The following is a 57,671-nucleotide window of genomic DNA, read 5'->3' on the forward strand; positions in this document are numbered from 1 at the left end:
GATGTTAAACGACGCGGGAAAAGGCCCTCACGGCTTGGTCTGCTGGACATTCTCGATGGGTTGGTTTCCGAGGTGTCAGTGTCGGCTGATGAGAGCGTTTTCCCGGCTGTCTGTGATCCATCCGATCCACCGGAATGGCAAGAGATATGCCAGGTCGTCGCGCAGTCGGATATTCCCGGATGTCGTAACCCGCGTATCTGGCTGTCACAGATCCGGGCGGTTCTGAGTGGCAATACAATCGAATTAAAAGCCCGGAACCGATGCGTTCAGGATATTGCCCGTCATCATTTGTTGGCCATCATTGAACCCGTTGCCGAACGCCGGGGCTTGCAGATCGGAGCTGTGTCATGCGTGAGCTGATGATGTCCTCTGATCATTTTCCTGTGTCGTTTGAAGTTCGGCTTGAGGTATTTCGTCATCAGGCGGCTGGCTTGTCCCGCATCCGACGCTGGAACGGAGCCTGTGATGTTACCGTTGCCCAGCACTGCGTGCAGGCTTGCGATCTGGCGCCCCCCGAGGCTGCCGGTTATGCCTTGATCCACGACATCGAGGAGTTTGATACCGGTGATATTACCACACCGGTCAAGAACACCATGCGTGCGCTTGGTGTCTGGCAGTGTTTTGAAAGTGAGATCGTCTTGCCCATCGGACTATGAATTGAACCAAAAAATGAGAAGCAAAGGCGCATGATAATAGTGTCTATGGCTTTTTTGTGCGTGTCGTCTGGATAAATCTGTAAATGGCTCAGATTTGAATTCATCAATGATTAAAAAGGTCGCAATGACGTGGCTTCCTGAATAGTATCTGCTGACTAGGCAGAACGTTGTTCTGCAGAAAACATAAGAACAAATACTAGTTCGGGAGGCGCGGACAGCAGGCTAATCGCCAACGGTCCGCGAAAAATAGTTCAATGCGTTTGAGGCCAGCAACCTCGTTGCGCGTTGTAGTCCAGATTGCTGCCGGTATGTTGGCATTTGCCATATCGGGCAAGGCCACAGCGTGTGAACTGAGTATTCTGACGTCGTATCCGTCGTCATTCTACAAGCCGTTTATTGACCAGTTTGTAAAACAATCGGGCACAGTTGATGTGTGTGTTCAGAACAAGAACACCATTGGTCTGATTGCCCATGTGCGTGAAAACCGCAGACCGGTTCCCGATATTGTCTGGGCCAGTTCGCCGGTTGCCTTTGAGCTGCTTGAGCAACAGGGGGCCTTGGCAAAGTTCCCAGAAAAAGTATCAGAGCCCGTTACAAATGGGGGTATTCAGATCGACGCATCTGACGGCTCACGGTTTGGCTTTGCGCTCTCGACAATCGGGATGATGTCAGCGACAGATCAACCATTTGGAACCACAACAGTTGAAATCGCCGATCTGGCGTCGCCGTACTATTACGGCCTTTTGGGAATGAGTTCGCCGTCACGCAGTGGGACGACCCACCTTTTTGTCGAGAGCTTGTTGCAACAATATGGCTGGCAGGATGGCTGGGCGTTATTGTCGCAAATTGGCGGGAACCTTGCGACGGTAACCGCGCGCAGTTTCGGGGTACGTGACGGGGTGGCACGCAAACGGTTCCCGTTCGGGATCGGGATTGATTTTCTGGCTAGATCTGAACCGCAAACGGGTGAGGCTTTGTTGTTCCAGGCTTTTTCACCAGGCTGGTACTTCCCGGCTAGTGTGGCAGTGACTGGACTTGGAGCGCAAAACGCCCGTTCTCTAGAATTTGTTGACTTCCTGCGCGGTGATATCGCTCAGCATTTGCTCTTACATCCGGAAATCCGACGCATTCCGATTGATCCTAAACTTTGGCCGCAGGCAGGATTTTCGCCATCCGAAAATAATCCTGCACAGGGCCTTGATTTAAAACTGGCGGCACGGCGGATGGCCGTGGTCAATGCGCTTTATGATGATATGATCACGCACCGGTTACTTGAACTCAGAAAACTTTGGCAATCGTTGCGACGGTTGGAAGCCACACCGGTGATTACCCAGTCTGATGCGACCAAGCCGTTGCTCAATGCGGTGCGTGATGCGCTTGAATCAGTCCCGGTTGCGGCCTTTATGGCCAATGAACACAGTTTTGAACGGGTGTTTTCCGATGGGGTTCCGACCGAAAACGCGGTCGTTGGCAGACTTCGTTTGCAGGACAGCTGGTCGAACGATTTCAGCCAGCGTTTCAAGTCCGCCCGCGAACTGATTGCGCGCATGGATGCATTTCAAAGCCACCTTGATACAGGGGCTGTGAAATGAAGTGGCGTCTACACAGCCTGAAGTCCAAGCTGACTTTGTCGATCTTTGTCATTGCAAGCGTTTCGGTGATGGCAACGGTAATTTCTAACCTGACACTGGGGGGCGTCAGTCAGACGGTTGCCGATTTGGCATCGGAAAACCTGTCGATTACAGCGACAAGTGCCCGCTTTGCCGAGATAGGTCAGGAAATCAGGGTTGCGACCCCGCGTTTGGGCAGTGCCAGTACCCAGTATGGTCGCCAAGAAGCTCTGAACAGTCTGGAAGGCCATTTCAGGGATCTGAAACAACTGAGTGACGAGCTTGCAATCTACGCGCCGGAACTGACAGAAAAGCTGGCGGGGTTGCTTGATGCTTTGATGAGCAATGTCGAAAAGCTTGATGCCAATGTCGCAGGCAAGTTCACCATGCGCGATGATCTGGGCCGACAGGTAGCAAGAATCAACCGACTGCATAGCGACTTTTTGCTCGAAGTCGATCCCTTGCTGATTGATGCCAATTTCAACGTAACATCGGAGATTGATCGCAGTTTTTCCGCGCCGGGACAGGAAATCCGGGCCGATGCGGTGATTAACGAAGTTCGCTTTACAGAGGCCCTTGGGCGTCTGCATGCCGCCTGTAACCTGATTGTCGGTTTGATGTTGCGTGCGGTTGGTGAAGATGATTTTGGGGCGATCGAACAGCTTCGGCTTCGCCTTTTGGAGAGTATTTCCGAGGCCAACGAAAACCTTCCGGCCCTGCAACAGAACAGCAGTTCCATCACCTTGCTCCAGATTTGGCGTGAAATTGCATCTTATGGCGATAGTCCGCGTGATCTGCTTGAATTGAAGCTGCGTGAAACAGCCTTGCGCCGTCAGAATGCCCAGCTTCAGAACGAAAGTGCGATCTTACTTGAAGCATTGGGCGGGCTTGTTGCTGATGCGGTACTTGAAAGTGGTCAGCGCACCGAAAACGTATCGCTTCAGATCAAGCAGGAAGTACGCAACGGGCAACTGTTCGGTGCCCTAGCTGGTCTTGCCACCGTGGTGTTGCTGATCCTGTTTTCGGTGTTCTTTATCCGCGGGCAGTTGTTACAACGTTTGATGCGTGTCTTGTCTTCGATGCAGATCATTGCTGATGGCAACTTTGCGCACCGGGTTCTGGTTGATGGCAAGGACGAGATCGGGCAACTTGCCGATGTGGTTCGTCTATTCCGCCACAAGTCCCAGGAACTTGAAGCTCACGCCGAGGTGCTTCAGGAGACCAACAGCGAACTGCGCCACGAAATTGCGCTGCGCCGTCAGGCAGAACAAGATTTGCGTGAAACCCAGGCCGAACTTTTGCAGGCAGCCAAACTCGCCGCATTGGGACAGTTATCAGCAAGCATCGCCCATGAGTTTAATCAGCCATTAGCAGCTCTTAGTTCCTATAATCACAATGCTGAACTGTATCTGGAGCGCGGCGAAATCGAAAAATGCCGTGAAAAACTCGAAGATATAGACAGGCTGGTGAAGCGTCTTTCAAAGACGTCAAACCATCTGAAAAGTTTTGCCCGCCGTCCGCAGGAGGCCGTCACGCGCCATAGCGCGGTCGAGGTTCTGGAAAATGCATTGTCGCTGTTTGAAGAGCGGATGACACGGAGCAATATCCAACTTGTTCGCGACTATCCAGACGGCCAGGTTTATGTTCTGACCGATCCGGCAAAGCTTGAGCAGGTTTTGATCAACCTGATCAGCAATGCGGTCGATGCGGTAGAACATCAGGCGAACCCAGGTCTGCGTATGGTCATCAGCGAAACTGACCGACAGGCGCTCATTTCGGTTATTGATAATGGTACCGGGTTTGCGCCGGACGTCAGTGATAAACTTTTTGAACCCTTCTTTACGACCAAGCCGCCGGGCAAAGGGCTGGGACTTGGATTGTCGATTTCATTCAATATCATTCGTGACCTTGGTGGTCGTTTGCAGGTCCTGTCTGGAACGGGTGATCAGGGTGGAACGACCGCAACTGTGGAGCTGTTTAAAACGTGACCGATAACAGTGTAAAACCACCTGTTCTGTTGATTGATGATGAAGCTGAAATTCGCCGTGCATGGGAAGAAACCCTGCATCTGAATGACTTTACGCCGCACTCATTCGAAGACGGGGCCGCGGCAATTGCGACCCTGGATGCCGGATGGCCCGGCGTGGTTCTGACCGATTTACGAATGCCCGAGATGGACGGGTTTGCCGTGCTGGATGCGGTTAAACGCATTGATCCGAAAATTCCGGTCATTATCGTTACCGGCCATGGTGATATTCCGATGGCAACCAAGGCTGTTAAAGCAGGTGCCTATGATTTCATCGAAAAACCGGCCGATCCGGATGCCCTGCTTTCGGTGATGGCACGTGCTGCCGAACTCCGTAGGCTGGTTCTGGAAAACCGGCGTCTGAGCAATAGCAGTTCGGACGGCTATAAAATTGAAAATCACATTATGGGTAATCATCCAAAAATTGAACGGCTGCGAGCGCAAATTGCCGTTGTTGCCGGAGCGGATGTCAATACGGTGATCTATGGGGAAACCGGTACCGGTAAGGAACTGGTTGCCCGTGCACTGCATGAATTGGGACCGCGTAAGGACGGGCCTTTCATTGCGATTAACTGTGGTGCCTTGCACGAAACCTTGATTGCCAGCGAATTGTTTGGTCATGAAACCGGGGCCTTTACCGGTGCAGATCGCCGACGTATTGGTAAACTTGAACAGGCAAGCGGGGGGACGCTTTTCCTTGATGAGATTGAAAGCATGCCTCTTGGCCAGCAAACCCAGCTTTTGCGAGCCTTGCAAGGGCAGGTGATAGAAAGGCTGGGCGGGAAATCCCAGATCAAAATTGATGTGCGTGTGGTGGCAGCCGCCAAGGAAGATCTTGAGCGTGCATCTGAAGAAACCAGATTTCGCGCCGACCTTTATTATCGGCTGGCGGTCGCGTCATTGACAATTCCGTCTTTGCGTGAACGTGGTGACGATATCGCACTTTTGTTCGTGCACTACGTTACAAAGGCCTGTAGCAAGCACGGTTTGACGGTCCCGGAAATCACCGAAATCAATCTTGATGATTTGCGCGGAAAGTCATGGCCGGGGAATGTGCGTGAACTGGTAAATGCCGCCGAACGCTATGCCTTGCAGCTTGAAAGTGCTGGGATGGCAACCGATCCGCTTGATGCCAGGATAATGTCGTTGCCCGATCAGATTGAGGCGTTTGAAAAAAAGGTGATTGTATCTGCCTTGCGACGTTGTGGTGGGCGTGTCCAGGAAACAGCAGACTATCTGTCTATCCCGCGCAAGAAGCTGTATCTGCGGATGCAGTACTACAAGATCGATAAGCGCGCATTTGCAAGCAGCGAGTGATGGGTCGTTCGTGACACCAGATTTTTTACTGATGTGTCAGAATTGACCCATTCTCTGCTTTCATAGGTGAGTCGATTTTTGATTTATTCATTATTTTTCAATTAGTTACTCATTTTAGGGTGAGAGGGTGCCTTCTGGCACAGACGTTGCTCTTGTTTGGTTGCCGACCGTTGTCGGTCAATGAACAACCAAATAGGGAGGAACCAGTGTCCAAAATGGTTCACAAGACTTTGCGCCACCTGGGGACAGGTGTTGCGATTGCTGCAATGCTTGCGACAGCGACAGCACATGCCGCAGATGACAAGCTTGTTATTGTTACATCATTTCCATCTGATCTGACGGACGTCTTCAAAAACGCCTTCATGAAGGAAAATCCTTCAATTTCCGTCGAGGTCGTCAATAAAAGCACCTCTTCAGGTGTGAAGTACCTGATTGAAACCGCGCAGAATAACCAGTCGGATATCTTCTGGGCGTCGGCACCTGATGCGTTCGAAGTGCTCAAGGAAAACAGTCTTCTGGCAAAATATGAATCGTCTGTCAGTGGTGTTGCGACAGAACTGAACGGCTATCCCATCAACGATCCGGACGGATATTATTCCGGCTTTGCTCTTTCGGGTTATGGATTCATGTGGAACGAACGTTACATGGATGCCTACAAACTTCCGGAACCAAGTGAATGGGAAGATCTGGCAAAGCCGGTCTATAACGGCCATGTTGGTATTTCCGCGCCGTCGCGTTCGGGGACGACGCACCTGACGATTGAAACCATTCTTCAGGGTGAAGGCTGGGAAAAAGGATGGCAGACCATCCGGGACATTTCCGGGAATGCCAAAACCATCACCGAGCGCAGCTTTGGTGTGCCGGACGGGGTGAATAGCGGTTCGTTCGGTATCGGTATTGTCATCGATTTCTTCGGCTTCTCGTCGATGGCATCAGGTTTCCCGGTTGATTTCCGCTATCCTAGCGTCACGGCCCTTGTTCCGGCCAATATCGGTGTGATCAACAATGCACCGAATAGCGAGCCGGCCAAGAAGTTCATCGACTTCCTGATGTCAGAAACCGGCCAAGGCCTGTTGTTCGACCCGAAAATCATGCGTCTGCCGGTGAATAAGAGTGTTTATGCCAATGCACCTAAAGGTTTGCCAAACCCGTTTGATGGGTCGATCAAGTCCGAAGTCAACTTTGACACCGCGGTTTCGCAAGGGCGCTACAATGTCGTGAACTCGCTGTTCGACGTCATGGTTACCTATCGTTTGGAAGACCTGCGCGCAGCAACCGTAGCTATTCAGGAAGCCGAAGCCGCATTGGCTGAAAACGGTTCTGCCAATGCCGAAGCAACCAAGCTGATCGCTGATGCCAAGGCACTTCTCCATACGCTTCCGATTGATGAAGCCAAGGCAAATGATCCTGAATTTGCTGCGATCTTCAAAACCAAACGTAAGAAACAGACTGACAAGGTCGAAGGACGTCAGGCTGAAATCGAACAGGAATGGGATAACCAGATCGTTCAGAACTACCAGAAAGCAGCTGAACTCGCGAATACGGCCCGCTTCATGTTCTAAACCGCACTGACCTCCCTGGTATCATGTAGATCCACCACGCAGCCGCTGGGGGTATGCACGGGGACTGCATGATGCTCACCCTCCCTGCCAGAGAATTTCATCACAATGACCTCTCTGGCAGGGGACAAATTTTCCGACATTGGAGAATACTTATGTCCTCCGCCGCTATTGCGCGACCGGTGCGTTTTTCTTCGCTTGGTCCTTACATGGTCGCTGGGATTGTGGTCCTGTTCCTCGGGGCATTCCTTCTGGTTCCGGTCCTGAAAGTTATTCAGGTGGCATTCCAGGACCCATCCAGTGGTTCGTTGACGCTGGTGAACTTCCAAGACTTCTTTAACAGTTCGCTTTTCCGCCAGTCCTTCTTCAACTCTGTCTATGTGTCGGGCATGTCTGTCGTGTTTGCGTCGGCATTTGCGCTTCCACTGGCCTATTTCACGACCCGTTTTAATTTCTCGGGTTCGGTCATTATTCAGACACTTGCTTTTGTGCCTCTGATCATGCCGCCGTTTATAGGTGCGGTCGCCATGCAGTTGCTGTTTGGATCGAACGGCAGCGTAAACCTTTTGTTGCGTGACTGGTTCGGGGTCGACATTCCCTTCATGGAAGGTTTGAATGGCGTCATCTTTGTTCAGTCCATTCACTATTTCCCGTTCATCCTGATCAATCTCAGTGCAAGTCTTCAGAACATTGATCGCTCAATGGAAGAAGCTGGCCAGATGCTGGGTTCAAGCGGTTTTCGTCTATTTCGTCGCATCGTCTTTCCGCTTGCAATGCCTGGTTATATAGCCGGTGCGTCGCTTGTTTTCGTCAAGGTTTTTGACGACCTGGGAACGCCGCTTTTACTGAACGTGAATACCATGCTGGCACCTCAGGCATATTTGCGCATCTCCTCAATCGGTATCTCTGATCCGATGGGATATGTGATTTCCTGTATCCTGATCGTCTTCTCGGTCTTTGCCATGTGGGTGGCGTTCCTTGGCATGCGCGGTAAAGATTATTCCACCACGCAAAAAGGTGGAGGCGGCCTTTCCAAGCGTGATCTGCGTTCGCATGAAGCCATCCTTTGCTACGTTGTGATCTTCTCTATTCTTGGTATCGTGCTGGCACCGCATCTGGGCTTGCTTTTGCTGTCATTTGGTTCTGTCTGGTCCTTTAGTGTTCTGCCCGACAGTTTTACCACTGGCCATTATGGGACCGCATTTACGTCTGCCTGGACCTTTATCAAGAACACGCTGATTTATGCGGGACTTGCCGGTGTCATTGACATCGTTCTTGGAACTGCAATCGCCTATGTGGTGATGCGTACCAATGTTATTGGTCGTAAATGGCTTGATTACCTTGCGGTTTCTGCACTTGCCGTTCCGGGCGTAGTGCTTGGTATCGGTTATCTGCGTGTGTTTTATGGTGTGAACATGCCATTTACCGATCAGCCGATGGCTACTTGGTGGGGGATTATTGTTATTGCCCTTGCTGTGCGTCGTTTACCCTATGCATTGCGGTCTTGTACCGCTGCCTTGCAGCAGGTTTCCCCTTCATTGGAGGAGGCGTCGGAAAACCTTGGTGCGTCCAAGTTCCGGACTGTCCGACGAATTGTTGTGCCGCTGATGGCAAGTGGTCTTGTGGCGGGTTTTGTCACCAGCTTCTCGACCGCCGCGGTCGAGCTTTCCGCAACCATCATGCTTGTTTCCACAGAAAATGACGCACCGCTTGCTTACGGACTTTACTTGTTCATGCAGTCGGCGGCGGGCCGTGGTCCGGGTGCTGCACTAGGCGTCATGGCGGTCATTATCGTGGGGCTGGCGACATACCTGTCCCATCGTATGGTTGACCGTGCACGCCAGCAACGCAGCAGCATGGAGCAGGCTGCAGGAGATGCAGCATGATCGCAACAAGCAATCCTTCCAATAATCCTCGCGCGGAGGCCGACACCATGACCACGATGCAAACACTTCCGGTTCAGATCGACATCAAAAATCTTTCCCTGTCATTCGGCAATACCGAAGTTCTCAAAGGGGTCAATCTCGCCATCCGGCCTGGAGAATTTTTTGCCTTTCTCGGCCCGTCGGGCTCTGGTAAGTCAACGCTTTTGCGCGCAATCGCTGGGTTTGGTCCAACCCCAAAAGGTCAGATCAAACTTGATGGACAAGATATTGTTGGTTCGGTCCCATGGCAGCGGAATGTGGGGATGGTGTTCCAGAGCTATGCGCTTTGGCCGCATATGACGGTTGCCAAAAACGTTGCCTTTGGCCTTGAAGAACGCAAGGTCCCAGTTTCGGAAATCGGTCCGAAAGTGCGTGCTGCGCTGGAACTGGTTGGTATGGGTGATTACGCGGAACGTTTCCCGTCTCAGCTCTCGGGGGGACAGCAGCAACGTGTTGCGCTCGCACGTACCATTGTTGTTGAGCCGCGCGTTCTGCTTCTTGACGAACCACTTTCAAATCTTGATGCGAACCTGCGTGTCCAAATGCGTCAGGACTTGCTCAAACTACAACGTCGTCTTGGCATTACCACCATCTTCGTGACCCACGATCAGGAAGAAGCCAATACCATCTGTGATCGCATCGCGGTCATGGCGGATGGTGTTGTACAGCAGATCGGTCGCCCGGATGAAGTTTATGACAATCCGGCCAACAGCTTTGTTGCCAAGTTTCTTGGAACGGCCAATATCCTCGAAGGTGAGGTGGTCATTGCTGAGTCGGGCAGAAGTTTTGACTGTGGTGCGAACTTTCACATCCCGGTCGGTGCAGAAGAAACCTTGGGTAAAGCTCGTCTGGTGGTGCGTCCCGAAAGTATCGAGTTCAGCGCCGGTGGTGCAGAAGGTGTGCTCTCGGGTTCGGTTGTATCGGCCGAATTCCTCGGAGGTATGGTGCGTTATGCCATCGATGTTAACGGACAGGAATTGCTGGTTGACGAACGCCATACCCGTGGAAAGAAGCGAATGGAAAAAGGTGAAAAGGTCGCACTGAAACTAGATCCCGCACAGGCGGTTCTGATCCGCGATTGATTTGAAGAAACCGGGGCACCGAACATACTGCAATGTTTGGTGCCCTTTTGCGACCTGTATCGAGAAAATTAGAAAATGTCTGAAAGAAAACTCCCAACCATTCTACTGATCCGACATGGCGAAACCCAATGGAATGTCGAGGGACGGCTGCAAGGTGGACAGGATGCACCGTTAACCCTGAATGGGTTTCGTCAGATCTGCGCCGTTGCTGAAAACATTCGTGATCTTTGGTCAGATTTGCGCATTGCCGGTCCCGTGAATTACCTAACCAGTCCTCTGGGCCGCGCCCGACAGACAGCCTCAATCCTCTCCGATTGTTGGGACATTGGTTATTCGGGTTTCAAGTTTGATTCCAAGCTTCAGGAACGCAACTACGGGACTTGGGAAGGCATGACCTTATCAGAAGTGTCCCAATCCCGCCCGGCTGAGTTTAACGCATATCAGTGCGACCCATGGAACTATCCGGTTCCCGAAGGTGAGAGCAAAACTCAGCTGAGCATCCGGATAAAAGGGTGGCTTGAAAAACTCCCAACTGATCAATCACATGTCGTGGTTACCCACAGCGGATGTTTTCGATTGATCCGAGGCCTATATGTCGGCGCATCTCAGGCTGAAATTGACGAATACCGCGAACCGCAGACAACATCCTATCTTCTCGATCACGGGGGCGCTTACGAATGCGAAATGCCGTTAGAGTTGAGCAAAAGGTTCGGCCTCAATCCCAAGGCTTTAACCGTACATATTTGAGCGCAAAAGATATCCGTTTAGATTAGGTGTTTGGTTCCACAGTGTGACGGTTGGGTTTTGCAATAAAGACATCTGGTTTTGATTTTCAGAGTTCCTCAATGGTTTCGGTGGGTGTCTTGAGCTTGATTTCCTTGAGTTGTTTGGCGAAGCTGTAAGCAGTTAGCCGATAGTTGAAAAAACGCGACAATTCGATGGGCTCGATATTGCGTTTTTTCAAAAACTGTCGATGGTGTATAAGAACGTATGTCTTAAAAACATACAGATGATGTGCAGCAAGGAAATCTCATGCCGGAAATCACATTCGAGCAGGTGACCAATGCCAGCGGGGCGGATAGCCGCAAGCTCTGGCTAGAGTTTGAAAAGCAGCTCGCCAATGATGACGGGCGGGCGGCCAAGGCCCATCTCGAGGCTGGGCGACCGGTATTTTACTGCGACCCGACACATGAAGGCAGTATTGTTCGCAAATGGCCCGATGGCCGATGTGAACTGGTGTCCATCAATGATGACGGGACAGTTGAAGTTCTCCGTGCCATCTGATGGCTCAGCTTTGGATTGTTGCCGGTCCAAACGGGGCAGGCAAAAGCACACTGGTCGAGCGGTATAACCCTGCAGAACCTCAGTCCTTGCCGGTGGTTAATCCGGATAATATTCATAAGTTTTATCCAGAGCGTGGCAGGGTTTATGCGGGCCGTGAAGCTATTTTGCAGCAGGAACACCACCTTTCTTCTGGCAACTCTTTCATCATAGAGACGACCCTTTCCGGGCAGCGTGAACGGCAACTGGTCAAGGCAGCAAGATCGAAAGGCTATGGCATAAATTTTGTTTATGTCGGATTGCCTGATCCGTCGCTGTCAATTGCCAGGATCGCGCAGCGCGTCGCAGCGGGAGGGCATCATGTGCCCTCTGAGGACGTAAAACGCCGTTATCCGCGGAGCCTTGCAAGGCTTGCCGAGTTCATAGGTGTGGCGGACCGGGTTTACATCTTTGATAATTCGAGAGAGCGAAGCAGGTTGCTTTTGTGCCGTGTGAAAGGGCGTACGCGAAAAGTCGCAAGCCAATTGCCGTCCTGGCTCAAGACAGCTATTCCACGTGCTTTCCAGAAGATCGACCGGGGAATGTCTATGTGATGAACCGGCAGGATTCTGCCGGGTGCAATCTCGATATAGTTAGGTTCCGTCAGGCCCAAAAGTTTTGTATAGACCTAGAGGCTGATCCCAACATTTGATGTAAGGCAACATGTTGAAATCTGCTTTTATATGCGGGGTTCCGTTGACATAGAAAATGTTTCGCCGACTTTTGCGGCGCTTTACATCGACATATCGCTTTAGCTTCTTTGCATCGTACAGCGGATACCAGTGCCAATCATACCTAACATAGGTCAGTTGATCATTGCTGGCCCTGTATCGCTGTACACGTCTTATCTCAGTGAGAACATATCCCGTTCCATCGCGTGCTTTTTCCATGACATACAAAGACTTTTGTGGGGCGGTAATCAATACTGGTTCACCTTGAAACGACACAAATGAAGGCTCAACAATTCGAACCAGTTTAGGCGTATTGAATCCTATTGTGAATGACGCTTGTCGGCAGCGATGATCGCTGCAAAGTCAAACGTCACCTCGCATTTTCGATCCCAGCGTTCCTCGATCTCATCCCAGGTGGCGTGAAGGGTCAGTCTGTCGATGATTTGGCGAAGCGGGATCACCGCTTCCGGATCGCGGGACCAGACCCGTAATTTGGCAATCAGTTTGTTGTGTCGAGCGAGAATACGGTCGATGCTTTTCGGGAGTGATGTATCGGCCAGTTGCCGTTCACATTGGGAAATATCGAGTTTCGTGCGATGGATCTGTTCTGACTTGTCATCGAAGAATGCACGGATTTCGTGAGATCTGGCATCGGGCCCCAGAGCATCAATTACCTTGTTTAGGCCTGTGCGTATATCCTCAAGCTCTTTTCTCAGTCGCTTGATCTCGCCTTCAAGTTTGGACCGCCTCTTTACCATGTCTGCATTGTCGAAATGTGCCTTGATCATGTCCTGGTCAAGCGTGCTGATTGCTTTGATCACCATTGCGATAATCTGGTCATAATTGAGGCTCCGGTTCGGGCAGCCTTTCGATTTGCAGGAATAGTGCCGGGCATAGGTCGCAACAATCGGCTCGCCATGCTTGCCGCAATAGAGCTTGCCGCCAAAGACCGCATTCACGCGTTTGCCGGTGATGACCTGGCTTCGCCGCCATTCCCGTGACCGATTGATCGAGATTTCACGCTTTTCCTCCTCGGTCATGACTTTCGGGGCGAGTTTGCGCTCACGCTGTCGAGCTGAACGTTGATCAAGTGAACGCTGCACGCTGGCAAACAAGTTTTCCTCGACAATGGCCAGTTCGGGGATCGGCACCGTTACCCATTCGCTTTCCGGACGCATGATCGAGACACGTCTGCCGGTTTCCGGGTGTTTGCGATACTGCATCTTGTTGAAGGTTATCGTGCCGTTATAAAGCGTCTGACGCAGCAGACCGGTCTGGCGGACAAAAGAACCGACAAGCGTGGTCGGGGCCCATTTGCCGCCATTTGGTGCTTCAATACCGCGCCGGTTAAGATCTTCACAGATATGTTTGAGCTTCTGGCCAGCGTCATATGCGGCAAAAATCTCGCGCACGATTGCGGCTTGCTGCGGGTTGATTGTTCGTTTGCCGCGTATCGGTTCACCTGATTCATCAAGTGCGTGGACCAGATCATAGCCATAGAGTTTGCCGCCAGGTACGCCACCACGAAGAACAGCGGCAACAACGCCCCGATGTGTTTTATCGGCCAGATCCCGGAGATAGAGCGCATTCAGGGTGCTTTTAAAGCCGATATGCAGCTCGTTGATCAGCCCCTCGCTGACAGTTTCAACAGGGACGCCGAGAAATATCATTTTCTTGAAGAAATTGGCCGTATCGGCCTGATCCCGGCTGATGCGGCTGAGATCTTCGGCGATGACAATATCAAACTGGCCATTAAGCGCTCCGATCAGCAGAGCATTGATGCCGGGACGGTTTTCTATATGGGCTCCTGACAGCGCCTCGTCCCGATATATCTGGACAACATCATATCCCTTGAAACGGCAGAATTCCTGACAGCGGCGGATTTGATCTTCGGAGCTCGTCCCCTGTTTGTCGGTCGAGTGACGGGCGTAAATTCCAGCTCTCAAGGAAGCCTCGTAATCTGGTTATATTCTTATGATCGGTGAACAGGTTGGTTCAGGAGGGAAGGAGGGGAGAGCGGTCTCAATGCCGTCGTCTCTGCCAACTGACCCATTCCGGCATGAAGGTGCCGATACCTGGAGCAAGGATCTCGGCAATGGTTTCGTCGTCGAAATCGGTTTTTTCGAAAAGCTGGCGGGCAACGCCCTGGAACTTGTCGTGGGTTATTCGACCTTTAACCAGCGAACGGTTTTCCTCGAGCAGGCTGACTTTGTCGAGAAGAGCTTCGATTAGTTCCTGCTGGTCGGTGTTTGGGGCTGGCGGTGTGGTCTGGGCATGATGATATGCGCCGGTTTTCCGGATGGATGGCAGGACCTCGGATGTTACCCACTTTTTGAAACGCTTTGCTTCAGGCTTTCTGCTTCGAAGGATCAGTGAATAAAGGCCGCTTTCATTGATGATCTGCAAATTCTGATCACCGCCAGCGGTCCTCACAATGTGTGTACCCTTTTCGTCATCATCGAGGTTTCGCAAACCGTTTTCCGCATCCCGATAGCCAAGTGCTTTACAGACATCTGTCCCTACAGCCCAGATCTGTCCATCAATTTCGATGGCACGAAAATCGACGCTATCGAAGTTAAAGGTAATGATTTCGCTCATTTCAGCCCCTTGCCTGTCGACGATGCGTATTCCGCTCTGGTTGTAGAAGCGCATCGGGATTCTTTTGATTACTCGACGGGAGGACTAATGCGCAAGGGTAAAAGCGCATCCTTTCGTAAGAATAGGTTCTGCAAAAAATCAAGCAATAACAGTGCATTGCCAGTGATTGCCAGAAAGTGCCAGAGATTGACTAAGATTGCCAGTCTGTGCCAGTCTGTGCCAGAGATTCCACAACTTTACCCTGTCGTGGTGGGGGCAGGATAGGTTTGGTGGGCCCACCAAACAGCCCAAACGGGCTTCCTGCTTATTCGCATGGCGATGCCATGCTCAACATAAAGAGTTGGGATAGCTGCGTTTACCATCGCACCTAGAAAACTCGTTGATGTATTAGGAATGGACAGGAAATAGGCCGGAAATGGGGATGAGAGGGGAGACTGCGTCGAGAGCTCCGGTGTGCTATCAATGGTGACAGTCAGTTCCCAGCTTCTCTATGGTGCAATTTTATTAGACCGTTCGGCATTGCCGACAACCTGTTCGTAAGGCCAATCGAACAGGTACCGCAGCACTTAGGATTCTTAATGAAAGCTTTTGAGTTCGACCACCAGTTGATTAATGCTTACGAGCATTTTTCCCGCTCATTCAGCACAATTCGTGCATCTGACTTGAGTGCTGAAGTAAACGCTCAATACGATGCTGGAAGATTTTGGCCAGATGCTTTGTTGTCGCTCAATCCCAGGTTTTTGGCAGGGCCAACGGTTGATGAGTTGGTGATTTCTAACGATTTGGATGAAGGTACCGGACGTGTCTTTCGGTTTGGAGAAACGCCGCTAAGACTGCATAAGCACCAAGCTGAGGCAATTGCCAAGGCTAAGTCTGGTAAAAGCTTTGTTGTTACTACAGGCACAGGATCAGGTAAATCCTTATGCTTTTTTGTTCCTGTTGTGGATGCCATTATTCGGGCGCGTAGAGCTGGTAAACCCCGTCGGACAAAGGCAATTATTGTCTATCCCATGAATGCATTGGCGAATAGCCAGATGAAGGAGATCGACAAGTTTATCGCTCAATCAGGCTTACCTGAAGATATCAAGCCTGTTGTCAAACGATACACTGGGCAGGAAAGCCAAGAAGATCGCGAGCGTATAGCGTCGAACCCGCCTGATATCCTTCTCACCAATTACATGATGGCAGAGCTTCTTCTTACGCGACAAGACGACTTGGATGCGAAAGTGGTCGGGAATGCATCAGGGCTCGAATTTATAATTTTAGATGAGCTACACACCTATCGCGGGCGCCAAGGAGCCGATGTTGCAGTCTTGGTTCGCAGACTTCGTGATAGGTGCTGTGCTGACAATGTACCGATATGTATAGGGACGTCTGCGACTATGGCTTCAGAAGGGTCGGATGAAGGCCGAGCTCTTGCTGTTTCGAAGGTTGCGTCCCGACTATTCGGAGCCGAGATTGGTCCAGATGCTGTCATAGATGAATCTTTGCAACGTGCAACAGATGACTCCTTAAAAATTGAGAAGGTACTGGGGGCTTTGGGGAAGGCCATAACTCATCCAATTCCAGATACGCTTAGTGATGAAGTTTTAAAACATCACCCTGTTGCTGTTTGGGCAGAGTTAGAACTTGGGTTGGAAGATGGCCTGGAGTTGAGACGTAAGAAGCCAATTCCGTTCGAGGAAGCTGTCAGCAAACTATCAAGTGACAGTGGTGTTGAATTAGAAAAATGTCGCGAATACCTAGAGCAGTTTCTCACAAGGGTGAGCTTGCCGGAACGAGAGCGTGGAGGGGAAAAAGACGCGGCATTCCTTGCCTTCAAACTGCATCGATTTATCTCGGGCGCGGGAGAAGTTTTTACGACATTAACGTCCCAGCCACGGCGAATTCTTTTGGAAGGGCAATTAGAGGACCCCGAAGCTCCTGGTAACCGTCTTTATCCAACCCGTTTTTGTAGAAATTGTGGTCAAGAATATCATGTCGTTACAAAAATAGAAGACGATGGGGTACTGCGCTTCTTACCTCGTAGCATCGACGATACGCCTCTCGAACCTGAAGAAGATGAGGTTGCTGGATATCTTTGTCCTGCTAATCCATCTGACGCCGACTTTCAGTTCACGGGTGAACTGGAGGGATATCCGGATAGTTGGCGAGAGGAAAGGAATGGCATTGAGCGTCTAAGATCTTATCGCAAGAAGCGCATGCCTGTTTCTTATTTTATTGGCGCAGATGGTCGTCACAGTTCCGATGGCAACGGGTTCTGGTTCATACCAGGGAAGTACGCATTTTGTTTGTGTTGCCACGATGAGCCGACCCAAGGGATGAGGGAGCGCAGCAAACTCGCTGGGCTCTCTGGTGAGGGACGTAGTTCAGCTACGACCTTGTTAGTAGCTAGTGCCTTGGAATGGATGCATAAGCCAAACAGTGGCGTTCCTGATACAAAGCGGAAGCTATTGGGGTTCACGGACAATCGGCAGGATGCCGCGTTACAGTCAGGGCATTTCAATGATTTCTTATTTGTAAGCCTACTTCGTGGTGCCATCCTTCGGGCAGTAATAGCCGCAGGGGCAACTGGGCTAGCTGAAGATGAGTTTGGGCTTAATGTCGTTCGAGCACTTGGTTTCACTTCTGAAAACAAAGCTGCTCGAAAGCACTGGCTACTCGACGCGAATGCCGGTGCAATTATGCGTGAAGACGCACAACGTTCCCTTGCCAAAGTACTTGCTCATCGTGTTTGGACAGATTTGCGTCGCGGATGGCGTTTTACCAATCCCAGTTTATCTGTTTTGAATTTGATCGACGTTAACTTCTTAGGGCTTGAGGAGTTGGCGAGTGACCGTGAGCGACTAATGAGCATTTTGCCAGTGCTTGGTGATCTTGATGCTGAACGTCGCCAGATTGTCCTAAAGACCTTGCTATCAGCAATGTTGGAAGGTCTTGCCGTCCAAACTGAAGCCCTCGACCTCACAGTAATGGATGGTGTGGCACAGAAATCGCGTATGTTGCTTCAAGCGCCATGGGCTATTGATCAAAAGGAAAACCCAAGGACACGAGCTTCCCTTGTCCTCCGCGCGGGCAATAAGAACGTTGTAACGTTACGCGAGGAGCAAACTCTTTTGCGAGCTGGTCCTAACTCAAGAATCGCTCGCCTTTTGAACAGCAAAAAGGTTCTGGGGGTAAAACTTAAGAAGGAAGAATACTATGAATTCATGCGGGGTGTTCTCTCCTTCCTTTCAGAAGAAGGGGTTTTGGTTCCCGTTGAGCTCGACGCGGATGTTACCGGTTGGAGACTGTCGCCGTCGGCGGTGCGTCTTATTCCAGGTCCAGCGGTCTCGGATGAAACTAAGCGTGGCAACCAGTATTTTCATAATCTTTACACATCGATTGCAAGTGATCTTAGAAATGGACAAAGTTCTTATTGGGGATTGGAAGGTCGAGAGCATACGGCTCAAGTATCGCAAAAGCAGCGGGAGTGGCGGGAATGGCGCTTCCGTTTTGAGCAGGATGATATTGAACATCTTATAAATTCGGAGAATAGGACTGAAATAAGGGCATCAGGTGAGTCTGATCAGTTCCTGCCTGCACTATTCTGTTCTCCGACGATGGAACTTGGTGTCGATATTTCTGCGCTAAATGCGGTGTATCTGCGAAATGTTCCACCAACACCTGCAAATTACGCCCAACGTGCAGGTCGCGCAGGTCGATCAGGGCAAGCTGCCGTTGTGGTTACTTACTGCGCGTCTGGCTCCCCTCATGATCAATACTTTTTTGACCGCCGGAATGACATGGTGGCGGGTATTGTTCGCCCCCCTGCGCTCGATATCACCAATGAGGAATTGGTTCGCTCCCACCTTCACGCCGTCTGGCTGGCAGAGGCCAAACTCAAATTGTCTCCGGATATTCCAGAGATATTGGACCTACATGACGAAAAATATCCTTTAAAGGAAGAAGTTCTCGAAGTCATTTCAAGGTCCAGTTTGGTGTCTCAAGCTCGGGGGGCGATGGAACGTGTTTTAAACCAGATTTTGCTGTCAGATGATGGCAAGTTGCCTGTTTGGATGGGGGACGTTGAAGCCTTTATCCTCCAAACAGCAATGGATGCACCCAAGGAGTTTAATCGTGCATTTGATCGTTGGCGTGAACTATACAGATCTGCGCGTACCCAGCTGGCAGAAGCAAACAAGCGTTCCGAGATAACCGGTTTGGCAAATGCAGATAGACGCAAGATCAAAGCAGCTCAAATGCAAGCCCAGGATCAGTTAGCAATCTTGGAGCAGGGTAAGGCTTCCAATGGCTCAGATTTTTACTCCTACAGATATCTTGCAACAGAGGGCTTTTTGCCGGGGTACAACTTCCCACGGCTGCCGCTATATGCTTTTGTGCCTGGCGAGGGAAGTTCCGGATCCTTCCTGTCTCGAGCGCGGTTCTTGGCAATCTCAGAATTTGGGCCGAGAAGTCTAATCTATCATGAAGGGCGTGCTTACCGGGTCCTTAAAGCCAAGTTACCTCCAGAAGTTCGTCAGGGCGATGGCTCTGAGCTTGCAACTAAAGATATTTACATCTGTTCGAATTGTGGAGCTTCACACGAGGGCGAAGTTGAACGTTGTCAGGGCTGCAATAATCATTTGGCGGGAGAGGTTCCCATAAAAAGGACGCTGCGTATTGATAATGTTGAGGCCGCGCCAACAGAACGTATTACTGCCAACGACGAAGAGCGGGTCAGGCAAGGCTTCGACATCCAGACCGTGTTTTCTTGGCCTCAGAAAGATGGTCGGGTCCAAGTCACAAGTGCTGATTTCGTTTGCGGGGAAAACTCCCTCCTCGCGCTGCAATACGCGAACAGCGCCGAGATCAGCCGTTTAAATAAAGGTTTGAAAAGGCGTAAGGATCAAACGGTCTTTGGCTTCAATATTGATCCAAGGTCGGGGTATTGGGCAAAATCTGAAGAAGAAGACAGTGACACGGATGTTCCGCCAGACGTGGTCAAGCCTGTACGTATTGTTCCCATTGTTCGTGACAGGAAAAACGCTTTGTTATTCCGGTTCGAGAAGCCCGAGCAATACAAACTGGAGACCATCGCTACTGTTCAGCATGCCCTCCTGCGCGGAATAGAAGTGGTTTTCCAGCTGGAAGAAGGGGAAATCCTGGGAGAGCCATTACCAGCCAGAGATAACCGAAGAGCGATCCTCACATACGAGGCGACAGAAGGTGGAGCTGGCGTTCTGACCCGGCTGATCGATGATGAAAACGCGATCAATGAAATAGCCAGTACTGCGTTGAGCCTTATGCATTTCGAGAATGTTGAAGAGGCAATTGCAGCAGGCGATGCTGCCCTTCTCAAAGAAAAGGAAGACGGTAGCTGTGTGCGTGGTTGCTACCGTTGTCTCTTGTCATACTTCAACCAGCCGGATCACGAGCTTATTGATCGTTCTAGCCCTGAAGTGGGACAGTTTCTTATCGACCTTGCTCGAGGACGGATTTTATTGGCCGCAACAGCGGGTTCTGGGGGAATAGCATCGCCTTGGATTGCCGCGTTCGAAGCCGCCGGACTACCGCAAGTAGATACGATGCCTGCGACCTTCGGTGGTATTGAGTTCGAGTTTATATGGCGTGCTTTTGCGGTTGCTGCGACGACCGGGAGCATAACACCGGAAGCCGAAGCTGACGCGCTGAATAAAGGGTGGGTTCTGCTTGATCTACCAACTACGTCGTCCGCAGGTTTGCCGGACGATTTCTTGAAGAATTTTGAGGGTTGAGAATGACGGTGAGTTTTACGCCAGGGGATTTGGTGCGCGCGCGGGGCAGAGAGTGGGTCGCACTTCCAGCACCGGGTGAAGGTCTGATGGCGTTGCGTCCTCTGTCTGGGAATGAGAACGATATTCTCATCCTAGATCCGAACCTTGAGATTACATCGGTCGAACACGCCCGTTTTGATCTTCCAGAGGATTCTCGTCCCACCGTTCAGTCAAAAGCTGCGCTACTAGCGGATGCCTTGCGTATGACCCTGAGGCGTGGTGCGGGCCCTTTTCGTTCAGCAGCCCAACTCGCATTCGAACCACGGACTTATCAACTTGTTCCTCTGTTGATGTCTCTGCGACTTCAGGTGCCGCGTCTTTTGATTGCCGACGACGTTGGTATCGGTAAGACCATCGAGGCGGGCTTAATTTTGCGTGAATTGATGGATCGGGGGGAGGTTGATGCATTTTCAGTTCTCTGCCCGCCTCATCTTGTGGATCAGTGGATTATTGAACTCAAGGACCGGTTTGGCATTGAAGCCGTCCCCGTAACATCAGGCACAGCGTCCCGACTGGAGCGCACTCTGCCGCTGGCGCAAACGCTATTTGATGCCTACCCGTTCACTGTAGTAAGTCTTGACTACATCAAGGCAGAAAAGCGTCGAGAAGGATTTGCAAGGTCCTGTCCAGACTTTGTGATAGTCGATGAAGCGCATGCTTGCGTTGGAACGCACAAGGGCAGGCAGCAACGTTTTGACTTACTTCGTGGGCTTGCGAAAGACCCTGAGCGTCGGCTGATAATGCTTACGGCAACGCCGCATTCAGGTGACGAAGAAGCCTTCGCGCGTTTGCTTTCATTAATCGACCTAGAGTTCGCGTCCATGGACTTCGATAACGCGCGGTATCGTGAGCGCTTGGCGCGGCATTTTGTTCAAAGGCGCCGGGTTGATCTGATCGAGGGGGACTGGGACGAAAACAGTTCTTTTCCAAAACATGAAACAAAGGAGTCCTCTTATCGCCTGTCAGCCGAGCATTTGGCCTTTCAGGAAGCTGCGATAGATTACTGCTTGTCTGTTGTATCGAAAGCTGGAGATCAGAAGAGAGATCAGCGGCTCGCATTTTGGGGCACGCTTGCCTTGATGCGCTGTGTGGGGTCGTCACCTGCCGCTGCGCTTAGTGCTCTAAGAAATCGTGCCTCGAATGAGGCTGACCGCTTGGAGCCGAAGATATTTGATGAAGATGGCGACGATGAAGATGCCGTTGATGTTGAGCCAAATACGATTTTTGCCAATGATCCGGCGCTTCAGTCTCTTCTAGACCAGGCTAGGGGCCTGTTGGGCACAAAGGATCCCAAACTTGAAGCCCTGGTCAGCGTTCTGAAACCTTTGATTAAGAGCGGGGCTAACCCAGTTGTGTTTTGTCGTTACCTAGCGACGGCAGAATATGTCAAGAACGGTCTTCGCAAAGCATTCCCGAAGCTGAATGTTCAGTCCGTAACCGGCGAACTAACGCCCGATGAGCGTCGAGACCGTGTTGCAGAGATGGCGGTTGAAGTTGGCGAAAAGGCTGTTCAGCGGATCTTGGTAGCGACTGACTGCCTGTCGGAGGGGATCAACTTACAGCAACTATTTGACACGGTTATACATTACGACCTGTCTTGGAACCCAACCCGGCATCAGCAACGGGAGGGGCGTGTAGACCGCTTTGGCCAACCTGCCGAGTTGGTGCGATCAATCATGATGTTCTCGCCCGACAGTGCCATTGATGGCGCGGTCCTTGACGTGATTCTGAGGAAGGCGCGGGATATCCGAAAAGCCACTGGTGTAACAGTCCCCTTGCCTGATGAGCGCGGACCAGTGACTGATGCCCTTATAGCAGCAATGATGCTTCGCCGCGGCGGTCACAAACAGCTGACATTTGATCTGCGTCTAGAGGATGGTACGCAGGCGATGGAAACGCGATGGCGCGACGCAAGTGAAAATGAGAAGAAATCACGTGCTCGTTTTGCACAGAACGTGATGAAACCGGCCGAGGTGGAACCAGAATGGAACAAGGTAAAAGATCTGCTTGGTTCGCCAGATGATGCGCTTTTGTTCGTCCAGCGCACAATGTCTCGCTTCGGCGTTCCATTGGAAAAAAAACGCTTAACCTATATCGCGCATGTTCATGCTTTACAGGAAAGTTTGAGAGAGACATTGGCGCAAAAAGGACAAGAGAAATCGGTTAAGCTTGCTCTTACTGAACCAGCGCCTGCAGGTACATCTCTTCTCACGAGGACGCATCCCCTGACCGCGTCATTGGCAGAGAGCTTAGTTGAGGCATCTCTTGATCCGGAAGCTATTCCCGACCTTGGTATCGGTCGAGTAGGTGCTTGGCCAACGACAGCGGTTTCAGCAATGACACGGCTGATGCTTTTGCGCATTCGTTTCAAGATAACGGTCCATTCTCGTAAAGAACGAATGTTGCTTGCTGAAGAAGCAGCGCTGGTAGCCCTTCAAGGGGATCGAATCGTGGCGAATGGTAATGCAGCGCGCGAATTGTTGAACACGTCTGCTACGGCAGACCTCGCTGCTATCGCGCGTGACCGCATGGTCAATGCTGCGAAATCTGATTTACCTAGGCTGATTGCCGGGCCTTTGGAGATTTTTGTGAACGAGCGTGCTGAGCAACTTGTTGAAGATCACGCGCGGTTGCGAGCAGCGGCGGGATCGGCCTCCCGCGTTAGTGTTGAGGCTGTCCTTCCACCGGACATTATTGGAATGTTCGTATTGATGCCGGGTGAGGTGTGATATGGCGCGCAAACCAATTACCGATATGTCAGCGTGGCCTTCCCTAAGTCTAGAGGGCAATCTGATTGCGCCTGCTATGATAGCTAAAATCGATCATAGGACAGCAGCAGAACAGGCACCGGAAGACTATGCCGTTCGAAGGGGGCTCTCTATCCGTGAGGAAATTGCGACGGCTTTTCGCGTCGGACAGTCCCATTACGACGCATACTCTGAGATCAAGACGCCGTCTCAAGACGCCACACGTCGTTTTGTGTCGGGTTTTTTCAAGGAGACGTTCGGATACGAAGACCTTCACACAGCAGACGCTCCCGTCGCCATGATTGCAGGTGGGCGAGTACCCGTCGTTGTGGTGCCATCATCTGAAGTGCTCGATCGCCGCAGTCCGACTTTATCCGTCGACCGGTCGCGTTCACCGGCCTTTGCTCTTCAAGACTATCTCAACGACAACGACGAGGCACTTTGGGGTATCGTTACCAATGGTCTGCATTTAAGGCTCATGCGGGACAACGCCTCCCTTACACGACCTGCCTATATTGAGGCTGACCTGGTTCAAATATTTTCGAACGAGGATATTGCTTCTTTTGCAGTACTCTGGCTTTTGATCCACCGGTCTCGTTTCGGGAGTGAAGGTGCTCCTGCAACGGACTGTGCATTGGAACGCTGGAGAGACAGCGGCTCAAAAGAAGGCGAGGCTGCCCGAGATCGCCTTGCCGACCAGGTGCAAATCGCGCTGAAAGTGCTCGGATCCGGTTTCCTCGAAGCCAATCCCGAATTAGCCCGGAAGCTGAATTCAGGCGAAGTGAACCTCACGGATTGGTTTAATGAGCTCCTTCGCCTTGTATACCGGCTGATATTCCTCATGGTAGCCGAGGATCGAAATCTACTGCATCCAACCGATGCCCGAACTGACGCCCGTGCCTTATACGCTCAAGGCTACTCCCTCGCAGTTTTGCGTAAGCAATGTTATCGCGCTGCAACTTGGGACAAGCATCACGACCGCTACGAAGGTATAAAGATTATCTTCCGTGGGCTCGCGCACGGCCAACCTAAACTTGCCTTGCCTGCTCTTGGAGGTCTCTTTGCAGAGGACCGTTTGCCGCACCTCGAAACCGCCCGCCTGCGCAATAAGGCCTTCATGGAGGCGCTCTACCGCCTCTCCTGGCTCTCAGATAAAACCGGTATGGTCCCCGTGAATTGGCGCGCGATGGAGACTGAGGAGCTGGGCTCGGTTTACGAATCCCTCCTCGAACTGCAGCCTCAGCTAGGCGACGACGGAAAGACACTGATTTTCGCCTCCGAGGCCGCAGAGCAGAAGGGCAACCAGCGCAAGACCACCGGCTCTTACTACACACCGGACAGTCTCGTTCAGGCGCTGCTCGACACCGCACTCGATCCCGTGCTCGACAAGACGGAGGCCGAGGCGGACGATCCGGCCAAGGAGCTTCTGAAGCTCTCGATTATCGACCCCGCCTGCGGCTCGGGCCACTTCCTGCTGGCCGCCGCCCGTCGCATCGCAACGCGGCTGGCCCGTATCCGCGCCGATGGAACGCCATCGCTCGACGATTTCCGCCATGCCCTGCGCGATGTCGCGCGGTCCTGCCTGCACGGAGTTGACCGCAACCCGATGGCGGTGGAACTGACCAAGGTCGCGCTCTGGATCGAGACGGTCGACCCCGGCCTTCCCCTTGGCTTCTTCGACGCGCAGATCCGTTGCGGTGACGCACTGCTCGGCGTCTTCGATCTGAAGGTGCTGGAAGCCGGAATTCCGGATGCCGCCTACAAACCGTTAACCGGCGACGATAAGGGCACGGCGAAATACTATCTGCAGGCCAACAAGGATACGAAAAAGGGCCAAGGAGGGTTCGATTTCGGAACTGGACAGGCTGCCATGCCCACGATGAAACCTTTGGCGCTGGATTTCTCGGGCTTCCGCGATCTGCCCGAGGATACGGTGGAGCAGATCGACGCCAAGGCCGAGCGGTTCAAGGAGCTACGTAAGGGGCAGACCTTTGTCCGCGGCAAGGCGGCGGCGGATCTCTATGTGGCGGCCTTCCTGCTGCCCAAGGTGGACGGCGCACCGGCGGGAGCGTCGGAGCGAACAGTGCCGACGACCGAGGAGCTGTGGATGGCCCTCAATCAGGGCAAGATGCGGCAGGCGATGGTCGAGGCGCCCAAGGTCGCCCGAAACGCCCGAGCCCTGCATTGGCCGCTGGAGTTCCCCGACGTGATGCAGCGCGGCGGGTTCGATGTGGTGTTGGGCAACCCGCCGTGGGAGCGGATCAAGCTGCAGGAGCAGGAGTTTTTTGCCTCCCGCTCGCCCGAGATCGCCAACGCGCCAAACAAGGCCGCGCGCGACCGACTGATCAAGGCGCTGGAGAAGGTCGCGCCGGGAACCACAGACCGCGCGCTGTTCGATGCTTTCATAGAGGCCAAGCGCGAGGCCGAGGCGACCAGTGAATTCGTTCGTGTGCCGGGCGAAGATGGTGGGCGCTTTGCGCTGACCGGACGAGGCGACGTGAACACTTATGCCTTGTTCGCAGAGCTGTTCGCCAATCTTGCTAGGCTGCGTGCGGGGATAATTGTACCCACTGGTATCGCAACCGATGCAACCACTGCGCCCTTCTTCGCCCATCTTGTGGGAGCGCGGCGGCTTGCAAAGCTCGTGGACTTCGAAAACTCCGCACCAATTTTTTCAGGCGTTCACCGCAGCTTTAAATTCGCCCTGCTTACCTTGGGCCGCGATGAAAGCAACGCGCGTTTCGCGTTCTTCCTGACTGATCCGTCGCAACTTGTTGAAACAGAACGCAACTTTGCTCTCACGCCCGCCGATATCGCGGCGATCAATCCCAACACTAACACTGCGCCCGTGTTTCGCTCGCGCGCAGATGCGGAACTTACCGCAAAGATGTATCGCGGAGCGCGGGTGCTAATTGAGGACAGCGATGTCGAAAAGGGTAACCCTTGGAATATCAGTTTTTCGCGACCATTCGACATGGCCAACGACAGCGGTCTATTTCGAACGCATGAGCAACTGCAAGCACTTGGTTTCATCCGGGATGGAGTGAATTGGACGAATAAAACAGCGTCGGCCCAGTACTTCGTTCCCCTGTATGAAGCGAAGATGTTTCATATCTTTGACCACCGCTGGGTCACCTATGACGAAGCTGGCCAGACAGCAGCACTCCCTATCGAAACCAAGACAAATGTTTCAACTGAAGTTGAGCCGCGATATTGGATCGAAAAGGGCGAAGTAGAGGAAAGGCTTGCTCAACGGCTTTCTGGGCGCAGGTATATCTTTGCTTTCCGCGACATCTGCCGATCAACAGACGAAAGAACAGCAATCTTTTCGGTTTTACCCGTTGCAGGCACAGGCAACACATGTCCACTCGTATTCTCTGCGCAAAACTCAAAGCTTTTTAGCTGTCTGATCGGCAACTTGAATTCAATTCCCGCTGATTTCGTTGCGCGGCAGTCAGTTGGCGGCACACACTTAACATATGGATATCTCAAGCAGTTTGCAGTCTTTCCCCCCGAATTCTACACCGAACCCCGCCTGGCATTCATCACCCCGAAGGTGCTGGAACTCACCTACACCTCGCACAGCCTCGCCCCCTTCGCCCGCGATCTGGGCCATGACGGCCCGCCCTTCGCCTGGGACGAGGACCGCCGCGCGCTCCTACGCGCCGATCTCGACGCCTTCTACGCCCGCGCCTACGGCCTGACCCGCGACGAGCTGCGCTACATCCTTGACCCCGCCGACGTGAAGGGCCACGACTACCCCTCGGAAACTTTTCGCGTTCTGAAGGAAAAGGAAATCCGCCAACATGGCGAGTATCGCACCCAACGTCTCGTCCTAGCTGCCTGGGACCGGATGGAAGCGGATGGCACTTTTGATACGCTCGGGTTCACTATGGCCGGGGCAGTTGAACCCGTATCGCGGGTGCCTAAACTGCTTAACCTCTCGGCATTGCCCGATGGCGCGTTTGTTCGTGCCACGCAGGCACCAGGTGACACTGCAGCAGCTTTGGCAGCTATTTTGAAAGCTTTGGACGGGCCGACATCGGCGCGCACAGTACGGATAGCTGCGGTGATGATGCTGGAGCCACGTCTATTAACCCCGTTGCTTTCCGATCCATTGTCGCAGGAGTGGCGACGGCTGGCAGGGCAGGAGGCCGAGCCCTTGCAGGGTAACGTGACTGGCTTCATACAACGGATCAATCCCGTGTGGGGTGCTGCCTTGAGCAACCATCGTGGCAATGGCCGCTTGATCGAAGATCTTGCCGCCGGAACTTGGGCGCAAGGAACGGGCTTGGAAGTCTTCGAAACCACCGGTTGGCCCGACGGGCGGGCCGCCTTTGTTCTGGAAGCTCTGGCAACGCTTAAACTCGACCAGACCGTCGAGCAATTACCGGGCGAGATTCAAAGGTGGGTGCGTGATGCAGCAGTCGCATGATTTGTTCGAAAGCAAACTTGAGCTGACACCACCAACCGGGGCGGCAGGACCGCGTCTGTGGGTGCGCCGCCTCGCGGTATGGAAGGAACCCGGTGAAAAGCCTATTCGCGACATTCATTTGCGACCGGGATTGAATATCATCTGGTCTCCCGACGGGGCTGAAGCGGAAGGTGGTTCCATTGGTCACGGGGCGGGAAAGACCCTATTTTGTCGCCTGCTGCGTTATTGTATGGGCGAGGGACGTTTTGCCGATGAAGAACAAAGAAAGCGCATCGGTGTCGCCTTTCCCAATGGAATGGTCGGAGCGGAGGTCATGTTGGATGGCGTATGTTGGGCCGTGATCCGTCCTCTTGGATTGCGGCGCCGTCATGTCGCTTTACAACATGGCGATCTGGACACTGTCGCGGATGATGATACGCCCACAACTGGCATAGAAACGCTTGTCCAAGCGATTGAAGAAGCCGTCATAACGCCAGAGATTACAAGGCTTGTGCGGACGCAACCAGGCCAAGCTGCTTGGCCTATTGCACTAGCTTGGCTGACCCGAGACCAAGAATGCCGGTTCGATCATATCCTTGACTGGCGCGATCCGTCGTCTGGATCTGAAGCGCCGGTTCCGGCCAGCGGTGACAACAAAGCCTTGCGGGTCGCGGCAGTGCGGGCTTTTCTGCGCGCGATTACCGAAGAAGAAAGCCAAAATCAAACTTCCGCCGACAACCTGAAATCCGAAATCACCACTAAGGAAACGCAGTTCAGTCACCTTGCCTGGACCGTAGAGCGGGAACAGAATGTCCTCATTACTGCACTCGGGCTCGTAGGAAAGTCTTTGCCTGAAATGCCGTTGCTGATTGATGTGTTGCGGAAAGAAGCCGAAAACAAGCTCGCCAAGGCAGCGATGCTTCCTGAAATGGGAACAACGGATATTGAGACCGCAAGAAGAACTTTGAATGATGCCCGAAGCACATTTGATCGACTTGAAGCCGAGCGGAAGGAAATCAATGCACGATTGCCTGCCGAAGAGAGGTTGCTGACGAACCTTCAAAGCGAAGTGCCCGGATTATCGTCGGCTGCCCAAATGGCAGCGTCCCCTGTTTGTCCTATTTGTGAAGTGCCGCTAGACAAGGCTTTGGCTGACGGCTGCAACCTGTCGCGTAATCCTTTTGATGAAGACGCATGTCGGACCCGGTTCGAGAGGAAACGGCAGGAGATTGCGGAACAAGATGAGATCGTTAAGCGATTAAAGGCACGGGTTAGCGTACAACAGCCGGAAATAGCTCTGGCGCAGCAGGCAAAAGATAGAGCGGCAGCTCACCTGAAAAGATTGGAGGACGCTCGAGATAACCGCTCTTTGGCTTGGGAGACTGCGCTGAGCCACAAGAAAAAAGTGGAAGAATTGAGCCGTGCTTTTGATGAAAAGGTCAGTGTTCGTAAAGCATTAGATGCTCTTGAACAGAAGCAAAGCAATATTAAAGGAAAATTCGAAAAATTTCGAAGCAACCAGGCCGCTGTCTTTACGGAAGTCACTGAACGCTTCGATCCGATTGTCCGTGCCCTTCTTGGTCCGTCCGCAAGCGGTGAAGTCAAATTGACCGGTAAAGGATTGGAACCCAAAATTATTGATGGCGGTGATCGAAAAACAGCCGCGATTGAATCGCTTAAAGTTCTGGCTTTTGATTTAGCCTGCATGTGTTTGAGCGTAGAGGGGAAAACACGTCTTCCGGCTTTTTTGTTGCACGACAGCCCTCGTGAGGCTGATTTGGGGCTGACCATTTATCACGCCCTTTTCAGGTTCATCCAAGCATTAGAAGAGGCAACTGAGCAGCCGCATTTTCAATATATCATAACCACTACGACACAGCCGCCGCAGGATCAACTTGTCGAACCATGGCTAAGGCTGACTCTACGAGGCTCTCCTGGCGAGGAGCGTTTGCTGGGGCAGAACTTGTAGATGATCCAGATCCCGCAAAATTTCGTCATACGGCAGGAATGCGCCAAAGTTGCGTTTCAAAACGGCTTCCGCCGAGAACTGGGCGAGGTGGGCGGATGGGCAGCCTTTAGCTCGACCACCGTGCCCGGCACGATCCATCTCGCTGCTGCTGACGCAGAGGGGCCGTGGTTCCTAGCTCTAGATCATGCGGGCGTCATCGAGGAGCTGGATCTCCCTATCGCGGAAATACCCGGCCCCGGTCTTTCCCGCTACACCTTCGAAACGCTGGGGCAGCTTTACAGCATGTTGCCGCGCGTCTACCAACTGGCAGTAAGCCTTCCTGATGTGCCGCTTCGGGAGTTCCTGGCAAAGGTCAAGGAACTGCCTACGACGACCGAGGCCGAACGGCTCGTTGTCCAGCGTATAGGCCAGAACATCTTCCGAGCGAGTCTCATTGACTATTGGCAGAGCCGCTGCCCGCTGACCGACATCACTGACCCCGCGCTGCTGCGCGCCTCGCACATCATACCGTGGTCTCAATGCGAGACTGATGAACAACGATTGGATGTGCACAACGGGCTTCTCCTTTCTGCGTTGTGGGATGCGGCTTTCGACACCGGGTTTGTGACGTTTGATGATTCCGGCTGTCCATTGTTCTCTAGTAAACTAGGGGTAGCAGCTAGAAACTGTTTAACTTGGACGAAACCTGTTCTGCTAACGGACATGCATAGGCGCAATCTTGATTGGCATCGACAGCATATTTTTAAGTGATCTGATGATGAGAGCCTCTTCCAAAGGAAGGACGTGAACAGGTCGAACCTGCATTTTGTAAGAGGTCAATATGACGATCACGACGTGTAAATGATACTCTGGAGGGTGCGTTGAGCGGTTTTGATGAGAAAATCGGTGAAGTGATTGACTTTTTCGAAAGTAAGGAAATTGACCGATTAGGAAAATTGGTTCGCTTTGTTACAGCGAAGTTGGAACAAGAACTTTCGCAGAAAGGAATATTGGCGCGTGTTTCCTCTCGCGTAAAGAGTTCGCAAAGCCTTCGTGGCAAGTTAATAAAATGGAGCAAAGACGCGGAAAAAAAGCGCAAATTTGAGGGAAGTCCAGAGGTGGTTCTGTCTGGAGTAAGCGATCTAGCTGCCGCACGTATTATGACTTACACAGAACAAGATAGAGAGGCCGTTGTTGGAATAATTAAGTCTATTTTTTCTACGCCTCAAGGGTACAGCGTGGATTTTGATTTGGAGCGTAAAGAGGAGCACATCAGAATAAGAAACAATCCTCGGAATCATTATCGTGCAACCCACATGATGGTTTCGGTCCACGAGAATGACTTGCAAGGGGATTTCGCGAATCTCAAATTTGATAAGTGCGAGCTGCAGATCACAAGTCTCCTAGCTCATGTTTGGAATGAGATAGAGCATGACACGGTCTACAAATCTTTGTCTGGGGAGTTGTCTGAGGCCGAGCGTGATGCAATCGACTCTCTTGGACATCTTACGAAGACAGGGGACAATATTATTCAAAGCCTTCTACACTCAAGAGAAATTCGTGAGAGGCAAGAGAGGCTTAATTATGATATTGAGAGTGATAAATTCTATGATGAATTTAACTTATCACAGTTTTTAGAGAGTCATTTTGGTCCTAAGATTAATAATGTACCAATGGATTATTATTCAGGTGTATCAGAGTTGTTATCTGTCCTTGTTGCACTTGGCTGGAATCATCCAAACGAGGTTTCGATTCATTTTTCACCGTATTCACTGATAAATGCACGAAACGAAACCATGGCACTTGCTCGGTTCTTGAATAAAAATAATCGTACTAGGCCCAGTATTTCTGCCTGTACTTGTGATCTTTTTGTAGTGGCCGCGATTATTAAGAAAAAAATTGAACTCCAGAACAAATTTTCGGATACGCACAGGAACAAGCGAGAAGTTGCAATTTTATCTGTTTTTGCCGAAAAGAATGGTTAGCCGGATATCGAGAGATAACTACGATTGTGGTCTAAAGAACTGATTTACAGCGCGAATAGGTTGGCGTCCTCGCAAATCTAGAATTTTAGGTTTAGCCAATAAATACAGTTCTAGAATTGGGGCTTAAGTCTTTTGTTGTTTGAGTTTTCTCGGATAGACAAGAAGGCTGAAAGCGCGCAGAACGATCAATCAAGATTGATATACTGTGCATCATAAGTATGTATTTCAATGCCTTTGATCTTTTCACGGAACCAGTCAACTTCCCGCACGATACTATTTGTGTCGAGTTTGACTCTTCCTAGGGATGTGTTCTCATGGGAATGCTTGAGAGCCCGTTTAAAAAGTAATTGAGTGATATCAATCAGTTGTGATTCAACCGTCTTTGTTGAGAAGATGGAGGATCACATGCCTTGGACTGATATCACCCGCCCGCAATATAACCGTGACTGTTTGCGTTATCCAAGTGATTTAAGCGACAGAGAATGGGAGCTTATTGCACCCTTTATCCCTGCCGCCAAAACGGGCGGACGTCCGCGCAGAACGGATATGCGCGAAGTCATGAACGCCATTATTTACATCGCCAGCGGCGGTATTCAATGGCGGATGCTGCCTACAGATTTTCCACCGGCCTCCACAGTACGCTATTATTTCTATCACTGGCGCGACATCGGACTTTGGCAATCGATCAATCATATTCTTGTCATGGCCACCCGGGAGCTGGAAGGCAAGGAAGCCAGCCCAACGGCAGGGGTTATTGACAGTCAAAGCGTCAAAACGACAGAAAGTGGCGGGATTTCAGGCTATGATGCCGGCAAGAAGATCAAGGGACGCAAGCGCCATATCCTCACCGATACGCTGGGATTGATGGTGTTCGTTCTGGTGCATGGTGCCAATGTTCAGGACCGCGACGGTGCCCCGGACGTGTTCAAGGCCGTTCGATATCGTTTCCCCTGGCTGCGCCATATTTTCGCAGATGGCGGCTATGCCGGAGAAAAGCTGCGTGCGGCACTTCAGGGCAAAGGTGACTGGACAGTTGAAATTATCAAACGCTCTGACAGGGCAAAAGGCTTTGAAGTCTTGCCCCGGCGCTGGGTGGTGGAACGCACGTTTGCATGGCTCAACAGATGCAGACGATTGGCGAAAGATTGGGAGAAATCAATTGAAAGCGCGACTGCTTGGATCAATATTGCCAGCATCAGAATGATGGCCCGAAGAATTGCAACTTATTGTTTTGTCAGATGAACTTTTGAATCAGGCTCTCATAGGACTGGTAAAAAAGCTGTCCGAGTAGCAGAGCGTTTCAGATGAAAAAGGATTTACCTTGCGGGATGCGTTATAGCCGAATAGGCCCGAGTCCAGCAGGTTGTCGGTTCTAGATTCTGCCCATGCTTCCATTTGAAAGTGGGTTCGGTGAATCGTGAAAGGAGTCCAGTTTCTTATCGTAACTGCTATTGGGGCATCTAAAGGGCACGGATTATTATCTCGCTGTACTGTTGCTTCAATGCTTCGCCCGTAAAGTAAGTAGCCGACCGTAGTTAATAATACGGCTGTAACAAATGAAGCTAAAAGTGTCGAGCGAAGGCGCATAAGTTGACTCTGTAGTGGTAAGGACGGAACCTTAGACGCAATGTAACGTGCGGGCACACAGCATATATCTAATTATAGTCTTGATAAGAAACAAACGTTTTAGTGGTTGCGATGATTGAGGTTTAGATTAACGTGTGCAAGCTTGTTCTGTAGTTGATTGTCGCGTGAGTGTGTATGGACGACTGTTGGTGTAGCCAAAAGGGTTTTCAGCATTTCACGATGGGCCATTATCAGGACCATAGCCAAGGGATCCTGATGGGCTTCCATCAACAAAAACATCTTCCAGTTTCGTAAGGCACGTGCCGTCAGGCTAGGCTGCCGGTGCATGATTTCCCGCGTACTGAGGTAGCGACGCCAAAGGGCAGGGGTGTTGCGATGCCGAACAAGCGGTCGGGGCTTGTAGTGTCGTTTCGTTCTGGTTAGATGTTCGCCTTTGCTGCGTGGTTTGGTTTGCTGTGCTTCAAACACCCCAAATCGTTCTTCAAGCTTCTTTTTGCTGCACGTTCGATCCAGCTGGCTGGCCTTCATCGCCTGCCCATCTGAGCTTATGAGGACCATCCCATTACCGCGCAGCTTGAGGGATATGTCATATCCCGCCAGAACCTCGTGCGCTTCCCGCCAGTTCTTGGCCTTCCCTAAGCCTTCCAGTATTTCTTCCCGATGTTTCAACACATGCCGCTGGAATGATTCCTGCCAGGTATGGGCTTCATAATTTCGCGCGGCAGGTGACAGCTTGTTTGGATCACGCTCTTTGCCATCAGTCATGCCGGGATCAATGGCGAGACCGTATTTCTTCTCCATTTCGCGCGAGACCTTGGCGAGAATCTTAAAGTCCCTATGTGGTGTAATGATCTTGAGCGTTTCCGGATGCACTTTGTTAAAGGCAATATGCATGTGGAAATTATCGGTATTGATATGGGTGCCTGCCACCCGTTGATGCTCTTCGTAACCAAGTGCCTTGGCATATTCGGCCTCGATGGCCATCAGATCCTCTTTGGTCAGTTTGTCCTGCTCGCCAGATCGGAAAGAAACGACAAGGTGATAGGTCTTGTCGGCAATATCGGGCTTTTGTCGCCGAACTGCTTCGATCTCCAGAAGGGCCAGATCGAGATCCTCGATATTTGTGCCGGCATCGCAATTGCGGATCCAGAACTGATGCAGTTTTTCGCCTTTTTCCTCGGCAGCGGCGATATATTGGCCAAGACGGGTATAGTTGTCTGGCACACCAGATTTCTTGCCGATCCGGGTTGCAATCATGATTTTCCCTGCAGGTTCTTGCCAGGCTGAAGTTGCATCCGGATCTCACCAATGGCGGCTTTGAGCTCGGTCTGGGTCGCCTCGATATCGCGGTTCAGGCGGTCGAACTTCTTGAGCAGATCTGCCGAGAGCGGCTCATCAAGCGCGAGCTTGAACAGATTGCCCAAGCGGGCCATATCGGCATTGACCTTCAGAAGATCCCGAATGCCCTGCCATGCGGCAAAGTCGCTGGCACTGGGCAGTTTGGTATTCATCAACAACCGTTTGAGCAGTTCCGAGCGTGACAGTCGCAGCTGGTGGGCAAGCTGATCGATGCGGGTTTTCTCTTCGTCGTTGAGATAGGTTTTGATGACGTGACGTTCGGTGGCCATTTCTTGTTCCGCTATTGCCCGGAAGATCCTGAAGGAGAACCACCTGGCATCATTTCGGTCCGGATACTCTCGGGAAGGGTGGCATCAAACCCGCCAACCAGATTGACGATACTGCGTGTAAAATCCGTGCCGAACTTGCGCTCATAGACCTCTTTGGCCTTTGCGATGAGATGCGGCTCTCGTTTGTCGGGATTGCTGTAATTGATCAGGTTTGCAAAATACCTTGGATCAAACGTTATGGTTTTGGCGAAGACCACGTTGCGATCCCCATCGCAGACTTCAAACTCGACCATCTCGATCAGGCTGTCGTCTTCGGTCTTGCGACGGTAATCAACAAAGCACCAGGTCACTTCATAAAACTGATCACCTTTTGCAATCCGGCCTTTTTCATCAAAACGGGCATGGGGAATGCCGTCGATGATGGCCTGACGCAGTTCGTCCTGTCCCTTGCTGATCTTTTGACCGAAGATCGAGAGCCCTTTGGAGCGATAGGCAAACATCCAGGGGATGTTGCGCAGGGTCGCATCGTGGAAGCGATAGCCATCTGCTTCAATCCAGTTTTCCAGCATGGTGAGTGCAATTTTGGGCGAGATCCAGATGCCGGTCTCTTTGCGAATGATGTAAATCACCCGGTCAAACTGGGTCAGAACGATGCCGAGGATCTTGAGAGAAATGCCTTCCATGCCGCGCTTGCGACTGCTGCCTTTGCTCTGGTTCTTGCGCACATAGGGACACCATTCAAAATTATCGGCATTGAAATAATCAAACCCGGTGACCGGTTTGCCTGTGTGGCGACCATAGGGGCGGTCGGTATGAGGAAGCTCCTCATAAAGCCCCACCAGACGGATCGGATTGTCGCAGGCCGGACATACGGCATATTCGCGCTGTTTATCACCGGTGACCTGATACCAGGGCTCAAGTTTTCTGGTGTCGCGTTCAAAGGCAGTGCGCTCGATCTCTTTCTCGTCGACTGTCTGCGCCTGCAATTTATAGACGTGCATTATCTGCTCTCCCGGCGACGGTCTCACGGAGGGAAGAACCGATGTTATAATGGTTTATGACACTGTTCCACCATGCGGCCCCCAGCTTGGGAACAGACGCCTTCTGCTCGGCAAGGTGGAGGCATTGCAGGAGGGTCGGCAGATCAAGCGAGAAGGTGTTTTCGCCTGCCTGCAGGGCGAAGACCAATGCCGGGCCGCACACGTCGCAATCAAGGTCCTGAGCCCCTTCAAGATTGGCGCGCTTTTCAAAAATGTCCATCACATGCTGTTCGGTCATGAGGCGTTCTCCTGGTAAAAGGCAAAGAGGAAGGGGGGGGGCCGGTGGCGTGCATCGCGCCACCGGCATTCGGGGATCAGACGGCCAAACTGGCAGCCTGCTGCTCGCGTCCCCGTGTTCTGGTTTTGGCCTTCGGCTTGGTCAGGTCGAGCTGTTCGGTGACAAGGCGTTTCAACGCCTCAAGCCCGCGTTCCCGATGGATGTCGTTAAAGTCGGTCAGGCCTTTGGCCTTTTCGTCGTCACTCAGATCGGGACGCAGGATCTTCGCGCCGGTCAGCTCTGATGCGCGTTCGGCTCCCTTGATCCCGGCATTAACCTGCTTGGCATGATCATCATCGGCGGCAATCACCAGGGCGCGATCCGGATGCTTCTTGTGAAGGGCCTCAGCCACCGGGGCCAGATTGCCGGAATCAAGTGCCACCACCACCGTCAACCCGCTGGCCATATGCAGACTTTGACCGGTGGAATAGCCTTCAGTGACGATCATCGGGCCTTTGGAATCTCCTTCGATCACATGCATCAGGCCGCGTTTTTTACCGTCCTTGAGATACATCTTGGTGCCATCGGGATGGATGGTCTGGATGTTCTCGACAAAGCCCTTGTCATTGGCCATCGGCATGAGCAGGTTGCCCGATTGATCAATGCGCAGATCGCCTGCAGGCACCTGTTTGTTTTGCAGGTAAGCATGATTGGCCGGAGCCGGTTCGGCGTTCTGGAAAATCCCGTAAGCGCGTTTGGCCACGGCGCGATATTGCGCGCGCAGTTCCTGTTCCTGGGCCGCCTTGCGGGCCGCGGCTTCGGCTCTGGCCTGTTCCAGCTCCTTGGGATCGATCTTGGTGCCGGTCGCCACCCATTTGACCGGATCCTGCCCGGATTTGTAATTGGTGATGTTGCCTGCCGGGAGACCTTCAAGGAAACCGCGATAGGAGCCGCTTTTCTGGCCCTTGCGGTCTCCTTCAACCGCAACCCGATGCCACTTGCCATCCATGGTCGGTGGCCCATCAAGGATCAAACCGTTTTCCTTAAGCGCCTGGGCAAATTCCTGCTCCGGGCTGATCTTCGGCTCAGGGGTTTGGGCTTTGGTTTCCTGCCAGCGTTTGAATGGTTCAAGCTCCATATCGTCCCGCGCATACCAAGCCTTGGCACGGCGATCCCATTTTGCCCCGAGCGCCTTGGCCTCGTCCTTTTCACTGAACGGCACATTGAGATAAATGCGTTTGCGTTCGGTGTTGGTGTCCTGGTTGGGAGCCTGTGACATCTCATCACTCATGGCATTTTCCTTCTGTCGTTCAACAGCCGGGTTTTGGGCGATGGTTTTGGTTTCCTCTTTGGCTTTTACCGGGATCAGGCTTTGACGTAGATCCGGTTCCATGATCCAGGTGCGGATGTTTTCTGCATCCCGCGCAGCAGCGAACAGCGCATTGCGGTCTTCCTTGATCGCTTTCATCCAGGAGCCGACATAGGCGGCATGTCGCTCCGGGTAATGACCAAGGCCAAGCTCGGTGGTCAGCATGTAGCTGGCGATTTCGGCGCGCAGCTCTTCCTTGGCGTAAACTTCCGAGCCAAACGGCCCGAACTCGCGGGCCATGCGTGATCCATGACCGGTGGCGTGGCCAAGCTCATGCAGGGCCGTGGCGTAATATTCATATTGGCCTTTGAAAGCCGCCGGGTGGGGCATGTGGATCTCATCTGTTGAGCTCCGGTAAAAGGCCCGGTCATTCTGATCATGGAAGATCGGCACATTGCCCAGCTTGAGGATCTGTTCGGCCCGTTCCACCGGGCTGAAGGTCGGTTCTGGCGCGATATAGGGGGCAAGGCCATCGATCTGTTCGGCATTGAAGACGACAGCATGAAACACCCGGGGACGGTCCAGCCTTACGTCGCGGGTTTTGGTGATACCCTTGTCGTCAAGAACCGGTTTGCCGTTTTCATCCAGCATCTTCTCGCGCTCGGACCATTTCCAGTATTCGATCATGGTGCCTTTTTCGCCCTTGCGGACTTGCGCGTCCTGGGCCGCCGCCTGGCGATAGGTCATCCAGCGCGGATCGGAGCGCCCGCGCATTTCAAGCCAAAGCGCATTGATGCCGCGATAGTCTTTGCCAGAAACCGGATTGAAAGGAGCCATACGAACCTTTCCCGGTTCCCATGGTTTTTGCCAGGGTGCTGTGCCTGCTTCGATATGGCCAAGCAGTTCCTCGACCACCTGATCGCGATAGCTTCTCTTCTTCTCAGCCATGGTTCGAACCCTCCGCGTCAGCGGTCGGATCGACCCCGTCAAAATGACTATCAAGGGCGTCATCAGAGGAAAGCGCGTCCTCTGCAAAAGCGCCCATGGCCTCGGCAATATCCGGATCGACAGGCACCGGGCCGCTGAGGCTTTCGGCATTGATCATGCAAGAGGCCAGCGCGAGATAGTCCTGGTCATTCAGCGCTGCAGACGCAGGCGTGCCTTTTTCAGGTGTATGGGGTGTTTTCATGATTTGGGTCCTTTGTGAGATGCCGAGGGCGTGGAAGAGATCGCCATTTGCGGTGGCGTCATTTGCGAACGACGAGACAGTTCGCGATCCAGGAAGTAGAGTTTTTGACGGCCAAGGATGGGCGGCAGACCGGCAACAAAGATCAGGGCATCGCCGGGGATTGGTTTTTTGCCATCGGTATCGATGATCTGCAGGCGCATGCATTCATCCGGTGTCAAAAGCGGGCGAGAGGTCTCGGCGAGATTGTCCGAGACCGATCCGATATCCCCCATCCGCCCGGAGTGAGAGCGGCGCTTTTGCACAATGGTTGCCTTGCCAGTCATATCCGAGAGCAGCTTGGCGGTTTCGAGCTTGTTGGGGGTGAAGGCAATGCGGATCTTGCAGTTGGCCATGATCGATTCATCACGGCCATAATGCTTGAAGAGCTGTTCGGTGTTTTGAACGATGATCATGGCCTTCAGGCCATAGCCCGCCATGAAGGCGAGAGACTCTTCAAATATCTCCAGCTTGCCGATGGAGGTGAACTCATCGAGCATCAAAAGCAGGCGGTGTTTGTATCCTGCAACCGTCTGACTCGATCCAAACTCCATGCGTTCGGTCATGCGCCGCATGAAAAGATTGAGGATGATACGAAGCAAAGGCCGCAAGCGGTCCTTGTCGGCAGGGGAGACGACAAGGAACAGCGCCATCGGTTGATCGCCATTCATCAGATCATGAAGGCGGAAGTCGCTGGTTGCGGTATTGCGGGCAATGATCGGATCGGCAAAGACCGTCAGCTGCGTTTTGGCGGTCGAATGAACCCCGGAGCGTTCCTGCGGAGCTTTGATCATCATGCTGTTGGCCCCGCGCCGGACTTCCTTGTTCACATGCGCTTTGCCGTGATCGAAGGCGGCCATGTCGGCAAGAATATGCTCGAAATTATCGTCGCTTTCTTCCGCGTCCCCGTCGCCGGTAATGCCCGAGAGAAAGGTATTCACATCATCAAAACAGGCCGCGCGGTGTTCATCACGCCGCACGCGATAGATGACATGGAGCAAGACGACCGAAAGCCAACCATAGCCTTCCTGTCGCCAGTAATCCTTCATGCCCTGGCCATCGGGGTCGATGATCATGGCCGCGATGTTCTGGCAGTCGGCGATGTCCTGTTCGGTATCGACACGGACTTCGGCGAGCGGGTTGAAGCGGGCTGATCCATTGGTTGCGGATGGCTCAAAACGCAAGACTTTGTGCCCGATGCTGGCAAGCCAGCCACCCGTCTTGGCGAAGTTCTCACCCTTGATATCAAGACAAAGAATGCTTTCGCGCCAACTGAGCAGGGTGGGCAGGATCAGGCTGACCCCCTTGCCGGTACGGGTTGGAGCCCAGACCAGGACATGCTCCGGCCCGTCATGACGCAATTCGCGCACCCGGCCAAACCATGACGGCCAACCGCCAACGACAACACCGTCTTTGCGAAACAGTCTGGCCTTCTTGAGATCCTTGAGCTTTGCCCAACGGGCGGAACCGTGCAGTTCATCACCCTTGCGGTTGCCCTTAAGGGTGCTGTTATTGGCTCGCGTTGCCAGGGCGAGCATGGCAAACATGGAGATCAATCCGGCGATCCCGGTCCAGATGGCCGGGCGGAGCATTTCATCGGGCAAGCCTGCCGGATGTTTGACGGCATCGAAGGACCATTGCCACCAGCGCAGATCCAGCGCGTCAAACCCGACGGCGAGATGCCATTGCCAGAGAATGGCAGCGATCATGGCGATCAGGATCACCGGCAGAGACATTCGATAAATCGCTGTCATGACATATGACCTCCATCTATGGCGGCGGGGTTTGGGGCGGTTCTGTGGGACAGAAAAATTGCCTGAATATCGCCTGTGGCACACATCAGGGCGCAGAACCCGGCACTTGCCTGGGCAGCGGTTCTGATCAGGGTTGAAAGATCGATCAGGTGGGGAAGGTCATGGGCTATGCCTGCAGAAAGTCCGCCAAGAAGCATTGCGACACATGCGATGGCCACCCGTGCACCAATGAACTCATTGAGGATGGCGGGGTGTTCGTTGAGCAGGGTTTGCTGCGGTCTTAAGAGCCATGTTGCCGTCATGCGGATGGCGGCATAGACTGATATGAAAACAATGAGTGCCCATAGCCCTGCAAAAAGGCACATCAGGGCACAGTAGAGAGAATTCAAACAGGAGATGCGAAGGTGGATTTTCTTGTCGGCTTCTATCTGGTCGCGGGACTTGTTACGACTGTCGGGATTGGCCTCATTGTTTATGGTGTGCGCAGCTACAGAATATTCGCGAACCCGGTCCGTTGGGGGATTGCACCGTGCATGATGATCGTTGGGGGTATCATCACCTTGCAAAATCTCGGTTGAGGGATTGTTCTTGACCCGGCTCATCAACCCACCTCCTTACCATCCTTGAGCACATAGCGATCATTACGCGGTTCCCAGATATCGGTGATCCGTCTCCAGCCATCGGCGTTGCGTTTGATCTGAACGACGACATCGACCAGTTCTGCAAGAAACTCCGGCACACGCGGCATGGTCTCGCCCGCCCAAGCGATGTTCTGATCGAACTTGCGGTGAATGGCCTGCCACGGGCTTTCGGCATGGATGGTGCACATAAAGCCGGTGACACCGGAATTAAGGGCGGCCAGTGCAGCAAAGGCGTTCTGGGTGCTGATCTCGCCAAACAGAATGTGATCGGGCGTGATCCGCATCAGATGATCATAGATCTCGCGCCAGCCCACCATGCCGCTGCCGGTTCCGGCCTCACGCGCAGCGATCAGGCCATTGCCATCCCAGAACTGCTCGATATGCAGTTCCGGGGTGTCCTCGATGGCCAGCACGCGCCGCGCCGGATCGATGGTGGCGAGCAACATGTTGAGCAAGGTGGTCTTGCCGGTATTGGTGGCTCCGCTGATGATCATGTTGGCATCACCCGCAACCTTCTCGATCAGATAATCGCGGATGGCCGGTGTCACCCCGGCCTGTTCCCAGGACGGGGTGAAGGGATGCTTGCAGCGGATTGCAAGGCTCAGATGTGACCTGACCGATGCACCAACGAGGATCTCGCAGCGGTGATTGCCGGGCAGGATGCAGGAGAGCTTTGGGCTGTCATCGGGATTGAATTTCAGGCCGCGCTGGTTGGCGAGGCTGATGGCAATCCGTTCGATGGCAGCCAGTGTAAGAGCAGGATCCTCGATCTCGCGCTTGCCTTCCCCGCGTCGTTCAGTAACGACGCGGTGCGGGCGGTTCATGCGGATTTCGACGGTAGAGAGATCGCCGTAATAGTTGGCCAGAGGGCCAAGGATCTTTTCAAACAGCGGATTGGGGGAAAGGGCGTTCATTACCACCACCCCCAGCTGCCCATGCAGTTGGTTTTTACGGCGTTTGTGTGAGCCGGAAACGAGTAGTTGTATTTTGAGAGAGGCTTATAACTGAAGTAGCCGACGATATAGGGGTAGCTGTTGGGTGCTGTTTCGCAAAGTCGGGTAACTGAATCTCCAATAGCCACGCCATCTTCACGCACAATCGTTTTGGTCGCTGATGAACGAGACCAAGTGCAATTCATATTTCGCGTATCAGACCATGGGCTATCGTTACTCCCGACTGTTGTCGAATACGAACTTGTGCCACAGGGGCCGCCAGAACGTTGCCCATCGGAGCTATAGCTTCGAGTTGTAACTTCGCTCCAGACAACCTGCTGAGTGCATTTGTCTCCAAGGTTTAAAGGCGAGGCATCGCCGATGACAACCTTGTGAATTGATCCATCCGGTCGTTCGTAAGACTGCATCAGATCACGAGCGTCAAAGCGGGTGCAGCCTTCATAATAATGCTCACCGTTTGTTGCAGGCGATTCGCCTGAATAGATATAGGCGGTCTGCGGTTCGCCCGGCAGAACTTCACTGGTCTTGATGTTAAAGCGGCCTTTCGGCGTACCTTCGATATAGACCGTGGTCAGGCGATAGGCGAACAACTGGTCATCATGGGTTTGCCAGCCGGTGGTCTCGACATGGTGGGGATAGGCAATTTCACTGTCCTGGCATTGCGTGACATATTGCGGAATGCCATCTAGCAGATAGTAAAACCGCTCACGGCCATAGCTGGCACCAGCTGCCAGATCGTGGTTCCAGAGTGATGGATTGTCACAGCCATCGATGGTGGACTGAATGGCGATATTGGCGCTGTCGGGTTTGCATTCGGTGATGAATTGCTCAACCCCGTTGACCACGATCTGCTTTCGGCTTTGGCGGGTGACGGTGCCTGCCGCCTGATTAATGATCGGTGCGCAGACTTCCTGACCGGCAGCATTTTTGTAAACCGTTTCGTGGGGGTATTCGGTGCCATTGTCCGAGCAGGCATCGGCCTGCCAGGTGGTGCCGTTCAGCTCATAGATATGGCGACCGGTCTGATAGGAGCGACCAGCGGCAAAATCATGCCGGATTGAACAGCCATCGGTGACAGAGATCAGCGGAACCGGGGCAATTTCTTCGGACGGTTCGCAGCTGCGGACCTGGACTTCATTGTTGCTCGCATTGACATACACGAGGGACGCCTGCGGAACGGCCATCATCTCGTTATAGTCAAGATAGACCGAGCAGGCCGAGGTCTTCTCGGTGATGTCAAAAACCTTGTCTTCATCCTTCAGACAGTCAGTAACTTCCTGCCGGTTGCCGCCGCCATCGGTGTAATAAAGCAGGTATTGTGCGGTTGCCTGGCGGGTTTCCATATCGATGGTGTCGCCGCAAACCGAGTAGCTGCGATCCAGCGGATAGCGATCAGCCCCATCTTCGCATGTTCCAGATGTCACATTGCCGTCTTCGGTGGTCTCCACCCGGCTTTGCTGGACGGCAACAAGCTGGGCCAGATCCACTCGAATGTTGCAGCCTTCTGTTGTCACGCGCACGGTCGGTGTGCCGGTATCTTCCTCAACATCAAGAGCCGCTGGTGTAGAATAGCCTGCCGCATCAGCATTCTTGGAGGCGTTCGATCCGACAGTGTTGGAGGCACCGGTATCGGCTTCTGCCGTTTCGGTTTCTTTTTCTTCCTTGTCGTCTTCTTCGACCGCATTCAAGCGCTGAAGGGCCGCAATTAGAGTTTCCTGATTGCCCTCAATGGTGACAGGCGAAGCTGGATCAAGCTCAGGACTGTCCATATTGAACTGCGCAACAAAATCGTTTGAATCGAGCGGTTCGGATCTGCCGTCTTTCTCAACACCGGTTAGAACCAGTTGCGCGATCAGGCTGTCTTCGTAATTGACATAGCGGGCATATGCCTTGGCGGTGACACCCTCGGTCAGTTTGGGCGGTGCACCAGGCACGTCGACCAGTCCGAGATCAATCGCCATCGGTTCGTTTTCCGAGACGGCGGTCCGGGTTTTCGCACGGGTCACGATATTGACCTTGCGCACCATTTCCTCGATGCCGGGCTCGACCTGCGAGGATGTTGTTTCTTGCTGTGCCAACTGAGCCAGTGCCGGGGACACCAGACATGATGACAGGAGCAAACACCAAAGCGTTCGTTTGTTCATGCTTCTACTCCACATTTGCGATGTACCAGTCCGTTGCCGGACGGATCTGAAGGCGGGTGCCTTGGGGGATGGTGATGATGGGTTGCAGTGAGAGAGTTTCTTCGAGCACGCTGGCGCTGATCTCGCCGAACCGGGTCGAGAGCTCTTCGGCGGCTTTTTCTGCTGCCGCCGTTGCGACTTCGCCGTCGCTTTCTTCGGATTTTGTCGTGGCCGCGGCATAGCGGACAGCCGTCGAAATGCCGGTCAGCATGAAGGCGGTGCCATAGCGCTCCCAGAAGCGGCGCTCCACGTCGCCAGTGGCCCCTTGTCGGCCCTGAATGTCGCCGATGGGGGAGGCAAGCTGGCGGATCTCGGCACGATGTCCGGCAATCAGGATGCGTTCACAAGAAATCGACAGGCGCGAACTGCCCATATCCTTGGGTGGATCATAATTGCAGATCAGCCGCGACCCTTTGGGGATCAGGACATTGCGTCCGTGATAACCATAAACATCGCGGGCCGACTGGACGATCACGGTGCCGGTCGCGTCACCGCCGACCTGACTGTTGATGCCGGTTTCGAGGATGACGGTAATGTAACGATCCGCCGTGATGATCCGGCTGTTATCGACCGGTAGGGTCGATGTGCGGCGCGGGCCTTGATAATCGGCCTTGTCGTTTTCGTTGGTGGGTAGGTCGAGCGGATCCATGGCCGCAGGTGCGCTCATGCCGGGCAGGGCATTATTGCGCGAAAAACCGGACATCTCATCAGACTGCCATGCCGGAGTGCCCCAGTTTGACGACAGGGAAACGCGATGTTGCCAGGCGGCTTCCAATGCCGTGCGATAGGGATCTGGTGCCGGTGGTTCGGAGACCGGTTCAGGTTGAGGATCTGGTGCGGGTGCCGGAGCAGGTTCTTGTTCCGGTTTGGCTTCCTTGATGATGATTGGTGGCATCGCCGGGGCAGGAGCTGCTGTTGCTGGTGGCGGCGGTGCCGGAAGTGCCCAGACCGATGGATCATCAGCAGGCAAGGTTGGCGGCTCATTGATCACCGGTTCAGCGCACACGCCACCAAAGGTCAGGCCAAGGACCAGAGCGACATCGCAAAATGCACTCATGCTGCGTCCCCGGTATATTCAATGCAGAGGAAGCTTTGACCGCTTTTGAGCGTGATCAGTGGTCGGGTGCTTTCAATGATGTAGGTCTCGCCCTGAACACGGGTATTGACCAACTCATCAATGCCATCGACCACTACATAGGCCGTCGGCAGTTCGACATCCTTCCAGCGTTTGCCAAAGCGGATATAGGTGAAGTGATCATCCCGGAAGACCGTTTCCGGGCGGAGCGTTTCATCGCCCCAGAGGTCATACTCACCCCATCCGTGCAGGGCGTTCGGATCGAAGGGGGATTGTGCAACAAAGTCATCGGCAGGTGTGCCGGGATTGGTGTCACTCAGTCCGGCAATCGCATCGTCGATGGCAGCAGACTTATTGCCTTGCCCTGGAACAGACATCGCCGGAAGGGAAGGTTTTCCTGTGTCGTCCAAAACACCGGCAAAGCCGGGAACTGCAGGATCGCTATCGATCAGAACGGATCCTTCGATGCGGACAACAAGATCAGGCACATTGACCGAATTGAAACTCTCAGCCCGCAGATAAAACGGATAAACCGCACCGGATTTGCCATAGACGACCAGTGAGGTGTCATAGCCATAGCCGCTGGGACGCACAGCGAGGCGGCGCTCGCCGCGTGGCTTGACGGAAAACCCGCCATCATCACCCAAATCAACAGCTTCGATGATCTCGCCGCGTGGTAGTTCAACCACCGTGACCATGAACTCGCGGGTACGGATTTTATAGGTGCATTCGCTACAGAGATTCGTTGTATAGACCGCATCATCGGGTTCCGCCCGATCCCAGACATCCTGAACCTGTCCGCTGGTGCGCGGGCGGCTCATGGCTGTAAAATAGCCCTCATTCTGCTCACGGGCCTGATCGACCACGCTGTCAGGTACGGGCATGGCCGGAGCGGATTGCTGCGGTGTGGTTTGCGCACCGGAGAACGGCTGTTGCGATTGTCCGGGCATCGGCGGGCGTGCGGCGGTCTGCGCATTGGCGCGGTGATAGCCAAGAATGAGGACGGCCAGGATCAGGCTACCCAGCACGAGATGGAAAACAAGATTGGTCAGGCGTTTCATGACGCGCCTCTTTCTCTAAGCACCATGTCGAGCACGGTGACGCCAAAGGGATTGGTGTATTTGTCGGCTTCGGAGACGTTCTGCGGGCGCGTGGCCAGCGTCAGGTAGGCGCGCAAGGCTTTGCGCGAGATCTCTTTGCCGCGACGGTGATCGATCTGGATGAAATCGACCGCGTATTTATGGTCCGATGACAGGGTGGCGATGGGATCGATGGAAACGATCCGCACTTCGCGCTCAATGCCTTTTTCAAGCGCTTCGGTGATCAGGCCACTATCGATCCGTTCGCGTTTGAAACGTTCCCAGAAACGGGCATCTGACAGCCGGGAGGCTTCGCGCTGGCGTTCTTCCTGGGTAACCGGATCGATCTCGTTGGTGATCAGGACAAAACGTTTGGCCTGAGCTTCAAGAAACACTTCAAAGCCTTCGACCTTCTTGCTGACCGGTTCAACAACATAGGTGCGATCATCCGGGCCATAGGTCCGAACCAGAGCAATCTCGGTTTCCTTGAGCGGCACGAGATGGGCGACAGTTTGCACCAGAACGACGACGCCAGCGCCAAGCACAATGTTGGTCCCGGCAGACAGGCGCAGCATCCAGGCCAACCGGCGATGACTTGCCTGAAAGCTGTAAGGATCTGCCGCGACGATGCTCGCATGCGGGGATCGGGGAGCGGCAACCGACTTGCGCCCGGCATCGCGTTTGCCGATACGTCCTAGCCAAGCCATGAGTAACCCTCACCGTTGAACTCGACGGGATCGCAAACGCAGGGGCTGAGTTTCATTTCATCGGTGCCGGTCCCGTCTTTGGGTATCTCGCGATCTTTTGAAACGGAGGCGCAGCCTGACAGGAGAACGACAAGGCAAAGCATAGGAAGGAGACGTGCTTGGATCAGGCGCATGGCTGCGATCCTTTCTGATTGGTAGCGGTTTTGGGGGAAGAGGCACCAAGCCCGAACGCCAGTCGGGCAAGGGCAAGGACGATGGAAAGCGCGATCCAGATATGGACGGCACTGCGCATCAAACCGGCAAGCTGGTCTGCATCGACTTCCCGAAGGGCCATGACGAACACGATCAGGCTTTCGGGCGAAAACATGCCGGTCAGAACCAGTAGCCAGAGCGCAACGAGCGGAAAAACGGCGATGGTCAGAACGACATCACGCAGGAATTTCTTGAGCCGGTTCATGGCTTGCCTCCCCGATCAAAGGTCGGTGTCTTGAGGCGTTCCATGACGGCATTCTTGGCGGCAACGACACTGTCTTTGGCAGCTCCTGCCGCTCCAACCGGATTGCGGGCGGCTCCCGCACCCAAGAGAACAGCATCAAGGGCGGCAGAAGCACCGCCCGGTGCGTATTTCTTGGCGGCATTGACGAGGGACAGACCGGTTGCGGTCATACCAGCGGTAATGACGGCGGCGGCCTGATTGGTCAGCTGGGATCCGGCAATAGAGTTGGCCATGCCGGTTGCTTCGGCCATGAAGGCCGTGCCCATCCAGCCAAGAACAATGGCAACCCAGAGACCGGGATTGTCGATAGACGTGATCTCGCGAACGTTTTCGGTGTTCTGGATATCAAGGGAGGCTGCGCCATAGAGACACAGAGCAAGTGCCAGCGTTGAACCAAACAGCACCATGAAGGCGGCAAAGACGGTTCTGACCCCCGTGATCGCCATGCCGCGTCCCCAGCCAAAACCGACAGCGAGCATGAGGATCGGAGAGAGGGCAGAGAACATCATCACGCGGAAGATGCTGACCACGACCTGACTGAAATAAACAATGATCAGGATGATGTAGGGCAGGGCGAGCAGCACGCCGTAGACCCCGGCCATCAGATTGCCGAGCGAAATCGAAGCCCAGATTTCAAAGGCAATCCGCAAGACAACCAGCAAGCCGAGTTCGGCGACATAAACCAGTTGCGCCATGCCGCCCAATGACGAGGCCTCACTTGGGATTTTGGCGCTCGCAATGCCACCTTCCATACCGGCAGACAGCACCACCCCGGCAGCACTACCCATCGTTGATAAAGCCATCTGATAAATGGAATTTACGAGAGTGGGCCCTTGCCCGCCGAGCAGCAGACCAGCTATAGTGATGAACGCGAATTCATGAGCGAATCCAACCAGATCACCCTTACCCATGATCATCTTGCCGCCATGAATGACGATCCATAGACCAACGACGGAGAGATAGATGAACCACATGGGTTCGAGCAGCACGGTGCTCAGGTTCTGGGTGAAGCTGTTGGCCAGATCGACATACTCCGTCACCACGTCGCACGTCAGACATGTGATGTCGTCATCATTCATTGCCGCTTTCCTTTTGATGATTGTGGGACCTGCAGACGCGCAGATTTATGACCAGAAATCCGACTATCTGGACTGGGATTACGCGGTTTCTCTTTGGGCGAGTTACGACCGTGGAGAGGCAGTCGCTGAATGGGACCTCGTGATGCCCGCCTATGAAGCAAACAAAGCGCTTGTTTCCGGCTCGCGTGAGGAAGTTCTGGAGAGACTGGCGAAGCACCCCAAAGGAGACCTGATCAAGCGCGGACATGATCTGCATCGTGTCTATGAGGTTTGGAAACACGTCTATCGTGCCGTCACCTACAAGGACAAAGGCTTCGCTTGGAACGAATGGAAATCCGGTGGGTCGTGCTGGGTGATGGAGCAGCGCAATGTTTTCACACATTCTTGCCGCGACCTTCCTGATTGGCGCACTAAGAATGACGTAAAGCGGGACAATGCAATATTTGCTGAAACACAGCAGTAGAGAGTGAATACGATGCTTGAATTCGTCCTTTACATCGTCTGCATCACCGGATTGCTTTTTCTCAGCGTTGGCATTGCGAACGCATGGAACAAAAAGACTCCCCTGCGGATATTTGTTGCAATATCGATTTTTGCTGGAGGCATTTACATCGGGTATCTTTACCCCTTTGTTCCAGCCATATTTCTTGTATTTCTTGTGCTCTACGTCTTCGGAAAACTTAAGATCGGAGGGGACAAAAAGTCCGAGAATGTAGGAACCCCAAAATCCAAGAAAAACAATGCGGAGACTGACAAGAAAAATGACGGTCCGATAACGGGGGCCCGCGTTACAGAGGCGATACTTTTCGACGGCGACCCGATACGCATAAAGCGGGCGCGAAAGATCAAAAAGACGTTTGGACACTATCCCTGGTACATGGGCGGGGATTTGTAACTTCTTGACGATCATTCCTCTGCCTCCCCACCTTCACGCTGCTGGGGCGGCAGGTATTGCAGCAACATGGTCGACTGGATCTTGACCAACTGCGCCATCAGTTGCTGCTGTTGAACCTGCTGGCGGTTTGACATCGCCATCCATTTGGCAATCGCCATTAAGAGCCGCTTCATATCCGCCGCACCATTGGTGGCCGCTTCAAGCTCTTCGATGGACTGCTGGACTTCTTCCGTGCTTTGAACGGTCAGATCGCTCTGTGCGAGCCCGGTTGTAACCGCATCTTTGGAGAGTTCTTCGCGTCTGGCTTCGACCATGGCGCGAGCTTGCTGTTGGGCTTGCCATTTGGCTTTGTTGACCGGGTGATCCGGATCTGCCCATACACCACTGCCTGAACCGGATCCGCCGTTGGTCCCTTCAAATTCGCTGCCTTCCGGGAAGGTCCAGGTCGAGGGATCGTTCGGATCAAACCACAGCGACTTGCGATAGATGCTGCGCCCTTCGCAGATGCTGAAGAAATCAAGATCATCAAGATCGATGCCGGGCATCAGGCCCGACAGATCCGGTGTCAGACACTGGATGTCGCGCATGATCCGGTTGGTGAGCTTCTGCATGTTGAGGACCGGAAGGGCGACTTGTCCGGCAGCACCGATGGCATCAATCGTGCCCTGTGCCTGGGCACTGAGTTTGGTCAACCATTCTGTGTGCTGCTTGAGCTGGTCGATCTGCTTTTGCATTTTGCTCAACTGCTCGCCCAGTTTGGCGATGGCCGACACATCAATCACCGGATAGGTGGCATAAGCGATTGCAGGTGTTGCCAGAACAATCCCTAAGGCCAGAGCCACTGAACGCAGACGCCTGTTCATGACGCACCTCCCGTACGGAGAATGACGACAAGCAAAAGGATCAGGATCGCACTGGTGATGATTGGCGAGTTCAACATACCAATCAGGCCGATGGCACCAATGAGACTGGCAACGGCGATAGAGGCCAAAGGCATCTTCATCATGTCCGGATGATTGGTAGGGGTTACAGATGGCTCTGCCATGCGTCCCCCCATTTGGTTTGAATGGCGGCCAGATCGTTGTTGGCATCCGGGCCGGAGCGATAGAAACGGACGGCATCGCCAAGCGGTGCCAGATCGACATCAAGAATGGCGCTTTCCTCAAAGCCACTGGCCTCGTCGCGCTTGATGATCAGAACACGTCGATCATCTTTCTTGCGCGCGCGGGTGCGGCCCTGGACAAACAGCTTTTGTTCTTCATTGAGGTTGAATGGCTTGAGGCTCTCTTCCGTCACTTTGGAGTTCGGGAAGAAGATCATGGTCGCGGTGTTTTCGATGATGGCCTCAGCTGCCCCGGTTTTGCCAAGGCCTGCTGGATCCTGAAACGCCATGCCGACCGCACCGCCGAGTTTGCGGTATTCGCGATACATCTCGGCTCCGAGATCTCGGAAGCCGGGGTTGGAAAGCAGCTTGGCCGCTTCATCAATAAAGATGACAAAGCCACCATTGCGCCCGGCAACCGATTTACTGATCGCTTCAGAGATATGACCGACCACCGGTCCGCCGAGTGCCGGATCGGCCAGTGCCTCGTTCATATTGATCCCGACCATGTGTGACTGGTTCAAAAGACCGCCGAGGCTGTCATGCGGCGCGTTGAAGATGTGGCTGCGAAGACCTGTATTGCCTTTGTCGTCTGTCACCCACTGAGCAAAGGCGCGACGAAGGGCAGAACGGCGGGCAAAAGCGAAGGGATAGATGGCATTGAGCGTGCGATGTGGTGGCTCAATCTGGAATGCCAGATCGACGGCATGATTAAGTGCGTCGAGGTCCGCATCCTCTAGATCAATACCCGCCAGCGATTTGAGAATCGCATAAACACGTTCACGGTTCTTCGGGGTGTCGTCGCCGACATCCAACGGGTTGAGCGATAATCCATCATAGGCTTGATAAAGACCGCCCATGGCTTCGACCATGAAGCGCGTGCCTTCCTTGGAATCAAAGATGTAGGAGCGCACATTCTCAAACTTCGCAAGGCCACCCATCAGATGCATGATCAGGGTAGATTTGCCGACCCCGGACGGCGCAAAGACCAGAAAGTTGCCGAGCGAGAAGGGTTTGTTGACCACCTGAAACTGGAATGCATAGGACTGGCCAGTAGGTGTTTTAAACCAGCGCACTGGTGCCGGGCCGAACTGGCTGGCCAACATGCCCGTTGCGGAATGCGGTAAAGCCCAAAGAGCGGCGATGTTCTGATCGCGCAGATCGAGCGGAGCCATAAACTGACTGCCCGGCAATCTGATCTTGCGTTTGGATATGACCGGCAAACGGTTGAACCAACAGACCGGCGCGCCTCTGGTTTGCAGGGCATAGCCGATCCGCTTGTTGCCAAGGATCTCTGTGATCTTGCGGATCAGGCTGGCGAGTTTATCTTCAGTCTCCGCGCGCGGAATGATCTGGAACTGTGTCGCAAAGAGAGCTGTTTTACCTTCAGCCAAAAGGTCGAGCAGCGTTGAGACTTCTGCAGCCGCTGCCGGGTTGCCAAACCAGGAGTTTGATTCACCAGCCATGCGGCGCTTGTTGACCAGCATCGCCTGGTCGCTGCCCCACGGATCACAGATCTGGCAGATCTCGATATCGCCCTGCAGGGCGAGGATCTCGCCGATCAGATGGCCGGACACGGTTTCCGGCCAAAGCGTGACGGTAATCACTTTGTGGAATTGCTGTGCCGGAACGTGCGTTGTGATGGTGCCGGTTACCTTGTCACAGTGAAGGTCAGAGGCGGGCAGGTTTGCCGATAGGTTGCGGCTGATCGCTGGAAGGTCGCGGCGATATTCACCGCTCACCAGCCCGTTGAGAAAACCGGTCAACAAACAGGGCCGGTCATCTTCCGAGCGAGCAAGCAGTTCCGGGCGATATTCCGAAAGAATGGCCGGGATCTTCTCTTCGGCATCCAGAAGAGGCTGCATCGCCTGAGCTGTTGCCATCAGATACCAGTCGATGAAGTAACTTGATTTGTATTGGCGCGCTTCCGCCGTGCCGATCTCTTCAAGCACGGTGTTCGGCCAGTTGGCATGGGCGGCAATTTCGCGCTGGCGTTTGACTGCAAACAGACGCACAGCAATCTTGCGTTTACCAAGCTCCTGCAGGAGTGATTGACGGCCCAGCAGCAAGCTCTGCTGTTCGCTCTCGATCCTGGCATCATAGCTGGTTCCTTGCAGGTGCCAGATACGCGAGAGCGATCCATCCTTGCCGCGAACGGTGACCCCGTCGACCGGATCAATCCCGTCGAGCTCCAGCTCGTCCTGAAGCCAGTCTTGCTCGATATCGCCGAGCAATAAGCGACGACCTGCCGGAACCACCAGTCCCCCGGCCATACCGGTCACGAGACCGGTGGTGATCACATCGGGCCAGATCATTTGCGCCCTCCCGTGGTCAGGAGGCGTTCACCCTTGCGGCTGCCCCAGAACATCGGGGTTACCAGAAGGTCGCGGTCATAGTTCGGATTGATCCGCTGATGTTTGACGAGATAGATCCAGGCTCCGACAAAGCCGACGATCCCGCCCGGAATGACCAGGGCAGGAAAGTCGAACACGACGGGCAGGACAAAACCCAGAACGCCAACCAAACCAGCAACAAGCAGAAGCGGGATCGGCAGACCGATCAGGGTCATCTGGCGCTGGACCTGAATGAGAACAGCACTGGCGGCTTTCATTTGAGAACCCCCAGAAGACCAGAGGCAATGGCCGGGCCTGCGGTGACCAGGATGCCGCCAATCACCATCATGATGCCGCGCTGCGGATCCAGTCTGCCGGTGAAAGCCCCCCAGCCACCGTAAACGACCAGACCAAGACCCAGCGCGATGGCAAAGATCTTGCCAAAGCCTTCGGCCAGAAGTTCAAGGAAGGAGACAACCGGGTCCCACCAGTTGCCAGTTGTAGCGTCTTGGGCAAAAGCAGGTTCGGTCATGGCCAAGGTGGCAAGGCCAGCGATGACAGCGATTTTGAGAAGATTGCGTTTATCCATTGTGTGTTTTCCTTGTCGTCAGATCGTCAAAACAGTGAGGACGCCCAGCGTGAAGACGACGGCGACCAGATTGAGGGCGGTGAGGATGGAGATCAGCTTGACCATCTTGCGGAAGCGGTCCTGCGCCGTATCGGCAAGGCGGGCGGCTTCCTGCATGGCTGACAGACGTTCCCGCACGGCATCGGTCAGGGCTTCATTCTTGAAGTCCTCGATGGCGGCTGTGACATCATTGGTGAAGGTTTCTGCCTGTGCCTGGATGATCCCCGACAGGGTCCGGTTATGCTGATCGATCAGGCGGCGATGCTCGTCGAGCACGACCTTGTGGATGGTATAGATCATCAGCACCGGATCACCGTCCTCGACGGTGACCTGATGGACCTTCCACAAATGGGTGCGCAGCTCTTCGATGCTGTCCATGGTCAGGGGCGGCGGCGGAGCCTCATCAAGAACATTGGCCATTACAGCACCGCCTGTTCCATGGCAGCGCCAATGCTGCGCCAGGTCATCATGAGGCGCTGGCGTGACATCAGGGGAAAGTCTGCATGGCTGCCTGCCTCATCGAAGGTCAGGCGGGCACGCATCATCTGCTCGATGTCATGGCCAAAGGTTTCTTTGCGGACCTCTGGTAGACGTACCAGCGCGTGAATGCGGTTCTTGTTTTTCTTGTAAAGCCCTGAATGCTCAAAGCTCTCGACTTCGCCAGAGGCATTCTTGCGTTCAATCCGCCCGAAATACTCATTGAGCCAAACGACGACCGGAATATCGGGAACGCTTTGCAAAACCTGATGCAGGCCCTGCATGGTGTCATTGAGCGCCTGGCCACCTGTCAGGATCGTATGAAGCCGGACTTCATGACCGGCATCGGCCAGCATCTGCAGAGCCTGTGCTTCAACCATATAGCCTAGTAGCGGCAGGAAGGTGCTGGCCCCGTTATCAATGACGACAACCCCGTCTTCCGGGCCGGTCATGATCTGTTCGATCAGGGCATCGAAATAGCGCGGGTTGATCTCGTCAGGACGTTCGCCCAGGCGAATGGTTTCGACGGGGAATGCCTTGTATCCGGCAAAGGTCTGATTGACCGGATCGGTGTCATAGCAGTGAAGCGGGGTGTCGCGTTTGAGGTAATGCTGTGCGAGCAGGCTTGCGACAAACGACTTGCCGACCCCGCCCTTGCCCTGAAGGGTAAGATTAATCAACGCCATCGGCGATAACTCCATCTGAAATGATAATTTTGATGCCCAGCACATGGGCGAGGCGGAAAACATGCGCAGCAGGCAGATCCGTTCGGCCTGCTTCAAAGTCGCGATAGGTGCGTTCGCACACGCCAATGCGCTCGCCTGCACCAGCTTGGGTGAGACGTTTGGACTGACGGGCTTGCCGCAGGCGGGTGTGGAGGGTGAGGTAGTCGGATTGCCAAGCGCTCATTGGCTCTCTTCCTCATCTGCCGGTTCACCGTTCCAGATACGGTTAAACTCGGTTTGCTCCTTAGGCTTGAGGGTAGGAAGAGAGCTCGTGGCTTGATTGTCGGTTGGTAGATGTGCCCGCGTGGAAGGCATGCTGGTTTGGAGGGGAGGGCTCTTTTTAACCGAGCTTTTTTGCTGATGATGCTCAGCGCGGAGCAGTTTCACGCGGCGATAAAACGACCGTCGTGAAATAGTAATCCGCCCATCTGCAGACAACTGATCAAAGATTTGGCGGGCTGAAATGCCCTTCTCAATTTCTGCAAGAATTTCATTTTGCAGAGCGAGTAATTCTATCCTCGCTTGACCCCAAATTCCGGCCATTACAGCATCCCTTGTCGTAAGTGTTAACCACTTGACAAGGATCGGAAATGTATGGTCTCAATTCTGCATCAAAGGCGCAGACAAGGTCTGTGACTTGATTGAGAGAATTGGGTTACAATGAGTGTCCCCGCAACCAACTTTAAGAAAGCCTGCCCTCGTGGCGGGCTTTTTTAATGTCTGGTAGGTGGGAGCGGTCATTTTGAGCCTGTGCCCCTGAAGGGGATGGCTGCGACCACCGGGAGCCCGCGCGCAGACTGCGGAGGTTCCCCCCCAAAAAAAACTGGTAGAAATCCGCTCCCATATCTTTTCCCAAAAAAAGTTCTTGATTTGTTCTTTTATTTAAGGTATAAGAGAAAAGTCAACGGGACAAAAGCGCCCGGACAGAAACCCGCGAGGCCTTGAGCCTTGCGGGTTTTTGCGTTTGGGGCCGGATGAAAGAGGTGATCAGGATGCAGCGGCAAAGATTGAGGCAGGGTGGCGGGGCGATCCGCAGGGCATTGACCGGCGGATGGCGGAGCCGTTACGGCGGGATTCTGCCCAAGGACTAAGGGGACTAACCCGGTCATTTGTCATAACGGGAGAGGTGCGTCTTGTTGGAAAAGGAGCGTTAGATTTGCCGGGAGCGGCAGCAATGGCAGCAGCGGGCAGCGTTGAGCGTGGCCCGACGATGGTGGACCAGTGGGGGCCGTGCGCCCGAAGTGTGTCCGGACCTCGGCGGTTAGCGGAAAGTGCCGTCGTTGCCGAAAGTGACCGGAGCGGGCGGTGAGCCTGAAGACAGTCCGAGGGTGAGGATAGCAGACGCCCGAAATGCGTCTGGGCACCATCGGTTGCCGGAAGAGTCGTGATGGCCGGAGGTGATGGGAGCGGGTCGTGGGCCGAGGTTGCCTGTTGGTGAGGCTGGCGGAGGCCCGAGATGTGTCCGGGGGTCATCGGTTGCCGGAAGAGTCGCCTTGGCCGGGAGTGATCGGAGCGGGCCGTGAGCCCGAGGTGGTCAGTTGGCGAGGATGGTGGAGGCCCGAGGTTTGTCGGGGCTTCATCAATTGCCGGAAATGTCGCGATGGCCGGAGGTGATCGGAGCGGGCGGTGAGCCCGAAGGTCGTCCGTCGGTGAGGATGGAAGACGCCTGAGATGCGTCTGGGCACCATCGGTTGCCGGAAGAGTCGTGATGGCCGGGAGTGATCGGAGCGGGCCGTGAGCCCGAGGTGGTCAGTTGGCGAGGATGGTGGAGGCCCGAGGTTTGTCGGGGCTTCATCGGTTGCCGGAAATGTCGCCATGGCCGGGAGTGACCGGAGCGAGGGGTAAGCCCGAAGGTTGTCTGTTGGCGAGGCTGGCGGAGGCCCGAGATGTGTCCGGGGTTCATCGGTTGCCGGAAGAGTCGCCTTGGCCGGGAGTGACCGGAGCGAGGGGTGAGCCCGAAGGCCGTCTGTTGGCGAGGCTGGCGGAGGCCCGAGGTTTGTCTGGGCTTCATCAATTGCCGGAAATGTCGCGATGGCCGGAGGTGATCGGAGCGGGCCGTGAGCCCGAGGACCGTCCGTCGGTGAGGTTGGGGGAGGCACGGGGGCTGCCCGGACTTCCGGGAGGCGGGACGTCCGGTCTTGGGTTTTGTGTTCTGCCGCCGCATTGGTCATCGGCTGGCGGTTGCCCGGATGTCTTGGTCATGGTTCCGGCGGTAAAGATCATTGACCGAGATGTCATCCGCAGCGTCAGTCCCAGGCCAGGACCAGCCTGGCAGAGAGCCTGTGATCTTTCTCTGTCCGGGCTTCACCAATTGCCGGAAATGTCGCCATGGCCGGGAGTGACCGGAGCGGGCCGTGAGCCCGAAGGTCGTCTGTTGGTGAAGCGGGCTGGGGGCCGAGGTTTGTCGGGGCTTCATCGGTTGCCGGAAATGTCGCCATGGCCGGGAGTGACCGGAGCGAGGGGTAAGCCCGAAGGTTGTCTGTTGGCGAGGCTGTCGGAGGTCCGAGGTTTGTCTGGGCCTCAGTGGTTGCGGTAAGTGCCGCCGTGGCCGAAAGTGACCGGAGCGAGGGTGAGCCTGAAGGTCGTCTGTTGGTGAAGCTGGTGGAGGTCCGTGGTGTGTGTCCGGGGTCTGTGGCTGCCGAAGGAAAGTTCGGTTTTGGGTGGGGGATTTGCGCGTCGGCGTAGCCCGGGCATTTCTGTCAGAACTTCTGATTTGTGCATGCCAAGGCGTGATGGAGCGCCGGATTTTACGGTGCCTTTGCCGTCAAACTGGACCGGGCCACGCACAGCGCCTTTCGCGAGAAACGGATCGAATGTATCAAGGGGGCTGATCTGGCATCCTTTGGCTGTACCCCCAAGATACAGCCAAAGTGATCCCTCTTCGC

At 53.8% G+C, this 57,671-nt stretch carries 46 protein-coding genes (1 of these 46 cut by a window edge); 20 read left to right on the forward strand and 26 right to left on the reverse strand.

What is annotated here, in order from left to right:
* From TH3_RS00780 to TH3_RS00835, 11 genes are all read left to right on the forward strand, one after another.
* A protein-coding gene (locus TH3_RS00780; protein ID WP_007092208.1) for a helix-turn-helix domain-containing protein crosses the window boundary here: on the forward strand, nt 1-360 show its final stretch. Its footprint begins 645 nt before the window's first position; only the last 360 of its 1,005 coding nucleotides appear in the window; its start codon lies beyond the left edge, outside the window; its stop codon occupies nt 358-360.
* A complete protein-coding gene (locus tag TH3_RS00785) occupies nt 348-656 on the forward strand; it encodes a hypothetical protein (RefSeq protein ID WP_139328327.1) in 309 nt (102 codons plus the stop codon). Before TH3_RS00780 ends, TH3_RS00785 begins: the two co-directional genes overlap by 13 nt.
* Before the next feature lie 254 nt (nt 657-910).
* On the forward strand, nt 911-2,248 hold the full coding sequence (locus TH3_RS00790; RefSeq protein WP_202965953.1) for an ABC transporter substrate-binding protein: 1,338 nt from the start codon (nt 911-913) through the stop codon (nt 2,246-2,248).
* The gene (locus TH3_RS00795; protein ID WP_007092211.1) at nt 2,245-4,254 is read left to right on the forward strand and encodes an ATP-binding protein; all 2,010 of its coding nucleotides are present in this window, start codon (nt 2,245-2,247) and stop codon (nt 4,252-4,254) included. Before TH3_RS00790 ends, TH3_RS00795 begins: the two co-directional genes overlap by 4 nt.
* Nucleotides 4,251-5,609 (forward strand): sigma-54-dependent transcriptional regulator, encoded by a 1,359-nt coding sequence (locus TH3_RS00800; RefSeq protein WP_007092212.1) that lies wholly within the window; start codon nt 4,251-4,253, stop codon nt 5,607-5,609. The genes TH3_RS00795 and TH3_RS00800 overlap by 4 nt, the downstream gene beginning before the upstream one ends.
* Before the next feature lie 215 nt (nt 5,610-5,824).
* Nucleotides 5,825-7,171, forward strand: coding sequence for an extracellular solute-binding protein (locus TH3_RS00805; protein ID WP_007092213.1), 1,347 nt, complete (start codon nt 5,825-5,827; stop codon nt 7,169-7,171).
* Between the two features lie 152 nt (nt 7,172-7,323).
* Entirely contained in the window at nt 7,324-9,054 is a 1,731-nt protein-coding gene (locus TH3_RS00810; protein WP_007092214.1) for an ABC transporter permease, read from the forward strand.
* A gap of 47 nt (nt 9,055-9,101) precedes the next feature.
* Nucleotides 9,102-10,175, forward strand: a complete 1,074-nt coding sequence (locus tag TH3_RS00815) for an ABC transporter ATP-binding protein (RefSeq protein WP_040060331.1) — start codon at nt 9,102-9,104, stop codon at nt 10,173-10,175.
* A 75-nt stretch (nt 10,176-10,250) separates the two neighbouring features.
* Entirely contained in the window at nt 10,251-10,922 is a 672-nt protein-coding gene (locus TH3_RS22180) for a histidine phosphatase family protein (RefSeq protein WP_007092216.1), read from the forward strand.
* Nucleotides 10,923-11,207: 285 nt separating this feature from the next.
* Nucleotides 11,208-11,459 carry a hypothetical protein gene (locus tag TH3_RS00830; protein ID WP_007092217.1) on the forward strand — a complete coding sequence of 84 codons (252 nt, stop codon included), beginning with the start codon at nt 11,208-11,210 and terminating at the stop codon, nt 11,457-11,459.
* Complete coding sequence (locus tag TH3_RS00835) at nt 11,459-12,049, forward strand: ATPase (RefSeq protein ID WP_007092218.1); 591 nt, start codon at nt 11,459-11,461, stop codon at nt 12,047-12,049. The genes TH3_RS00830 and TH3_RS00835 overlap by 1 nt, the downstream gene beginning before the upstream one ends.
* Nucleotides 12,050-12,486: 437 nt before the next feature.
* Here the strand turns inward: TH3_RS00835 and TH3_RS22185 are convergent, their stop codons facing one another.
* Both TH3_RS22185 and TH3_RS22190 read right to left on the reverse strand, forming a co-directional pair.
* A complete protein-coding gene (locus tag TH3_RS22185; protein ID WP_007092220.1) occupies nt 12,487-14,112 on the reverse strand; it encodes a recombinase family protein in 1,626 nt (541 codons plus the stop codon).
* 76 nt (nt 14,113-14,188) lie between these two features.
* Complete coding sequence (locus TH3_RS22190; RefSeq protein ID WP_007092221.1) at nt 14,189-14,764, reverse strand: BRO-N domain-containing protein; 576 nt, start codon at nt 14,762-14,764, stop codon at nt 14,189-14,191.
* 578 nt (nt 14,765-15,342) lie between these two features.
* Between TH3_RS22190 and TH3_RS00855 the strand changes: the two genes are divergently transcribed.
* From TH3_RS00855 to TH3_RS00885, 7 genes are all read left to right on the forward strand, one after another.
* Nucleotides 15,343-20,520: a DEAD/DEAH box helicase gene (locus TH3_RS00855; protein ID WP_007092222.1), complete on the forward strand. Its 5,178-nt coding sequence runs from the start codon at nt 15,343-15,345 to the stop codon at nt 20,518-20,520.
* 2 nt (nt 20,521-20,522) lie between these two features.
* Nucleotides 20,523-23,288, forward strand: coding sequence for a DEAD/DEAH box helicase (locus TH3_RS00860; RefSeq protein WP_007092223.1), 2,766 nt, complete (start codon nt 20,523-20,525; stop codon nt 23,286-23,288).
* A 1-nt stretch (nt 23,289) separates the two neighbouring features.
* A complete protein-coding gene (locus TH3_RS00865) occupies nt 23,290-27,741 on the forward strand; it encodes an Eco57I restriction-modification methylase domain-containing protein (protein WP_007092224.1) in 4,452 nt (1,483 codons plus the stop codon).
* Complete coding sequence (locus TH3_RS00870) at nt 27,725-29,689, forward strand: hypothetical protein (RefSeq protein WP_007092225.1); 1,965 nt, start codon at nt 27,725-27,727, stop codon at nt 29,687-29,689. The genes TH3_RS00865 and TH3_RS00870 overlap by 17 nt, the downstream gene beginning before the upstream one ends.
* Nucleotides 29,690-30,439, forward strand: a complete 750-nt coding sequence (locus TH3_RS00875) for an HNH endonuclease (RefSeq protein ID WP_007092226.1) — start codon at nt 29,690-29,692, stop codon at nt 30,437-30,439.
* A gap of 110 nt (nt 30,440-30,549) precedes the next feature.
* Nucleotides 30,550-31,653 carry a GTP pyrophosphokinase gene (locus tag TH3_RS00880; RefSeq protein ID WP_007092227.1) on the forward strand — a complete coding sequence of 368 codons (1,104 nt, stop codon included), beginning with the start codon at nt 30,550-30,552 and terminating at the stop codon, nt 31,651-31,653.
* Between the two features lie 405 nt (nt 31,654-32,058).
* A complete protein-coding gene (locus TH3_RS00885; protein WP_007092577.1) occupies nt 32,059-32,895 on the forward strand; it encodes an IS5 family transposase in 837 nt (278 codons plus the stop codon).
* 444 nt (nt 32,896-33,339) lie between these two features.
* Here the strand turns inward: TH3_RS00885 and traI are convergent, their stop codons facing one another.
* The 15 genes from traI to TH3_RS00960 all read right to left on the reverse strand — a co-directional run bounded on the left by traI (nt 33,340) and on the right by TH3_RS00960 (nt 48,626).
* Nucleotides 33,340-34,497, reverse strand: coding sequence for a TraI/MobA(P) family conjugative relaxase (gene traI, locus TH3_RS00890; protein ID WP_007092555.1), 1,158 nt, complete (start codon nt 34,495-34,497; stop codon nt 33,340-33,342).
* The gene (locus tag TH3_RS00895) at nt 34,494-34,868 is read right to left on the reverse strand and encodes a plasmid mobilization protein (protein WP_007092556.1); all 375 of its coding nucleotides are present in this window, start codon (nt 34,866-34,868) and stop codon (nt 34,494-34,496) included. The genes traI and TH3_RS00895 overlap by 4 nt, the downstream gene beginning before the upstream one ends.
* A gap of 11 nt (nt 34,869-34,879) precedes the next feature.
* Nucleotides 34,880-35,869 (reverse strand): hypothetical protein, encoded by a 990-nt coding sequence (locus TH3_RS00900; RefSeq protein ID WP_007092557.1) that lies wholly within the window; start codon nt 35,867-35,869, stop codon nt 34,880-34,882.
* Nucleotides 35,856-36,146, reverse strand: a complete 291-nt coding sequence (locus TH3_RS00905) for a hypothetical protein (RefSeq protein WP_007092558.1) — start codon at nt 36,144-36,146, stop codon at nt 35,856-35,858. The genes TH3_RS00900 and TH3_RS00905 overlap by 14 nt, the downstream gene beginning before the upstream one ends.
* Before the next feature lie 76 nt (nt 36,147-36,222).
* Nucleotides 36,223-38,382, reverse strand: a complete 2,160-nt coding sequence (locus TH3_RS00910) for a zincin-like metallopeptidase domain-containing protein (RefSeq protein WP_052268342.1) — start codon at nt 38,380-38,382, stop codon at nt 36,223-36,225.
* Nucleotides 38,375-38,623, reverse strand: a complete 249-nt coding sequence (locus tag TH3_RS00915) for a hypothetical protein (RefSeq protein WP_007092490.1) — start codon at nt 38,621-38,623, stop codon at nt 38,375-38,377. The genes TH3_RS00910 and TH3_RS00915 overlap by 8 nt, the downstream gene beginning before the upstream one ends.
* Nucleotides 38,620-40,413 (reverse strand): type IV secretory system conjugative DNA transfer family protein, encoded by a 1,794-nt coding sequence (locus tag TH3_RS00920; protein ID WP_040059393.1) that lies wholly within the window; start codon nt 40,411-40,413, stop codon nt 38,620-38,622. Before TH3_RS00920 ends, TH3_RS00915 begins: the two co-directional genes overlap by 4 nt.
* A complete protein-coding gene (locus tag TH3_RS22760) occupies nt 40,410-41,015 on the reverse strand; it encodes a hypothetical protein (RefSeq protein WP_007092492.1) in 606 nt (201 codons plus the stop codon). The genes TH3_RS00920 and TH3_RS22760 overlap by 4 nt, the downstream gene beginning before the upstream one ends.
* Nucleotides 41,015-41,968 carry an ATPase, T2SS/T4P/T4SS family gene (locus TH3_RS00930; RefSeq protein ID WP_007092493.1) on the reverse strand — a complete coding sequence of 318 codons (954 nt, stop codon included), beginning with the start codon at nt 41,966-41,968 and terminating at the stop codon, nt 41,015-41,017. The genes TH3_RS22760 and TH3_RS00930 overlap by 1 nt, the downstream gene beginning before the upstream one ends.
* Nucleotides 41,968-44,151, reverse strand: coding sequence for a hypothetical protein (locus TH3_RS00935; RefSeq protein ID WP_007092494.1), 2,184 nt, complete (start codon nt 44,149-44,151; stop codon nt 41,968-41,970). The genes TH3_RS00930 and TH3_RS00935 overlap by 1 nt, the downstream gene beginning before the upstream one ends.
* A gap of 4 nt (nt 44,152-44,155) precedes the next feature.
* Nucleotides 44,156-45,247, reverse strand: a complete 1,092-nt coding sequence (locus TH3_RS23390) for a TraB/TrbI/VirB10 family type IV secretion system protein (protein WP_040059398.1) — start codon at nt 45,245-45,247, stop codon at nt 44,156-44,158.
* The gene (locus TH3_RS00945; RefSeq protein ID WP_007092496.1) at nt 45,244-46,326 is read right to left on the reverse strand and encodes a TrbG/VirB9 family P-type conjugative transfer protein; all 1,083 of its coding nucleotides are present in this window, start codon (nt 46,324-46,326) and stop codon (nt 45,244-45,246) included. The genes TH3_RS23390 and TH3_RS00945 overlap by 4 nt, the downstream gene beginning before the upstream one ends.
* Nucleotides 46,323-47,051: a VirB8 family type IV secretion system protein gene (locus tag TH3_RS00950; RefSeq protein ID WP_007092497.1), complete on the reverse strand. Its 729-nt coding sequence runs from the start codon at nt 47,049-47,051 to the stop codon at nt 46,323-46,325. Before TH3_RS00950 ends, TH3_RS00945 begins: the two co-directional genes overlap by 4 nt.
* A 163-nt stretch (nt 47,052-47,214) precedes the next feature.
* Nucleotides 47,215-47,508 carry a hypothetical protein gene (locus TH3_RS00955; RefSeq protein ID WP_007092499.1) on the reverse strand — a complete coding sequence of 98 codons (294 nt, stop codon included), beginning with the start codon at nt 47,506-47,508 and terminating at the stop codon, nt 47,215-47,217.
* Entirely contained in the window at nt 47,505-48,626 is a 1,122-nt protein-coding gene (locus tag TH3_RS00960; RefSeq protein ID WP_040059400.1) for a hypothetical protein, read from the reverse strand. Before TH3_RS00960 ends, TH3_RS00955 begins: the two co-directional genes overlap by 4 nt.
* On the opposite strand from TH3_RS00960, the gene TH3_RS00965 reads away from it, so the two are divergent.
* Both TH3_RS00965 and TH3_RS00970 read left to right on the forward strand, forming a co-directional pair.
* On the forward strand, nt 48,610-49,089 hold the full coding sequence (locus TH3_RS00965; RefSeq protein ID WP_139328122.1) for a hypothetical protein: 480 nt from the start codon (nt 48,610-48,612) through the stop codon (nt 49,087-49,089). The two genes, TH3_RS00960 and TH3_RS00965, sit on opposite strands and share 17 nt — an antisense overlap.
* A gap of 12 nt (nt 49,090-49,101) precedes the next feature.
* Complete coding sequence (locus TH3_RS00970; RefSeq protein ID WP_007092536.1) at nt 49,102-49,521, forward strand: hypothetical protein; 420 nt, start codon at nt 49,102-49,104, stop codon at nt 49,519-49,521.
* Nucleotides 49,522-49,532: 11 nt separating this feature from the next.
* Here the strand turns inward: TH3_RS00970 and TH3_RS00975 are convergent, their stop codons facing one another.
* Genes TH3_RS00975 through TH3_RS01010 form a run of 9 tightly spaced genes read right to left on the reverse strand, consistent with a single transcriptional unit; the run spans nt 49,533 to nt 55,329 of the window.
* Nucleotides 49,533-50,384 (reverse strand): hypothetical protein, encoded by an 852-nt coding sequence (locus tag TH3_RS00975; protein WP_007092535.1) that lies wholly within the window; start codon nt 50,382-50,384, stop codon nt 49,533-49,535.
* Nucleotides 50,381-50,566: a hypothetical protein gene (locus tag TH3_RS22765; RefSeq protein WP_139328121.1), complete on the reverse strand. Its 186-nt coding sequence runs from the start codon at nt 50,564-50,566 to the stop codon at nt 50,381-50,383. Before TH3_RS22765 ends, TH3_RS00975 begins: the two co-directional genes overlap by 4 nt.
* Nucleotides 50,548-52,938, reverse strand: coding sequence for a VirB4 family type IV secretion system protein (locus TH3_RS00980; protein WP_007092534.1), 2,391 nt, complete (start codon nt 52,936-52,938; stop codon nt 50,548-50,550). Before TH3_RS00980 ends, TH3_RS22765 begins: the two co-directional genes overlap by 19 nt.
* Complete coding sequence (locus tag TH3_RS00985; protein WP_007092533.1) at nt 52,935-53,234, reverse strand: hypothetical protein; 300 nt, start codon at nt 53,232-53,234, stop codon at nt 52,935-52,937. Before TH3_RS00985 ends, TH3_RS00980 begins: the two co-directional genes overlap by 4 nt.
* Nucleotides 53,231-53,545 carry a TrbC/VirB2 family protein gene (locus TH3_RS00990; protein ID WP_007092532.1) on the reverse strand — a complete coding sequence of 105 codons (315 nt, stop codon included), beginning with the start codon at nt 53,543-53,545 and terminating at the stop codon, nt 53,231-53,233. The genes TH3_RS00985 and TH3_RS00990 overlap by 4 nt, the downstream gene beginning before the upstream one ends.
* An 18-nt stretch (nt 53,546-53,563) precedes the next feature.
* Entirely contained in the window at nt 53,564-54,004 is a 441-nt protein-coding gene (locus tag TH3_RS00995) for a hypothetical protein (protein WP_040059405.1), read from the reverse strand.
* Nucleotides 54,004-54,747, reverse strand: a complete 744-nt coding sequence (locus tag TH3_RS01000; protein WP_007092568.1) for a P-loop NTPase family protein — start codon at nt 54,745-54,747, stop codon at nt 54,004-54,006. Before TH3_RS01000 ends, TH3_RS00995 begins: the two co-directional genes overlap by 1 nt.
* The gene (locus TH3_RS01005; RefSeq protein WP_007092567.1) at nt 54,734-54,970 is read right to left on the reverse strand and encodes a helix-turn-helix transcriptional regulator; all 237 of its coding nucleotides are present in this window, start codon (nt 54,968-54,970) and stop codon (nt 54,734-54,736) included. The genes TH3_RS01000 and TH3_RS01005 overlap by 14 nt, the downstream gene beginning before the upstream one ends.
* On the reverse strand, nt 54,967-55,329 hold the full coding sequence (locus TH3_RS01010) for a TraK family protein (protein WP_007092566.1): 363 nt from the start codon (nt 55,327-55,329) through the stop codon (nt 54,967-54,969). Before TH3_RS01010 ends, TH3_RS01005 begins: the two co-directional genes overlap by 4 nt.
* Nucleotides 55,330-57,671 lie beyond the last annotated feature (2,342 nt).

It is taken from the genome of Thalassospira xiamenensis M-5 = DSM 17429 (assembly GCF_000300235.2).
Taxonomy (GTDB): Bacteria; Pseudomonadota; Alphaproteobacteria; order Rhodospirillales; family Thalassospiraceae; genus Thalassospira; species Thalassospira xiamenensis.

Excerpts from the sequence above, each read along its gene's own strand:
- TH3_RS01010 (WP_007092566.1), bottom strand. The coding sequence starts at position 55,329 with ATGGCCGGAATTTGGGGTCAAGCGAGGATAGAATTACTCGCTCTGCAA.
- traI (WP_007092555.1), bottom strand. The coding sequence starts at position 34,497 with ATGATTGCAACCCGGATCGGCAAGAAATCTGGTGTGCCAGACAACTAT.
- TH3_RS00960 (WP_040059400.1), bottom strand. The coding sequence starts at position 48,626 with ATGAATGATGACGACATCACATGTCTGACGTGCGACGTGGTGACGGAG.
- TH3_RS00980 (WP_007092534.1), bottom strand. The coding sequence starts at position 52,938 with ATGATCTGGCCCGATGTGATCACCACCGGTCTCGTGACCGGTATGGCC.
- TH3_RS00935 (WP_007092494.1), bottom strand. The coding sequence starts at position 44,151 with ATGAACAAACGAACGCTTTGGTGTTTGCTCCTGTCATCATGTCTGGTG.
- TH3_RS00955 (WP_007092499.1), bottom strand. The coding sequence starts at position 47,508 with ATGAACCGGCTCAAGAAATTCCTGCGTGATGTCGTTCTGACCATCGCC.
- TH3_RS00790 (WP_202965953.1), top strand. The coding sequence starts at position 911 with ATGCGTTTGAGGCCAGCAACCTCGTTGCGCGTTGTAGTCCAGATTGCT.
- TH3_RS00895 (WP_007092556.1), bottom strand. The coding sequence starts at position 34,868 with ATGGCCACCGAACGTCACGTCATCAAAACCTATCTCAACGACGAAGAG.
- TH3_RS00945 (WP_007092496.1), bottom strand. The coding sequence starts at position 46,326 with ATGAAACGCCTGACCAATCTTGTTTTCCATCTCGTGCTGGGTAGCCTG.
- TH3_RS00835 (WP_007092218.1), top strand. The coding sequence starts at position 11,459 with ATGGCTCAGCTTTGGATTGTTGCCGGTCCAAACGGGGCAGGCAAAAGC.
- TH3_RS00795 (WP_007092211.1), top strand. The coding sequence starts at position 2,245 with ATGAAGTGGCGTCTACACAGCCTGAAGTCCAAGCTGACTTTGTCGATC.
- TH3_RS22190 (WP_007092221.1), bottom strand. The coding sequence starts at position 14,764 with ATGAGCGAAATCATTACCTTTAACTTCGATAGCGTCGATTTTCGTGCC.
- TH3_RS00910 (WP_052268342.1), bottom strand. The coding sequence starts at position 38,382 with ATGGCTGAGAAGAAGAGAAGCTATCGCGATCAGGTGGTCGAGGAACTG.
- TH3_RS01000 (WP_007092568.1), bottom strand. The coding sequence starts at position 54,747 with ATGGCGTTGATTAATCTTACCCTTCAGGGCAAGGGCGGGGTCGGCAAG.
- TH3_RS22180 (WP_007092216.1), top strand. The coding sequence starts at position 10,251 with ATGTCTGAAAGAAAACTCCCAACCATTCTACTGATCCGACATGGCGAA.
- TH3_RS00875 (WP_007092226.1), top strand. The coding sequence starts at position 29,690 with ATGATCCAGATCCCGCAAAATTTCGTCATACGGCAGGAATGCGCCAAA.
- TH3_RS00985 (WP_007092533.1), bottom strand. The coding sequence starts at position 53,234 with ATGAAAGCCGCCAGTGCTGTTCTCATTCAGGTCCAGCGCCAGATGACC.
- TH3_RS01005 (WP_007092567.1), bottom strand. The coding sequence starts at position 54,970 with ATGAGCGCTTGGCAATCCGACTACCTCACCCTCCACACCCGCCTGCGG.
- TH3_RS00900 (WP_007092557.1), bottom strand. The coding sequence starts at position 35,869 with ATGCACGTCTATAAATTGCAGGCGCAGACAGTCGACGAGAAAGAGATC.
- TH3_RS00870 (WP_007092225.1), top strand. The coding sequence starts at position 27,725 with ATGCAGCAGTCGCATGATTTGTTCGAAAGCAAACTTGAGCTGACACCA.
- TH3_RS00965 (WP_139328122.1), top strand. The coding sequence starts at position 48,610 with ATGTCGTCATCATTCATTGCCGCTTTCCTTTTGATGATTGTGGGACCT.
- TH3_RS00810 (WP_007092214.1), top strand. The coding sequence starts at position 7,324 with ATGTCCTCCGCCGCTATTGCGCGACCGGTGCGTTTTTCTTCGCTTGGT.
- TH3_RS00930 (WP_007092493.1), bottom strand. The coding sequence starts at position 41,968 with ATGAACGCCCTTTCCCCCAATCCGCTGTTTGAAAAGATCCTTGGCCCT.
- TH3_RS23390 (WP_040059398.1), bottom strand. The coding sequence starts at position 45,247 with ATGAGTGCATTTTGCGATGTCGCTCTGGTCCTTGGCCTGACCTTTGGT.
- TH3_RS00975 (WP_007092535.1), bottom strand. The coding sequence starts at position 50,384 with ATGAACAGGCGTCTGCGTTCAGTGGCTCTGGCCTTAGGGATTGTTCTG.
- TH3_RS00990 (WP_007092532.1), bottom strand. The coding sequence starts at position 53,545 with ATGGATAAACGCAATCTTCTCAAAATCGCTGTCATCGCTGGCCTTGCC.
- TH3_RS22765 (WP_139328121.1), bottom strand. The coding sequence starts at position 50,566 with ATGGCAGAGCCATCTGTAACCCCTACCAATCATCCGGACATGATGAAG.
- TH3_RS00885 (WP_007092577.1), top strand. The coding sequence starts at position 32,059 with ATGCCTTGGACTGATATCACCCGCCCGCAATATAACCGTGACTGTTTG.
- TH3_RS00905 (WP_007092558.1), bottom strand. The coding sequence starts at position 36,146 with ATGACCGAACAGCATGTGATGGACATTTTTGAAAAGCGCGCCAATCTT.
- TH3_RS00865 (WP_007092224.1), top strand. The coding sequence starts at position 23,290 with ATGGCGCGCAAACCAATTACCGATATGTCAGCGTGGCCTTCCCTAAGT.
- TH3_RS00805 (WP_007092213.1), top strand. The coding sequence starts at position 5,825 with ATGGTTCACAAGACTTTGCGCCACCTGGGGACAGGTGTTGCGATTGCT.
- TH3_RS22760 (WP_007092492.1), bottom strand. The coding sequence starts at position 41,015 with ATGAGCCGGGTCAAGAACAATCCCTCAACCGAGATTTTGCAAGGTGAT.
- TH3_RS00855 (WP_007092222.1), top strand. The coding sequence starts at position 15,343 with ATGAAAGCTTTTGAGTTCGACCACCAGTTGATTAATGCTTACGAGCAT.
- TH3_RS00950 (WP_007092497.1), bottom strand. The coding sequence starts at position 47,051 with ATGGCTTGGCTAGGACGTATCGGCAAACGCGATGCCGGGCGCAAGTCG.
- TH3_RS00995 (WP_040059405.1), bottom strand. The coding sequence starts at position 54,004 with ATGGCCAATGTTCTTGATGAGGCTCCGCCGCCGCCCCTGACCATGGAC.
- TH3_RS00970 (WP_007092536.1), top strand. The coding sequence starts at position 49,102 with ATGCTTGAATTCGTCCTTTACATCGTCTGCATCACCGGATTGCTTTTT.
- TH3_RS00915 (WP_007092490.1), bottom strand. The coding sequence starts at position 38,623 with ATGAAAACACCCCATACACCTGAAAAAGGCACGCCTGCGTCTGCAGCG.
- TH3_RS00830 (WP_007092217.1), top strand. The coding sequence starts at position 11,208 with ATGCCGGAAATCACATTCGAGCAGGTGACCAATGCCAGCGGGGCGGAT.
- TH3_RS00815 (WP_040060331.1), top strand. The coding sequence starts at position 9,102 with ATGACCACGATGCAAACACTTCCGGTTCAGATCGACATCAAAAATCTT.
- TH3_RS00860 (WP_007092223.1), top strand. The coding sequence starts at position 20,523 with ATGACGGTGAGTTTTACGCCAGGGGATTTGGTGCGCGCGCGGGGCAGA.
- TH3_RS00920 (WP_040059393.1), bottom strand. The coding sequence starts at position 40,413 with ATGACAGCGATTTATCGAATGTCTCTGCCGGTGATCCTGATCGCCATG.
- TH3_RS00785 (WP_139328327.1), top strand. The coding sequence starts at position 348 with ATGCGTGAGCTGATGATGTCCTCTGATCATTTTCCTGTGTCGTTTGAA.